Consider the following 57,671-nt stretch of genomic DNA (forward strand, 5'->3'; position numbering starts at 1 on the left):
CGGAGCGACCGGCAGCGGCAAGTCGACGCTCTTCAACTCGCTCGCGGGCGTCCAGATCTCCGACACCGGGCTGCGCAGGCCGACCACCGCGGCCCCCATCGCCTGCTCCTGGACCGACGGGGCCGCCGGACTGCTGGACCGGCTCGCCATCCCCGGACGGCTCCGGCGCAGGCCGCTGCAGGGCGGTCCGGACGCCGACGAGGCGCTCCAGGGGCTCGTCCTCGTCGATCTGCCCGACCACGACTCGGCAGCCACCGGGCATCGTGATCAGGTCGACCGGGTGCTCGCGCTGGTCGATGCGGTGATCTGGGTCGTCGACCCGGAGAAGTACGCGGACGCGGCCCTGCACGAGCGCTACCTGCGGCCGCTCGCCGGGCACGCCGAGATCACCTTCGTCGTCCTCAACCAGATCGACCGGCTGCCCGGCGACGCCGCCGACCAGGTGCTCGACGATCTGCGCCGGTTGCTCGACGAGGACGGCATGGCGCTCGGCGAACACGGCGAACCGGGCGCCACCGTCATGTCCCTGTCCGCGCTCACCGGCGAGGGCGTGGGCGAACTGCGCGAGGTGCTCGGCCGGTTCGTGCAGGAGCGCACGGCCGCCGCACGCAGGCTCTCCGCGGACGTGGACGCCGCCGCGGCCAGGCTGCGCCCGGTGTACGTCGCCGAGGGGCGCCCCGGTCTGGGCGAGCGTGCCCGCGAGGAGTTCGCCGACCGGCTCGCGGAAGCCGTCGGAGCGGGGGCGGCGGGTCAGGCGGCCGAGCGCGAATGGCGCAGGAACGCCGGACGGGCGTGCGGCACGCCGTGGTTGCGGCTCTGGCGCTGGTACGAGACCACCCGGCGGCCGGGGAACCTGGAGTGCCCGGCGCGGCCCGCGCCCCCCGAGGTACAGCTCACCGCCCGGCAGCGCGTCGAACAGGCGGTGCGGACGGTGGCGGACGGGGCCGCCGACGGACTGCCCGGTCCCTGGGCCCAGGCGGTCCGCGAGGCCGCGGTGAACGGTGCCGAAGGGCTGCCGGAGGCGCTCGACGAGCTGGCGGAGAGGACCGGCGCCGTGGACGGGCGCGGGCGGCCGGCGGGCGGTGCCGGGGACGTGGGCGGCGACGGCGGTGCGGCGGTCGTGGCGACCGGGGTGGCCGGGGCCTCAGGTGTGGCGCACAGCGGCCGCGTGGGCGGGAGGCCGCCGCGGCCCAGGTGGTGGCCCGCCGCCGTGCTGGCACAGGCGTCGATGACGTTGCTGCAGATCTTCGGCGGGCTCTGGCTGGTCGGCCAGATCGTCGGGGTGCTCGCACCCGGGTTCCTCACGCCCGCCCTGGTGATGCTGGCCGGGATCGTCGGAGGCCCGCTGGTGGAGTGGTCGTGCGCGGTCGCGGCCCGGGGGCCCGCGCGACGGTACGGGCAGGAGGCCGAGCGGCAGCTGCGCGAGGCGGCGGCGGCCTGCGGGCGGGCGCGGGTACTCGATCCGGTGGCCGCGGAACTCGTGCGGTACCGCGAGGTGCGGGAGCGGTACGTGACGGTGACGGAGTTTTCCACAACCGTCCGGTAGTCCACAGGCATCAGCGGCATTTCCGCCTTCCCTTCAACCTGGGACAGGTGACCGCGCGGGTGCGGTCGCCGGAGCCGAAGGCCGAAGGGGAGGCGGAGTCATGAATGACACCTTGGTGACACTGGTGGGAAACGCGGCGACGGGCGTGGAGTTCCGGGAGACCGCGACCGGCGGAATGGCGCGATTCCGGTTCGCGGTGACGCCGCGCCGTTGGGATCGCGGGAAACAGCTCTGGACCGACGGGCACACCAGTTTCTACACCGTGTGGGCCTGGCGGACCCTGGCGTCGAATCTGTCCGCTTCCGTCGCGGTCGGGGAACCGCTCGTCGTGCACGGCAGGTTGAAGGTGCGCGAGGAGGAACGGGATGACCGGCGCCGGACGTTCGTGGACATCGAGGCGCTTGCCGTGGGACACGATCTGACACGGGGGACGGCCGCGTTCCGGCGGGTGATGAGGAGCGAGCCGGGGCAGGGGGCACGCCGGGGGAGTGCGGACGCGGCGGTGGACCGGGGCGACGGGCCGGGGCGCTCGGACGAGCCGGACTGGTCGGGCGGCCCGGCGCGGGAGGCACGTGAAGCACGAGAGATGAACGAGGCGCGGCCTGGTCGTGCGCGCGAAGCGTCACGGGACGAGGGGGACGAGCGGGAGGGAGGAGGTGAGCGGAGCGAGCAGCCCGAGCGGTCGGAAAAGCCTGAACAGTCGGAACGGGCCGGTCGACAGCGGGCGCGGCGTCCGGCGGTGCGTCAGAAACGGGGTCAGGAGCTTGCGTCGGTTTCCTGACCGGACCGGACCGGACCGGGGTGCGGGGGAAGGGATTTGACGATCAGTCGGATCGGGGGAGCGTCGAAGGGTCCGCGTGCGATACCGGCGATAACGATTCCGATTCGGAATGGTTGTACGACGGTAGGATGGGGGATTCTTCATCTCTTCCTCCTTAGGATTCCCCCGTACTCACGGGGCACTTGAGTCGACTGGCGAGGCAATCCCCACACGCGCATCAGGCGCGGAGGGCCTCGCCCGGAGGGGAATTCTGTGTTTTCTGCTTCTTCAGCGACCGTTTTGTCGTCCATGGAGACGACCCGTACTCCACGGCGGCGGGGCATGGCCCGGCTGGCCGCGTCGGTGGTGGCATCCGGTCTGGTCATGGCAGGCACCCTTGTCGGCGCCGGCAGCGCGGTCGCCGATGAGGCGCCGCAGCATCAAGGTGGCGCGGCCGCGGTCCTGGACGGGTTGAAGACCTACGACCGTGCAGTGATCCACGGGAACGGCAGGAACCAGCCGGTGCCCGCCGGGCTCTTCGAGATGACCGTCGACGGCGGCGGCAAGCTCAAGACGTACTGCATCGACATCCACAACCCCACCCAGGACCAGGCGAAGTACCTGGAGACGCCCTGGAACCAGACCTCGCTCGGCAGCAACAAGAACGCGGGCAAGATCCGCTGGATCCTGGAGCACTCCTACCCGCAGGTCGACGACCTCGCGGCGCTCGCGGAGCAGGCCGGTACCGGACCGCTCACCGAGAAGACCGCGGCCGCGGGCACCCAGGTCGCGATCTGGCGCTACTCGGACGACGCCGATGTCGACGCGACCGACAGCCAGGCCGAGAAGCTCGCCGACTGGCTGGAGCAGAACGCCGCCGACCAGGCCGAGCCCAAGGCGTCCCTCGCCCTGGACCCGGCCGCGGTCTCCGGCCGGTCCGGTGAGCGGCTCGGCCCGATCACCGTCCACACCAACGCGGGTCAGGTCTCGGTGACCCCGCCCGCCGACGCCGCCAGCGGTGTCAAGGTCACCGACAAGGCCGGCAAGCCCGTGACCGCCGCGGCCGACGGTGCCCAGCTCTACTTCGACGTTCCGGCGGGTGCCGCCGACGGTTCGGCCTCGCTGACCGTCCAGGCCACCACGTCGGTGCCGGTCGGCCGGGTCTTCGCCGGGGTGACCAAGAGCCAGACCATGATCCTGGCCGGCTCCAGCGAGTCCACGGTCTCCGCCACCGCCAACGCGACCTGGGCCAAGCAGGGTGCGATCCCGGCCGTGTCGGCGAAGAAGAACTGCGCCAAGGGCGGGGTGGACGTCACCGCGACCAACAAGGGCGACGAGGCGTTCACCTTCGAGCTGGCCGGGGCGAAGCACACCGTCGAGGCGGGCAAGTCCGAGACCGTGACCGTCCCGGTTGCCGAGGACCAGGCGTACGACATCACGGTGACCGGCCCCGGCGGCTTCACCAAGACGTTCAAGGGCGTCCTGGACTGCAAGACCAGTGGCAGCGGCACCGGCGGCACCGACACCCAGACCGGTGGTGACAAGCCGGCCCCGGCCACGACCGGTGGCGGCTCGACCGGTGGCTCGGGTGACCTCGCCGAGACCGGTGGCTCCAGCGCCACCCCGGTCATCGCGGGCGTCGCGATCGCCCTCGTCGTCGTCGGCGGCGGCGCGGTCTTCATGCTCCGCAAGCGCAAGACGCAGCCCTCCGCCCAGTAGTCACCGCACGGATCACGTCGGCGATCACATCGGTGACCGCCGAGTGACGGAGGGTGGGCAGGCTGTCGCATCGGCCTGATGACGGCCCCGGTACGCGGACGCGTACCGGGGCCGTCGCACGTCGTCGGCCGACAGCCCGAGGATCGTGCCCCGCACCCGGTGGTTCCCGAGCTCATGGCTCTTCGGGGAGCGCTCGCAGTGACGAGTCACAAGGCCTCGACGGCGTCGGTGAAGGCCGGTGCGGCAGAGCGCCACGAGCCCTGCTCCGGATCGCGGAGGGCGGCCGCGAAGATACCCAACCACGCGAAAATAAAAGGCGGTTGAGGCGTTCCTGGTGGACCATGGCGCTTGGAAGCGGGCCGCTGAACCTGGGGGCTGGTCCGCGCTGCGCGCATCGCCACGGCGATGCCGGACGATGGGGGGATGTCCGAGTGAACCTTCGAAGAACCATCGCCGTCCTGATCGGTGCGGCACTGTCGGTTGTCACGCTCGTGACGCCGGTCGGCGCACAGCCGACGCAGACCGGGGTCTCGACCACCTACCAGATCAACGCACGGCACGACGGCAGTCTCGTCGACACCGCTGTGGGCGCGCCGCCGCTCAGCCAGAAGTGGTCCCGCGACCTGGGCGGGAACGTCTCCTACCCCGTCGTGGCCGGCGGGCGCGTCTTCGCCACCGCGGCCTCGCCGAACGGGTACGGCACCATCCTCTACGCCATGGACGCGGCCACGGGTGAGAACGCCTGGGAGCCCGTCGACCTCGGTGGCAGCTACTGGTGGTCCGCGCTCGCCTACGGGGGTGGTCGACTCTACGCCCAGAACTACGACGGCGTGCTGACAGCGTTCAACCCGGCCACCGGGAAGGAGATCTGGACCGCCACGCTGCCTGGGCAGTACTCCTTCACCTCGCCGCCCACCTTCGCCGGCGGCGTGGTGTACACGGGTGGCGCCGGCTCGGGCGGCACCTTGTACGCGGTGGACGCTTCCAGTGGTGCGGTGCTCTGGACCCAGCCCGTCGCGAACGGGGACAACAGCTCGCCCGCCGTCACGGCGAGTGGGGTCTACGTCTCATACGCCTGCGAGCAGACCTACGCCTTCGACCCCAAGTCGGGCAACCCGATCTGGCACCACCGGACGGACTGCTCCGGCGGCGGGGGCCGCACCCCGGTCGTCGCCGACGGCGGTGTCTGGGTGCGCGACGACGCCGGGATGGCCCCCTCGGTCCTCGACGTCGCCGACGGGAAGGTCCGCGGCACGTACGAGGCCACCGGCTGGTCGCCCGCACCGGCTTTCGACGGCCGCCAGGGCTACTTCGTCGATGACGGTGTCCTCCAGGAGCGACACAGCCGCACACTGGCCACCCGCTGGAAGTTCGAGGGCGACGGCCGGATCAGCACGGCGCCGATCGTCGTCAACGGCTACGTCTACGTCGGCTCCCGAACCGGTCGGCTGTGGGCGCTCAACGGCGCCACCGGTCAGCCCGTCTGGTCCACCGACGTCGGCGCGCCGATCAACGCGCCCGACGAGCACAACGTGTCCGAGCCGCTGACCGGTCTCGGAGCGGGCGGCGGACTCGTGGTGGTTCCGGCCACCCATCTGTTGGTCGCGTACGGGCAGTGAGCAGCGGGCGTGGTGACCGGCACCGGCGACCACTCCCGGGCCCCGGCCGCCGTCGACCACGCCGGTGCCGGCTGAGTGGTGCGGTACAGCGGTGAAGTACCGCAACCACGAGGGACGGCAGGTACCGGGCCACCCCGCAGGACGTGCACGCAGCGCTTGGCCTCCCGAAGGGCTGTGAACCCGGACGAACAGGCCGGCGCGGCAGCGCGCACCCTCTCGGTTCGCGGTGAAAGAGAGGGGAACGGAGCAAGCGGAGCAGCCCCGGAAATCGGTCCGGGGCTGCTCCGCCGTCGGACGAGCGGTGCTCGGCGGCGATCGACGGTGACGACCGGTGACGGGTCGACTACCGGTGCGGACGGTGAAAGGATCAGGTCACAGGGCCCTGATGGGACGGGTTTCCATCCTGGGACGGCCGTCAGGCAAGATGGGGTGTATCTGCCCACACATCGATAGCCGGACGGTTTCTCTTGGCTGAGTACATCTACACCATGCGCAAGACGCGCAAAGCGCACGGCGACAAGGTGATCCTCGATGACGTCACCCTGAACTTCCTGCCCGGCGCGAAGATCGGTGTCGTGGGCCCCAACGGCGCCGGTAAGTCCACGGTGCTGAAGATCATGGCGGGCCTGGAGCAGCCGTCCAACGGCGACGCGTTCCTGTCGCCCGGCTTCAGCGTCGGCATCCTCATGCAGGAGCCGCAGCTCGACGAGTCGAAGACGGTCCTGGAGAACGTCCAGGACGGCGCCGCCGAGATCATGGGCAAGCTCAAGCGCTTCAACGAGGTCGCCGAGCTCATGGCGACCGACTACTCCGACGCGCTGATGGAGGAGATGGGCAAGCTCCAGGAGGACCTGGACCACGCCAACGCGTGGGACCTGGACGCCCAGCTGGAGCAGGCCATGGACGCCCTGGGCTGCCCGCCCGGCGACTGGCCGGTCGTCAACCTCTCCGGTGGTGAGAAGCGCCGCGTCGCGCTCTGCAAGCTGCTGATCGAGGCCCCCGACCTGCTCCTCCTCGACGAGCCCACCAACCACCTCGACGCCGAGTCGGTCAACTGGCTGGAGCAGCACCTCTCGAAGTACGCGGGCGCCGTGGTCGCGGTCACCCACGACCGCTACTTCCTGAACAACGTCGCCGAGTGGATCCTCGAACTCGACCGCGGCCGCGCTCTGCCCTACGAGGGCAACTACTCCACCTACCTCGACAAGAAGGCCGCCCGCCTCAAGGTCGAGGGCCGCAAGGACGAGAAGCGCGCCAAGCGGCTCAAGGAAGAGCTGGAGTGGGTCCGCTCCAACGCCAAGGGCCGGCAGACCAAGTCCAAGGCACGTCTCGCCCGTTACGAGGAGATGGCGGCCGAGGCGGACAAGATGCGGAAGCTGGACTTCGAGGAGATCCAGATCCCGCCGGGCCCGCGGCTCGGTTCCATCGTCGTCGAGGTCGAGAACCTCTCGAAGGCCTTCGGCGACAAGGTCCTCATCGACGACCTGTCGTTCACGCTGCCGCGCAACGGCATCGTCGGCGTCATCGGTCCGAACGGCGCGGGCAAGACCACGCTGTTCAAGATGATCCAGGGCCTGGAGACCCCGGACACCGGCTCCATCAAGATCGGTGACACGGTCAAGATCTCCTACGTCGACCAGTCCCGCGCCAACATCGACCCGAAGAAGACCCTCTGGGCCGTCGTCTCGGACGAGCTGGACTACATCAACGTCGGCCAGGTCGAGATGCCCTCGCGGGCGTACGTCTCCGCGTTCGGCTTCAAGGGCCCGGACCAGCAGAAGCCGGCCGGCGTCCTGTCCGGTGGTGAGCGCAACCGCCTCAACCTGGCGCTGACGCTCAAGGAGGGCGGCAACCTGCTGCTCCTCGACGAGCCCACCAACGACCTCGACGTCGAGACCCTGTCCTCGCTGGAGAACGCCCTGCTGGAGTTCCCGGGCGCCGCGGTGGTCATCTCCCACGACCGCTGGTTCCTGGACCGCGTCGCCACGCACATCCTGGCGTACGAGGGCGACTCCAAGTGGTACTGGTTCGAGGGCAACTTCGAGTCGTACGAGAAGAACAAGGTCGACCGCCTCGGTGCGGACGCGGCCCGTCCGCACCGTGCCACGTACAAGAAGCTCACGCGAGGCTGATCGTCTTGGCACGTCACATCTACAGTTGCCCGCTGCGCTGGTCGGACATGGATGCCTTCGGCCACGTCAACAACGTGGTCTTCCTCCGATATCTGGAGGAGGCGCGCATCGACTTCATGTTCCGGCTGGCGCCGGGGGACGGTTCGCCGTCCTTCTCGGGCGGGTCCGTCGTGGCCCGGCACGAGATCGACTACGTACGGCCGCTGGTCCACCGGCACGAGCCGGTGACCGTCGAGTCCTGGGTCACGAAGATCGGCGCCGCGTCGCTGACGATCGCGTACGAGATCAAGGACCCGGACCAGGTCTACGTACGGGCCTCGACCGTCGTCGTGCCGTACGACCTGGCCGAGGAGCGGCCCCGGCGGATCTCCGCCGAGGAGAAGCTCTTCCTCCAGCAGTACCTGGCCGAGGAGCCCGCCGCAGCATGACGGTGCCCGTACGGTCGCTGGAGTTCGCCGACACGAGGGAGGCCGCGGATCTCGCGGCCTTCCTCGGCCGGCTGATCCACTACGACCGGGCCGCCGCCGTGCGGATGCAGGCGAGCGGCGGCGCGCTGGCCGTGTTCGGCAGGCCGCCGTCGTTCGAGGTGCTGGCGATCCGGGCGGCGCGACTGGCCGGATCGCACGACTTCGATGTCACGGTGTCCGCCGGTGAGCTCCTGGAATCCCTCGATGCCGAGGGCGTCGCAGCCGGCTCGGGCGCCCTGCCCGCACCGGTCACCGGGCCGCCGTGGACGGGTGTCCTGCCGCCCCGCGGTGGCTGGCACGAAGTGTCCGGTCTGCCCGGCCCGGTCTCCCTGCGCACGGCGGTCACCGGGGCGGTGGCGGAGTTCCGTTCCCGCGACGAGGCATTGCCCGAGGGCCGTCGCACCCGGGCGGAGCGGGACCTGATCGGCCGCGAGATCTGGTCGCGCACCGTCGGCTCCACCGAGCTTCCACTGAGGGCCGTCCACGCCGCCCAGTCCCTGGGCTTCCTCCGCCCGGCGCCGGACTTCCCCGTCGCCCTGCTCGCGGCCGGGTCCTGGCTGCGGCTGCGCACCCCGTTCGGCTCGATCGCCCTGCGCGATCCGGGCAGCGGACTCGGCACGCTCGCGGTGACGGTGGGCGCGGGCTGAGCGCCCGTCCCGACGACAGAGCGTCCGGACGGGCAGGACGCCCGAACCCTCCCGGCCCGGACGAACGACCCTCGGGGTCCCGCCCGGACCGGGCCGGGCCCCGGTCGCCGGTCCGGCGTGGTCCGAACGAGCGGCCTCAGCCGGTCAGGGCCCTGTCCACCAGTCGTAGCGCGGCCGCGTCCTGGGCGTCCTGGGCCGGGTCGCCCATGCGCAGGGTGAACGTGGCGCTGGTCGCGGCCCGGGAGCCGTCCGGCATCACCCCGCTCTCCGAGACGATCCCCAGATGGGTTCCGCCGTGGAACCAGATCCCGCCGTCGCTCCCGGCCACCGGGCGCCAGGCGATGCCCAGTCCGTAACGGACCCCCGGAGCCGCACTCCAGTCCTCGGCCGCGACCGTCTCCTTCATGGCCGCCAGCTGGGCCGGGCGCAGCAGTCGGCCGCTCATCAGGGCGCGCAGGAAGACGCCGTGGTCATGGGTGGTGCTGATGACGGATCCGTCGGCCCCGCCGCCGGACGCCGTCGTCGTGTCGGTCGGCCGGGTACGGCCCGGGAACCAGGTGTACGCGGTGGCTGTGGGCCGAGGGACGTACGGCGAGGTCCCCGGTGTGAAGGTGTGGCGCAGGCCCAGGGGCTCGATGATCCGGTCGTGGATCTCCTGCGCCCAGGGGTTGCCGGTCACCTTCTCGATGATCAGGCCCGCCACCACGTAGTTGGTGTTGGAGTAGCCCCAGCGCCGCTCCCCGGCGGGCTGTCCGGTGCCCGGCACCCACAGGGGCGGCCGGCTCACGGCCGCCTTCAGCTGGTCCTCGGGGGACGTGGTGCGAAACCGCGACCGGCGGTAGCCGGCCGGGGTGAACGCCTCGGCCGCGTCCGGTGAGACGGCGAGATAGTCGTTCAGCCCGCTGGTCTGGCGCAGCAGATCGGCGACCGTGATCCTGCGGCCGTCGTTGCCGTTGCCCCGCACGGCGCCGGGAAGCCACCGCTCGACGGTGTCCGTGAGCGCGAGTCGCCCCTCGCCCACCAGTTGGAGGGCGAGCGTGGCCGTGAAGGTCTTGGTGTCGCTGCCGATCCGGTAGTAGGCATCCCCAGGGACCGGGTCGTGCGGGGCTCGCAGGTCGGCGGAGCCGGCGCGGGCGGTCGTCCGTCCGTGGGCGCTCTGCACCTCGGCCAGTACGCCGGTGGCCCCGGTGGCCAGGATCGCGTCCACATCGCTCTGGAGACGGCTGCGGAGCCCGGAGGCGTGACGGGGCGCGGCGGCCGTCGCCGCCGGGCCGGACGCCGCGGTGAACAGGGCCGCGGCCGTGGCCGCCAGGCCCGTACGTCGGCTGATCATCGGTCCTCCCCGGCGCTGGGGCAGACCAGATCGGCGGCGGGCAGCGTGCCGTCGCGCAGATAGGCGTCGACGGTTTCGTCGGCGCAGGGGACGGGGGTGAGGCCGTCGAGTCCGCGCCCGTACACCCCGTGCGAGCGGATGTCCGCCGTCACCAGCCGTGAGCCGGTCAGGCGCCGGTGCAGCGCCAGCGCCCCCTCGTACGGGACGTTGTTGTCGCGCCGGGCCTGGAGCATCAGGACGGGAACGTCGTTGCCGATCACCGTGGCGGGTTCGCGGGACGTGCTCGGCCAGAACGCGCACGGGGCCATCATGCCGTTGACGAGCGGGCCGAAGACGGGCTGTGCGGCGCGGCTGCGCTCCATGTTCTGCCAGTACGTCTCCGGGTTCCCCGGCCAGCCGCCCGCCGGCCAGCCGCTGTCACCGCACATGAACAGGGCCCCGCCCAACATGCTGTCCGCCAGCTCGGGCGAGGCGAGCAGCTCCAGCATGGCGGCGAGCTCGGGACCGGGTTCGACCGGCCTGCCCGCGGCGGCGTCGACCAGGTCGCGCACCGTACCGGCGAGCGCCGGATCGTACTCCTCGTGCTGGATGAGCTGCCTCAGCACCAGCCGCAGCAACGGCGCGTCGAGCCGTACGCCCGAGACGGTGACCGGGCGCCGTTCGGCCCCGTCGAGCAGGTGCTGGACGCTGGACCGCACCCGGGCGGGCGTGCTGCCGAGCCGGTAGGTGTCGTCGTGCCGGGCGGCCCAGGCGGCCCAGGCGTCCAGGGCCTCTTCGAGGGGCTTGCCCGCCCGCTGGAAGAGTTCGTACTGGGTGGCCGACGGGTCGGTCGAGGAGTCGATGACGATGCGGTCGGCGCGGCGGGGGAACATCTGGGTGTAGACGGCCCCCAGGTCGGCACCGTACGAGACGCCGTAGTACGAGAGCCGGCGCTCGCCCAGTGCCGCGCGGATCGCGTCCATGTCACGGGCGACGTTCCGGGACGTGGCGTGCGGCAGGAACCGTGCGTTGTCCCCGTGCTCCCGGCAGCGGCGCGCGGTGTCGCGGGCGGACCGTACCGACCGCTCGAAGTCCTCGCGGGGGGTCGTGGTCGGGCCGGGCGCGGGCGCCGGGGCGGCAGGATCGCAGGCGAGAGGGGTGGACTCGCCGAGGAAGCGGGGATCGAAGCCGATCAGGTCGTAACGGTCGGCCGCATCCTTCAGGGCCGGGCGCAGAAGCAGGGTGCTGGCGAGCCCGGTGCCGCCCGGTCCCCCCGGATTCGACAGCAGGATGCCCCGCCGCTTCCCTTGCCCGGTACCGGCCTTGACACGGGAGACGGCGATCCGGATCGTCGGTCCGCCGGGATCGGCGTAGTCGAGGGGGACGGTCACCTTCGCGCACTGCGCGCCCGCCTCGTTCAGCTCCCGCTGCTGCGGCGAGCAGGGGCCCCAGACGAGCCGTTGGTGAGTGGGGGTGGCAGGGTCGGCCGACGCGGGCACCGTGCCCGCGAGTAAACAGGTCAGGCCCAGGCCGGCGGTGGCCAGTGCGGTGCCGCGCATCGTGCTCCTCGGGATCAGGTGGATGACTCCCGTACGACGCTAGGGGCGTGCGTGGCCGGGGAACATCGGGCCACCCGGTCGAAGCCTCCTGGGGCTGGCACCACCAACTGCCCTCACGGGCGCGGCTGGTCGTCCGGCCAGACCCCGATGTGGTCCTGCTCCAGCTCCAGCATCACGCGGTGCTCCATGCCGAGCGCCTCCGTGTAGTCGGCGGGCAGTTGCAGACGGCCCGCACGGTCGAGCATCGCGTACTCGCGTGCCACCTGGGACTCCAGGCCCGTCGCCGCGTCGACCTCGGTGCGGCGCAGCACCTCAAAGGACGTACGGCCGTCCCGGATGGCGACCGTACGACGCACCTCGCTCGCCACCGCCTGGTCGTGCGTGACGATCACGATCGTGGTGCCGAGTTCCTCGTTGGCGCGGCGGAAGGCGGCGAAGACCTGCTCGCCGGAGGCCGAGTCGAGTTCACCGGTCGGCTCGTCGGCGAGCAGCACCGAAGGACGGTTGGCGAGTGCGACGGCGATCGCCACCCGCTGCTGCTGGCCGCCGGAGAGCTGCTGCGGGCGCCGGTCGCGGCACTCCTCCAGTCCCAGCATCCGGAGCAACGACTCGCCGCGCTCGGCCCGTTCACGGTTTCGGCCCCGGCCGCGCAACTGCATCGGCAGGGTGATGTTCTGTACGGCGGTGAGGTACGGGAGCAGATTGCGGGCGGTCTGCTGCCAGACGAACCCGACGATGTCCCGGCGGTAGCGGAGCCGTTCCTTGGAGCCCATCGACAGCAGATCGCAGCCCGCGACCTTCGCGGACCCGGCCGTGGGCACATCGAGGCCCGCCAGGATGTTCATCAGAGTCGACTTGCCGCTGCCGGACGCGCCGACGAGGGCCATCAACTCGCCCTCGGTGACCAGCAGATCGAGGCCCTGGAGGGCCTGCACCTCGACCCCGTCCGCGGAAAAGATGCGGACCAGGCGGTCGCAGGCGATCAGCGCGTCGTGTCCGTAGGAGGGCCGGTCGCGGCGGGCGGCGGCCCGCTGTTCGAGTTCGGCCAGTGTGGTGTCGGTCGCCGGCGACGTCATCGGGGGTCTCCTGACCTGAGTTCGGTGATCGGTCCACGGCGGCCGGCCCACCAGGCCTGGACGGCGGCCACCGCGGCGGTGAGGACGACCACGCCGAGCGCCGGGAGCGCCAGCGACCACGGGTCGGTCCGCAGCGGGACGGTGTCGGGTGCGGCGGCCGCGGATCCGGTGGAGAGCGCGAGGCCCACCAGGTCGATGCCCGGCGCCAGCAGGGCGGTCGTCGCCCAGCCGACGAGCAGCCCGCCGACGGCCGCCAGCAGTGCCTGAGGCATCGCTTCGAGCCCCAGGAGCCGTCTGCCCTGCCGGGAGGTGAGCCCCATGGTCCGCAGCCGGGCCAGCAGGGCGGTGCGTTCCGGGGCGGTCTGCAGCAACGACAGCAGGACGGCCAGCAGAGCGTAGCCCGCCCCGGCCGCGATCGCCGCCGCGTAGATCGCCCCGGCACCCCGTTGGACGGGGGTGTCGACGAACTCCGCGCGTTCCTCGGTGCGCAGCCGCACGGTCACGTCCTTGCCCGCGCGGTGCGCCGCCGTGCGCAGCGCCTTCGCGTCCGGCGAGCCGCCGGTGACCAGCAGGGTGGTGGTCCGCGGGCGGGTGAGCGATGCGGCGTCGACGATCAGGAAGTCGCTGCCGGGAACGGCGGGAGTGCGGGTGACGACACCCGCCACCCGCGCGCCGAAGTACCCGGCCGCCGTGGAGAGATCGCGCGGCCGGTCACCGAGCTGTCGGGCGACGGACGGCGACGCGATGACGGGCAGCACCCGGTCCCGCGACGGTGCCTTCCGTCCCGCGGGGCCGGAGGGCTTCAACCGGTCGGCGGGGAACGCCCCGAGGCCGGTCGAGCGGGCCAGCCGGGCATACGTCGCCGGGTCGACGGCCACCAGGGTGGCGTTCTTCGTGCGCTGGTCCCCGGTCCCGTCGAACGGCAGCACGACGTCGTACTCGATCCCCACGGCCGCCACCTCCCGGACACCGCCCGCTCCCCGCACCTCCCGGACCAGACGGTCCGGCAGCGGCACGGAGCCGCCGGGGCCGCTGATCCGGGCGTCCGCGCCGATCGCACGCACCGCCGCCTCGTCCCGCGCGTCCGCGACGCCCGCGAGCACCGAGCCGCCGAACGCCGTCGTGGTCAGCGCGAGCAGCAGTGCGAGCAGCGGCAGCGCGCCGCCCCCCGAGGTGCGCCCGGCACGGGCCAGCGACAGGAAACCGATCGCGCCGCGCCGCCGGGCGACGGAACGCTGGGCGAGACGCAGCGGCACCGGCAGCAGCCGTACCAGGACCAGGGCGGCGATCAGACCGACGAGCACGGGGGCGGCGCTGACGAGCAGGTCGCCGTCGCCGGAGCCCGTACCGCGCCGGCGCAGGGCGACGACCGCGCCGACGGCCAGTACCAGCGCGGTGAGTTCGGCGACCGTGCGCCGCCGCGAGGGGCGGGCGCCCAGCAGATCGTCACGGGCACCGTGCGGTTGCGGCCTGCGGTGCGGCAGCGCCGTACGCAGCGGCAGGACGACGCAGACGAACGCGGCGACGGCGACCGCCCCGGTGACCGAGGGCCACAACCGCGCGCCCCCGATGGTCAGTACGGCGATCAGCAGACCCAGCGCCGCCGCGGGCACCGTGGTCACCACCGCCTCGGCGAGCAGCCGGCCGCCGAGGCCGCGCAGCGATCCGCCGCGCGCACGCAGCAGGGCCAGTTCACCGCGGCGCCGCCCGGCCATCAGCCCGATCGTCATCAGCAGGACGACCGCGGCGACCGCCCCGATGCCCACGGCGGCGACCATGACGACCGGGCCGATCGCCTTGCGCAGGGTGTCGTACCTGGTGAGGATCGTGTCCAGGTCGGTCTTGAGCGCGGCGTTCGCGCCGGCCACCCCCCGCATCTCCACCAGCCCGGGACCCCCCTCCAGCGAGGCGACGGACGAGCGCAGTGCCGGCACGTCGGTGGCGGTGAGGGAGGAGGCGTCCGGCGCGATCCACCAGAACGCCTCCGGCTGACTGGCGGTGGCGAGCAGCGCGGGCGCGGCGTCCGGCGGCAGCAGGACGGCCGCGATCCAGTAGTAACGCGGGTCGACGTGCCCCGGTTTGGCCACCAGCGACGGGGTCCGGAGCAGTGGCTGGGCCGACCAGTAGGTGGCCTCGGGGCGCTGAGGGGCGACGATGCCGGTGATGCGCACGGTCAGCGGTGTGCCGCCCTGGGTCGGCACGGAGACGGTCGAGCCGACCCTGATCCGCAGCGCCTTCGCCGTCTCCTCGGTGACCGCGCCCTCGACCTGCGAGGTGTCCACCGTGACCGTGCCGTGCGCGGTGGGCCATGCCCCGGCGCGCAGGGCGGCGTGGTCAGAGAGGGCCGACAGGGTCGAGTACGTCAGCTGGGGGTCGATGCGAGAGGGCCGGGGCAGCCAGTCCTCCCCGGCGGGGATCGGCGTCGTGGTACGGAAGCCGTACGCGGACTGGGCGGTGTCGGGCCGTATCACGTCGGGCAGCCCGGACAGCACCGTGCGATGGACGGACCCCAGCGACGCCGCGCGCACCGCTTCCTCGCGCTGTGGCTGGGGCACCTGCAGATCGGGCTGGGGCGTGCTCAGCTCCAGCACACTGACCCCGGGGTCCGCGGTGGCGATGTCACGGCGCAGCCCCTCGGTCTCGTACCGGTCGACGGCGCGCGGGAAGGCGGCGGCGAGGAACGCCGTCAGCAGCACCAGCAGCCCGAGCGCCCAGGCCGTGCCGGGAGCGGTACGCAACCGGGTACGGACCCAGGGCGCACAGGCGGCCGTGGCGCGACGGTCTCGGACGGAGCGCGGACTCATGTCAGTCGTCCCCCTGGTGGCGCAGCGAGGTCGCCGGGTCGGCGCCGCGCCATGCGAGGGACACGACGATCAGCAACGGCAGCGCGGCGACTCCCGCCAGCAGCGCGGCGACCTGCCCGGCCGGCAACCGCACCAGCACCGAGGGCACCGGCGCGGTGGCCTGTCCGGTCAGCACGATGAGCGGCACGACGGCACGGTTCAGGACGGCCCCGAGCGCGGCCCCGACCAGCAGCGCGATCACGATCAGCACCCCCTGCTCGGCGGCGATCATCCGGGTCAGCCGTCGGCGCGGCGTCCCCAGCGCGCGCAGTACGGCGAACTCGGCGGTCCGTTCGCGCTGCGCGCCCGCGGCGTTCACCGCGAAGCCGACCGCGGCCAGTGCCGCGGCGACGACCGCCACCGCGGGCAGCGCGGACTGCGGCCCGGCGCCCAGCGGATCGCCGACCAGTTCTCTCGCGATCTCGTCGCGCACCAGGACCTGCGCCGGATCGGTGTAGGGCTGTGCCCGCAGCGCGGCGGCGACCTTTCCGGCCTGTCCGGGAGCGGTGCTCAGCCACCACTCGACGGGGGTCAGCACCGCCCCCGGGCGATGCGCGAGGACCTGGCCGACGGCCCTGAGGTCGAGCAGCAGGGCGCCGCCGTCCCGCTGCCGGTCGGGGCCGGTGGCGGAGGCGTCGGGACCGGCACCGGGGCCCGTGGTCGGCAGGCGGTGCACCGCCCGCACGATCTTCACCCGGACCGTCTCGCCGGCCAGTGTGACATCGACGTTCTGCCCTTCCTTCGCCCCGGCGGCGCGCAGGTAGGCGTCGGTGGCCACCGCGTTCAGCGCCGGAGCCCGGGGACGGGGCGCGGCGGCCCGTACGGAGAAGGAAGGCGTCGATTCCCCCATGTCCGCATCGGCTCCGGTGTCGTATCCGAAGGCCAGCAGACTCTTCGCGGAGATCCTCGTGTCCACCGGATCGCCGGGGCCCGCCTCACCGGATCCGGTGGCGGTCTGCGTGGCGTCCCAGCCGAACCCGTCGGGCACCGGGACCGTCTGCTCGGTGCCGTCGGCCGACACGGTCCTGAGGGCGCCGATGTCGACCCGGTGGGACTCGCTCCGGCCGGACGGCCGGCTGCCGTCCAGCTCGAACCCGGTCACCGCAAGATCGCCCCCGGCCGCCACCGGGAACGTGAACGGGTGCGTTCTCCCGTCGACGGGGACGGTTCCGGCCGGTACCCGGTACGGAAAGCCGTAACGATCCTCCAGCAGCACGGTGACGAGCGGCGCGGCGCCGGACGGTGATGTCCGCGCGGGCGCACCGGCCGCCGAGATCCGCACGTCGAACCCGACCTTCCCCGCGAGCCGGGGCAACAGCAGTCCGGCCCGCGCGTTCCCGCGCGGGGCGAGCGAGTCGAACAGCCGCTCCCGCGGCCGGTCACCGAGGTCGCCGCGCATCAGCATCCGCTCGTCGGCGTGCGCGGTGTCCAGGGCGAGGATCTCGGCCGTGCGCTCACCGGAGAGGTCCAGGGCCGTACGGAACGCGGGCGCCGCCTCCCGTACGCCCGGCAGCCGCGCGTACGCGCCCGCCTGCGCCGGATCGTTCTCGACACTGCCCACCACGCGCACCGACGCGCCGGCCCTGAAGTCCGCCTGGTCGCCCTGCGAACGGTTCCAGGAGGTGCGCTGCCCGATCGCCAGCATGCCCATGGCGACCGACAGCACCAGCAGCAGCACCGGTCCGGCATTGCGCAGCGGACGTCGGCTGAACTGCCAGCCGGCCAGTGCCGTGACCAGCCCCCGGCCGCCCGCCGCGCGACGCTCCGCGAGCCTGGCCGCGGGCGGCAGCAGACGCAGCGTCAGCACGGTGCCCGCGAGCAGCAGCAGGGCGGGGGCCGCGACGAGCAGCGGATCGACGCCGAGACCGCCCTGCCGGTCACCGCTCAGCGCACCGCTGCCGGAGCCCGTGGTCTGACGGTCGAGCTGCCAGTACGCCACCGCCGCGATCACCAGCAGGCCGATGTCGGCGCCCGCCCGCAGCGGCGCCGGCAGCGCCGCGACACGGCGGGAGCGACGCGCCCCGGCACCGGCCGCCGGCGCGGGCGCCACGACGGCCAGCGCACACGTCAGCGCGGCGACGGCGGAGACCAGCCAGACGGTCGCGGTCGCGCCCGCGTCGAGCCGCAGCCCGATCCGGGACAGTGCGCCGCTGTTCGCGAGCAGCCGGGTCAACGGCCCGGCGAGCAGCGGGGCGACGAGGGCGGCGGGCAGGGCGAGCAGCAGCGCCTCGATCGCCGCGAGCGCGGTGATGCGGCCGCGTGATCCGCCGCGGGCCCGCAACAGCCGGGTCTCCCCGTCGCGTTCACTGCTCAGCAACCGGGCCACCAGCAGCAGCGCGTATCCGGCGAGCAGCACCAGCTGGACGGCCACGATCATCAGGGTGGAGCGGGAGACCAGCAGCGCCCGGTCGATCTGCTCCAGCACCTGGGGGAGCGAGGTCCGCACGGTGGCCCCGCTGCTGAACCCGGGGATGGTCCGCAGCTTCTTCGGCGCAGCCGTGGCGGCGTCGTGCAGGGCGTCCATCCGCCCCGTGGTGACCGAGCGGAAATCGGCGACGGCCAGCCAGGAGACCGTGCCGGAACTCACCCGTCCCGAACCGAGCACCGCGGGGTCGGCGAGCAGCGGACCGTAGGTCGTGAAGGCGACCGTGCGGATGCCGCGGCCGCCGAGCTCGTCCAGCTGCCAGTACGGGTCGGTCCGGTCGAAGGCTTCGTACACGCCCGTGATCAGCACGCGCACCGGCTTGTCGTCCAGCCGGTCGGTGAGGGTGATCCGTGAGCCCGGCCCCAGCTTCAGGACCCCGGCGGCGGTGTGCGGCAGGGCGACCTGGACGGGATCGCCGGCCCTTCCGGTCCCGGCCGCCGGCATACGGCCCGCGGTCAGCCGGACGCGGCTGCGGTCGAGTGCGGCGAAGCGGGTGAGGTCCGGGTCGCCGCCCCGGACGCCCGGGGCCCGCAGAGCGTCCGGCAGCGCGTACGAACCCGATGTCTCCAGCGTCCGGACGGCCACGGGAAGGCCGTCGAAGGTGTCGTGGGCGCTCTTGCGGACGGCCGTGTCGGCCGCGTCCCGCTGCGCGGACGCCACCTGGGCGGACACGACGAGCGAGGCGGCGGACGCCGACCGGTGGGCGAGGGCGTGGCGCAGCGCGGCATCGCCGACGGAACCGGAGAACGCGGTGAGCGCGGCGAGCACCGAGGTGGTCAGCAGGATGGCGAGGACAGCGGCGGAGAGCAGGAGCCGGTAGGCCCTCAGCCGCAGAAAGACGAACCCCGTCACACGTGCCCCCCTGAACCCTCACCGCACACACGCCCCCCGGCGTCCTACGGATGTTGTCAGGACATGCACGCTGTTGGAAACCGCTTGCGCGCGCACCTTGACGGGATCGTGACCGTTAATCGGCGACGGGGAAACGCATTTCGCACCCGACGAGGGGAACAGCGGGACCGCTCAGCCGCCGGTGTTCACCATCGAGGCGGCCGCGTAGGTGAGGTAGTCCCACAGCCGCCGCTCGTGTTCCGGAGCCAGCCCGAGCTCGTCGAGGGCGACCCGCATATGGCTCAGCCACGCGTCGTGCGCCGCCCGGTCCACCTGGAACGGAACGTGCCGCATCCGCAGCCGCGGATGTCCGCGCCGCTCACTGTAGGTACGGGGACCGCCCCAGTACTGCATCAGGAACAGCCGGAACCGCTCCTCGGCGGGGCCCAGGTCCTCCTCCGGGTACATCGGCCGGAGCAGCGGGTCCTCGGCAACCCCCTGGTAGAAGCGGTGCACCAGGCGCCGGAAGGTCTCCTCGCCGCCGACCTGCTCGTAGAAGGTCTGCTCCTGCAGCGTGTCGCGCGGAATCTCAGTCACCCGTCCATCGTCGCAGACGCACCGGCCGAGGACCGGGGTCCTAGGTCCCGGTCCTCCCGCCGGGCCGTCGCCCACCGTGCGGCGTCCCCGGCACGACGGCCCGGACCCGGCCCGGTTCCTGGCCCCGCGGTCCCCGGCGCAGGAAGGTGGAGGTATGGACGACGCGCAGCCGGATCCGTTCGCCGCGGCCGCCGCCGAGGAGCGGTGGGCGATGGTGCGCGGCATCGTGGCCGGTGGGGCGCTCGGTGACCCGGAATGGCGGGCCGCGTTCGAACAGGTGCCACGGCATCTGTTCGTGCCGTACTACTTCGTGGGCGGTGGACGGGACCGCCTGTGGTGCGAGGACCCCGACCCGGTCAGGCGTGCCCGGTGGCTGCGCGGGGCGTACGCGGACGGAGCGCTGGCCACCCGGATCCGGGACGGCGAGCTGATCTCGTCGAGCAGCCAGCCGTCGCTGATGGCCCGGATGCTCGAAGAGCTGGACGTACGGGACGGGCAGCGCGTCCTGGAGATCGGCGCAGGCAGCGGCTACAACGCGGCACTGCTCGCGCACCGGCTCGGTGACGACGCCGTGACCACCGTCGACCTCGACCCGGAGATCACCGAGTCGGCCCGCCGGCACCTGACGGCGGCCGGATACCACCCGGCCGTGATCACCGGGGACGGCACACGGGGCTGGCCCCCGCGCGGACCGTACGACCGGATCATCGTGACCTGCACCCTGCCGTGCGTACCGCAGGCCTGGCTGGACCAGTGCACGCCGGGCGCACTGGTCCTGGCACCGTTCGCCACCGGACTGATCCTGCTGCGGGTGCGGGAGTCGGCGCACGGGAAGTACGCCGAGGGCCGGTTCCTGCACACGCCCGCGTACTTCGTGCCACTGCGCGGCATGCCACCGGGATCCGTACGACGTCCGTACACCCGCGCACTGCCCAGGCGCGTCAGCGAGAACGAGCTCTTCCGGTTCCTGCTGACGCTGACCGAGGCCACTCTCGACCCCCGCGAGGCCCTCTCCCTCTGGCAGCGCGAGCGGCGCCCCGAGCGGGAGAGGTTCGGCATCACGGTCCGCGACGGGCGGCAGTGGGCCTGGCTGGACGACCCCGAGGGGCCGTACGCCTGGCCACTGCCCGACGGATAGCGCCGCTCGGAGCCTGTCGGGTGACCTCCGATCGGAGGTTGCCCGACAGGCTCTCAGTCCCGGCGGATCGTGATCGTCGTCCACGCCCCGACGTGCACCCGGTCGCCGTCCTGGAGCGGGACGGGGACATAGGGCTGGATCGGGTCCTCGGCACCGTTGAGCGTGGTGCCGTTGGTGGAGTTCTGGTCGACCACGGCCCAGCCGCCGTCGGGCTGCTGCACCAGCACGGCGTGCTGGTGCGAGACGCCCGGATCCTCCGGCGGCACGGACAGATCGATGTCGGGGGACTCGCCTGTGCTCTGCCTGCGGCGACCCACGGTGACCTGGCTGCCGGTGAGCGGAAGCTGCTGCTCCGGGGAGTAAGCGGGCAGGTTGAGCCCGGTCGCCTCGGGACCGCTGCGCTGCATCATCGCCATGAAGTACTCCCGGTCGGGGGCGATGACCGCGGTCCAGCTCGCGGGCGGCCGACTCTGCTCCCGGTCAGGGAACGACGGTTGCTGCTGCGGGCCCGATGGCTGGGGAGCCTCGGTGCGGGACGGCGGCGACAGCATCCAGTCGTCGTCGCCACCGGCCTGCGGCCCCTGCGGGGCGGGCGGCTGCGGCGCGGGCGGCGCGGGCGGACCCGGCCGCTCGAACGAGGGCGGCGCCGACTGCTGCTGGAACGGCGGTGGTGCGGACTGCTGCTGGAACGACGGGGGCGGCGCCGACTGCTGCTGGAACGACGGCGCGGGCGGCGGACCCTGCTGGAACGACGGCGGCGGCGACTGCGGATCCGGCGCCGGGGGGCCGGGGCGGCTTCCCGGCTCGGGGGAGAGCGGCTCGGCCGGACGGTTCACCTGCGAGGGCCGCGACCCCTGGTACTCGAACGGATCGCGCTGCTGCTGCGGCCCCGGCGGCTGCTGTGCCTGGAAGCCGGGCGGCAGGTTGAGGCCGGGCGGAGGGCCGGGAACGCTGTGGGACGGGGCCAGCGGCGTGTACGACGTCGCGGTGTTCGTGAGGAAGTTCCAGCGGCACTCCTCGCAGAACGGTGCCATCGCCTCGCGCGGTGTGCGGCACTGCGGGCAGAGCTCGGCCTGCCGGCCCGCGTCCGGGCCGGAGCCCTGCGGGTGGCCGTAACCGGGTGCGGGCGGCGGGGGAGGCGGCGGGGGGACTGCACCCGCGGGCGCGGGCGCCCCGGCCATGCGATGGCCGCAGACCTCGCACCAGTCGTCGGAACCCGACTGGTGTCCGTTCGGGCAGGTCGGCATGTCGGCGCTTCCTCCTCTCCTCGTCCGGCCCCGGGGGCCGTCGTTCGCTGTTGCTCTTCGCCACCCGGCGGATCACTCCGGCCCGGCGGCCCGACTGTGCTGCTGCGCGGTTACTTCTTGACGCGAACGGTCTTGGTGGAGCGTGTTTCGAGTGTCATCGAGTCGGCCTCCGCGACCTTCGCCTTCAGTCGCACAGTACCGGTCGCGGCATCGACGACGTCCACCACCTTCGAAAGCAGTTTCGCAGTGTCCTCGTTCCCGGACGCCGATGCCAGCTGCACCGCACGGCCCAGTTTCGCGGTCGCGCCGTCGAAGTCTCCCGACTTGCGGGCATCGAGACCCTGCTGGATGACTTGTGCCAGTTCCGCCTGGCCGGTGTAGTGCGCGACCTGCGGGTTGATCGAGGTGGACGCCGCCATGTCCTCGGTCCACACCGCCCGTACCAGACCCTGCGAAAGCGTCTGCGGTGCCCCGCCCGACGGGTCGGGGAGGATCAGCGAGACCCGGGACGCCAGCATCTCCTGCCCGATCCCGGCCTCCGGCACCTGGACACAGACGTGGTAGTCACGGGACTCGTCGCCCCAGGAGCCCGTGGGGTAGTCCCCGGCGCGGGGACCCGCCTCGGTGCGGCGGGCGGTGAGATCGACGACCGTCGGGGCGACCTGCTTCACGAACTTGATCTCGACCCCGACGGGGGTCCAGAGCCGCAGCGCGACATCCGCGACCTCCTTGCCCATCGCGTTCTCCATCATCTGCGTGAAGTCCGCGGCCAGCCCTGCCGGGTCGGCGACGATGTCGGCCGTGCCGAGCAGCGCGGAGGCGACGCCTGTGACCTCTTTCACTTCCCAGTCCGTGCCGACACCGCGGGCGTCACAGGTGAAGCGGCCCGCGCAGGATTCGAGCGCGGCCCGCAGATCCTCCGGCGCCTCGTGCTCGTTGCGCCCGTCCGTGAGGAGGATGCCGTGCCGGATCTCCACATCGGCGGCGCCGAGCAGCCGGTCGGCCAGCCGCAGCCAGGTGCCGATCGCCGTGCCGCCGCCGGCGCTGAGCGCGCGCAGGGCCTCCTTCGCCTGGGACCTGGTCCGGGCGTCGGCGACGGCGAGCCTTCCGTTGCCCGGGTAGACCTCCTTGGCGACGTGCGTACCGCCGACCACGGCGAACCGGGTGCCGTCGCGCAGGGTGTCGATGGCCGCGGCCGTCGCGTCGCGGGCGTTGCGCATCTTCGTCGGTGGATAGTCCATCGAACCGGAGCAGTCGACCATGATCACCACGGCGGCGTCCGGCGCCTGTCCCGCTGTGCGCGTGGGTGTCCCCGCCGCACCGGACAGCGGGACGCCTCCGGTGGTGCCGCCCCCGGTCGCGGTGACCGTGACGATCGCGTTGACCTCGCGCCCACCCTCCGGCAGATATGCGTTCTGGTACACCTCGACGGAGAACTGGGGCACGTTCGACTTGGAGAAGTTGGCCATCTGATCGGCTCCTCGGGACTCCAGGTGTCGGATGAAGACAGCTGTGAGAGAAGAAATACGTTGAAGGCGGGCGAAGGCGACGGGGCGCAAGGGTCGGACGGAACTGGAACCAAGCGTTACGGAACGGGACTCATGTGGTGCCGCAGGCCGATCCTGCCCCCTGCGGCGGCACGGCGAACGGCAGCAGAGCCACTGTTACGTTGTCGTGGCCCCCACCGTCGAGCGCGTGACCCACCAGCACCTGGGCGCCGTGCAGCGGTCGCGACTGCGCGTCGGCCGGCACCGCCGCGGCCATCTCCGCCGCCGACTCCGCGTAGTTCCACAGCCCGTCCGTGCACACCACCACGAGACCGGACCGATCCGGTTTGAAGGAGGCGGTGTGCGGCTCCAGTTCGTACGCGTCGGCACCGAGCCACCCCGTGATGGCGTGGGCGCGCTCGTCCGCGTACGCCTCCGCCTCGTTCATCAGGCCCGCCGCCACCATCTGCGCGGCCCAGGAGTCGTCCTCGGTCAGCCGCGCGGGCGGGCTGGTGCGGTCGTCCGGCACCCAGTAGACGCGGCTGTCGCCGACCCAGCCGACGACCAGCAGACCGGCCGCCATGACCGCGCCGACCAGGGTGCACGCCGGGGCGTTCTGATGGCGGTGCGGTTCGTGCTCCCTGGCCCGACCGGGCTCCTGGGCCAGGGAGTTGACCGACTCGGCGGCGGCGACGATCGCCTCGTGCATCGCCTGCTGAGGATGGGTGCCGCGCGGCAGCGACTCCAGGAGCGCCTCGTTGGCGGCGCTCGCGGCAGCCGCCGACGCCTCGTCGGGGCGACTCGCCGAGGAGACACCGTCGCAGACGATCGCGACGACGGCCGGCGAACCGTCGGGCAGGGCGGTGGTCGACACCGCGAACGAGTCCTCGTTGCGGTGGTGGCGCAGACCCCGGTCGCTGACGGCGGCCACCGACCCGAGCTCCTGCTCCATGTGGTCGCGCTCGCGCGGCTGGGCGTGGCCGCAGTTCTCGCAGTAGCCGTCGGTGTCGACCCGGCCGGCGCGACAGGCCACGCACAGCTTGGTGCCGGCCGACGGCGGTGCGGACAGGTCGGCGGCGGGCGTACGGGGGTCCGGTGCGGGCGCCGGGGCCTTCGCGACCGGCGCGGGCGCGGGCTTCGACGCCCCGACGGCCGGCGCGGGCGCGGCCGGCGGCCCGGGGGCGGCCAGTTCGAAGTCGCCCGATCCGTCCGGCTCCTCGGGCCGGGCCTCGGCCGGGCGGGCCGCCGCGCCGTTCTCCGTCGGCACGGTCATGGCGATCGTCGGGCGGTCCTGCGGCGGCGCGGGCACGGCCGAGAGGTCGTACCCGCACGCACCGCAAAACAGATCCCCCGGCTCCAGCGGCTCCTCGCAGCCGGGGCACTTCGACAGGGCCGTCTCCTGGGGCTTCTGCGACATTTTCACACCCACGTCCGGGGGCGGAAGCGGTTGGCCCGCTCCACCAGTTCGATCCTCTCGTCGCCGGGCTCCGCAAGCCGGGCGAGTATCCGGTACGAGCGCTCCAGCCCCAAACGCAGGCCGCGCTCGTCCACCTCACTGCCGAGCAGCGTTCCCGGTCCGCTCGACCCGGCGGGCACGTGCGCCCGGGGGACCGAGGGCAGAGCCGCGGGACTCCCGGAGAGCACCCAGTCGAGCGCCTTCCCGAGCACCTCGGTCGACAACTGCTCGCGGCGCACCGCGTCCAGGCCGAAACCGGCCAGTCCCGAGATCTGTTCGGCCGCGGCCGTCAGATCGGCGATCAGCGGCTCGTCCGGAGCCCGTTCCCGCAGCCTGGCCCGCACCGCCGCGACCCGGGCCGCCGTGTAATGGATCGACGCCTCCGGCACGGACTCCAGCGTCGCCACGGCCCCGGCGCGGTCCCCGGCGGCGATCTGCACCCGGGCCAGGCCGAACGCGGCGCTGACGAAGCTCGGATCGGTCGTCCACACCAGGCGGTAGTACTCGGCCGCGTTGTCCAGCTGGCCCAGCACCTCCGCGCAGATCCCCAGCGCCAGCTTGGGCGCCGGCTCACCGGGGAACGCGTCGTACACCGCGTCGAAGGAGAGCGCCGCGTTCTCGTTGTCGCCGATGACCAGCGAGGTGATTCCGCGGTACCAGACGACCCGCCAGTCGTCCGGGAACCGGTCCTCCAGCTCCGCCAGGGTCTGCCCCGCGGCACCGAGTTCGTTCATCTCCAGACGGGCGCGCAGTTCACGCAGCCGGGTCTCCGACGACGCCGCGGGCACGGCGTCGAGCGCGGCGATCAGTTCGGCGGGAGCGGTGGCCATCAGCCCGGCGAGGAAGCCCGCGTTGGGGTCGCTCGCGTCGACCCGGGGGACGGGCAGTGCGAGCGAGGTGGCCCGCGCGTCGAGCCCGGCCGGCCGGGGGCCGTTCGGGACGTACGGCCCCGACGGCGCACCGGGGTCGGCGACCGGGACGCGAGGCCCCGGAATCACGGCCCGGTTCTGCGCGTACGGGAGCGCCGCGCCGCCGGTTCCGTTGCCGGACCGTACGTGTGTGGGCGGCGCGGTCAGCGGACCGGCACCCGCCGCCGGATACCCGGGCACGGCCGGAGCACCCGCGGGCAGCGCGCCCGGCACGGAGGCCGTGCCCGCGGGCGTGCCGGTCCCCGCTCCCTTCCGCCGTCGCCCGAAGCGCCCGGACGACGCGGGAGCGGCAGCCCGTGCCCCCAGCCGTGACACGTCGTCCGTCAGCTCGGCGAACAACTGCGTGTCCGTGACCCGGACCTCCGTGCCGAACAGCGTCGACAGCGCGGGCCGCGGCCGTCCGGTCTGCAGCGACACCACCTCGCGCAGCACGCCCGTCAACTGCTCCGCCATCTCCGCCGCCGAGGCGAACCGCCGCGCCGGATCCGGGTCGGTGGCCCGCACCAGCAACCGGTAGAACGACTCGTAGCTCCGGAACACCTCGATGTTGTCCGGGTCCGGCAACGAGTCCACGAAGACGTTGGTGTAGCCCTGGAAGTCGAAGGTGAGCACCGCGAGCGTCCGCGCGACCGTGTACAGGTCGGAGGCGACCGACGGGCCGACCTCCGCGACCTCCGGCGCCTGGTACCCCACCGTGCCGTAGATGGCCGACTCCTCGTCGTCCATCCTGCGGACCGCGCCCATGTCGATCAGCTTCAGCTGGTCCTCGGTCTGGATCGCGTTGTCGACCTTGAAGTCGCAGTACAGCAGGTTGCGGCTGTGCAGATGACCGAGCGCCTCCAGCGCCTCGATGCCGTACGCGCACGCCTGCTCGACCGGCAGCGGATCGCGCTTCCCGGCCGGGGTGCGGCGCTCGTTCGCGATCTCCTTGAGCGCCTTGCCGCCGACGTACTCCATCACGATGTAGCCGTCGAGCGAGCCGGTGCGCTGGTCGAGGTGCTCGACGAAGTTGTAGATCCGGACGATGTTGGAGTGCTCGATCTCGGCGAGGAAGCGGCGCTCCGAGATGGCGGCCGCCATGGCGTCCTGGTCGCCGGTGTCGAGCAGGCCCTTGAGGACCACCCAGCGGTCCGACACCGCCCGGTCCACCGCGAGATAGACCCAGCCGAGCCCGCCGTGCGCCAGACAGCCCGCGACCTCGTACTGGCCGTGCACGATGTCGCCCTCGTGCAGCTTGGGCACGAAGGAGTACGGGTGGCCGCACTTGGTGCAGAACCCCTCCGTGCGGCCCGCCCGTTCGCCACGGGCCCGGCCCACCGCGGCCCCGCAGTCGGAACGCGAACAGAACCGCTTCCGCTCCGGCACCTCCGGGTTCGCCATCACCGCCGAGCGCGGGTCGGGACGCGGCACGTCCGGCACCTGCACCAGTCCCGCACCCAGCCTGCTCCGGCCGGACGCCCCCGAGGACGAACCGGAGGAACGCACCGACACCGAACGGGACGTCGCGCCGCCGGACAACGAGCGCGAGAGACGCCCCGAAACGGAACGCCGCGACGTCGACGAACGGGACGAGGACCGCGAGGAGGCCCGGGAACTGCTGCTGCTGCCCCTGCTGCTCGCGCCGCCGCCCGCGATCCCGGTGGGCGGCGAACTCACCATGCCGCTCGGGGAGACGACCGGAGCCAGCCCGCAGGTGTCGCAGTACAGCTCACCCCCGCCCATGTCCTCGTAACTGCCCTCGCACGCGGGGCGCTGGCACTGCGTACTCATCGTCCGTCCCCCTGTTCGCCCCGCCGCCGCGACGGCCCGTCCACCTTGCGCACACCTGTCCTCATCGCCGGTCCTCCGGTCCCGGGGCCCGGCGCTGCGACAGCAGTTCGGCCGCCGCCTCCTGGTAGCGCAGCACCGCCTGCGCGGCGACCCGCAGATCGCACGGCGCGCTCCACAGCATCCGGCGTGCCGCGTCGTACCGCTCGATCAGCAGTGGGTCCTCGGCCAGGCCGTGCCGGGCGACCTTCGCCTTGTACGCGTCGAGCCTGCCGCGCAGCTCCGCCCGCACGGCGAGCGGGGCCGTGACCGCGGTCAGCGACTCGCGGGCCCGCAACAGCTCCTCCTCGGCCTCCCGTTCCAGCGTCTCCAGGAGCGGGGAGAGCCGGTGCCACTGGGCACGCCTGCGGTACTCCGACGCGGCGACCAGCCGCTCCTGGAGCGCGGTCGCCGGACCGCTGACCGCGGGCACCTCGGAGGCGGCGATCTTCGCCAGCACCTCGCCGCGCGCCGACCGGGCCTCGGTCAGCGTCCGGTCCGCGCGGGAGAGGACGTCACGCAGCTGGACCAGGCGCTGTTCGGCGTCCTGCCGGACCGCGAGCACCGCTTCGATCTCGCGGCGCACGTCGTCCAGGGCGCGGGCGGCCCGGTCGTACCGCGTCGTGTCGGGCCGCCCGCCGCCCGGCGCCGAACTGCCGGGCCCCGACAGCCAGAAGGCCAGCGGATCGGAGATCACCTGCACCCGCAGCGTGGTCAACTCCTGGGTGATCGCCTCCAGGTCGTCACCCGCCGGGTGCTCACCGGGCCGCACACCGACGGAGTGCGCCAGCGAGCGGGTGCGGTGCAGCTCGGCGGCGAGCAGGTCTATCCGCGCGGGCAGCGCGGACCACACGGAGTCGGAGGCGACGACCATGTCCAGCGAGCGGGCGTACAGCTCGTTCATCCGGGTGACCAGCTCCTCCAGCGTGAACCGCTCGGAGAGCTTGGCCGGGCCGGTGACCGACGGATCGGGGCGGCCCGCCGCGTGTGCCACGGTGACACCCTGGCCGCGCAGCAGCTCGGTGAGGGCCACCAGGTCGTCCCGGTTGGGGTGGCGTCGGCGGGATCGCACCGCGCGGGCCTCGGCCAACGCCCCCGCGTAGGCGTCGAAGTACCCCCACAGCAACGTGATCGACTGCTCGGTGGAGGCCCAGCGCTCCTTGGTGACACCGGTCAGATCGGCGCCCTCCAGGAGCCGGCGGCCCGCGTGGTCCTGCAGGGCGAGGAGCGAGGTCTCGATCGCCTCGTGCTCCGCGCCCAGCCGGGCCAGCGCACGGTCCGCCTCGTCCCGGTCCATGACCGGGCCGGGGGGCCTCCCCGCATAGCCGGGGAAGGAGCCCGCGACGCCCATCGATCACCTCTCCGCTCTTCCTGCCGGGACGGGCCCGAAAGGATCAGTGCCACTGCCTCGCCGACCGGGACGGCGCCGTCGCGCACCCCGGCCGGCCCCGCACTAGTTGCTCCGGTACTTGGGTGCCGGCGGTGCCTTCAACCCCGGCAGTCCGGCCTCCAACCAGTTCCGGTACGACTCCATCCAGGGGCTGTTCGCACCACCTCTGCGGTAGTCGACCAGCACCTGGTTGACCCGGGCCACCAGGTCGTCGGCGCCGCGCTTCGTCGCCACGCCGTAGTACTCGGTGGTGAACGGTTTGTCGCCCTTGAGCTCGACCGCCGGGTCCTGGGCGGCCTGACCGGCCGCCAGCGCGTTGTCCGTGACGATCGCGTCGACCTCGCCCAGCTGGAGCCGCACCAGGCAGTCCAGCTGATTGGGAACGGTGAGCTGGTCCTCGTCCGCGTCCGTGCCGTCGTGCTCGTCCTTGAAGACCGCGCCGAACGACTGCTTCTCCAGAGCCTCGTACGCGGTGGAGCCCTCGGCGGTGCAGACCCGCTTGCCGGCCAGCGACTTGTCGAACCCGGTGATCGTCGAGCCCTTCGGTGCCAGGACCTGCTGCCCGGCCTGGAAATAGGCGGTGGAGAACGAGACCTGCTGCAGCCTGGCGCAGTTGATCGTCATGGTCCGGACGACGACATCGACCTTGTCGTTCTCCAGGGCGGCGATCCGCTGGTTGGTGGGGATGGCCCGGAAGATCACCGCGTCGGGATCGCCCAGGATGTTCTTGGCGATGGCCCGCACCAGGTCGATGTCGAAGCCTTCGATCCTGCCGGTCTCCGGGTCGCGGTAGCCCCAGCGGAAGCTGTTCTGGTCGACACCGGCGATCAGCTTTCCGCGCGCCTTGATCTTCTCGATGCTCGGGCCGCCTCCGCTCGACGGCGGCAGACTCGCCTCCGGGTCCGTGCAGTCACCGGACCGGGTCTGCACGGCCTGCGCCGTACCCGGTCCGGCGGTGTCCCGGACGAAGGCGTCGGCACCGCCGTGGGAGAGCGGCAGCAGGGTGAGCGAGGCCGTCACCGCACAGGCCACGGCCATGGCCGTCACCCCGCCCCAGCCGCGCAGTCTGCCGCGGCCGGCCCCAGATCCCGTGCCGGGCCTCCCACCGGGCTCGCGAGGCCCGGGGCCTCCGCTCCCTGATCCGGCGGGAAACTCGGCGCGGGACCTCACGCCCGTGCGCTTCCTGATCATCGATCCCCCTCTCACCGGTACTCCGAGAGCCTGCGGTTGACCCCGAGGATCGCGGCGAGGGCGCCCAGAGCGGCGAGTGCGGCAGCCCCGGCCGGAAGCCCGCCCAGCGCCCCCCGCCCGTTCTCCGCGGCCCGGCTGAACTCGCCCTGCTCATGGACGAGTGCCTGCTTCAGCGCCTCGTCCACCCGGTCGAAGGACTCACCCGTCGAGTCCTTCGGTCCGATGATCTGCTTCAGCGCGCCCTCGTAGTCGCCGCCGTCGTCGGTCGTGCGAGCGGTCCGGTGCCGGTCCTGCCACTCGGCGACACCGTCGATGGCCTTCGCCACCGGAGAGCTCCCCGGAGGATCGCCGTCCGCGAGCTTCCTGGCTTTCCGCAGCTCTTCGCCGAGGGCCTTCATGCCCGTGTTGTAGTCGGTCTCGTACTTGTCGTTCCTGCCGTCCGGGGTGAGCACCGCGCCACGGGCGACGAGAGTGAGGTTCTCATTGGCGCGCGCCTTCAACGAGTCGATCCGCGCATGGTTGAGAACGTCGAGCGACTGCTGTCCGTGCACATCGGCGCTCCGCAGTTCGGACCGCGCCACCGTGTGCCCCACCGCGAGCCACAGCAGCACCACGGTGGACGCGGCGGTCGCGACGAGCAGCCCGTGATTGAAGACCCGGTTCGTCCTGCGGTAGTTGCGCCGCTGCGCCCAGAGCAGCCCGGCCAGGGTCACGACTCCGAGCCCGAGCGAGAAGAACGGCCAGACCCTGGCCGCGTCGCTGTCCCGGCCCAGCCGGTCGGTCTCGGCCGTGTACAGCCGTTCGGCGGCCGGCAGCAGGATGTTGGTCATCCGCTGGTTCGCGTACCGGAGATAGGCGCCGCCCAGTGGCAGGCCCTGCCGGTTGTTCGCGCGGGCCCGCTCGATCAGCCCGGTGTACCGGGGGAGTTCCTCGTTGAGCGTGGTGATCTCGTGACCGGACTTCGTCGAGGCGTCCGTGTTGGCCGCGGCCTTCACCAGCAGCCGGGAGGCCTCCTCGATGTCCCTGTCGTACTGGTCGTGGACCGCCCGCGGTTCCTGCGCCCCGGCGAGGAAGCCGCCGGCCGCCGCGGTGTCGGCGTCGGCCAGCGAACGGTAGATGTCCGCCGCGTCGGCGCTCAGCGGCTGGCTGCGGTTCACCACGTCGTCCGCGGCGGCCGCCCGGTCGGCGATCTCGAACGCCGTCACGGCCCCGAACGCGACGACGAGCAGGGCCAGTACGGCCCCGATGATCCGGAGCCTGCCCGGTTCGGTCGTCGCCGCGGCCCGGAGCCGGTCCGACGTCACGGACCAGGCGCCGCGCCGGGGCGGAACGGGTGCGGTCGCGGGCACGGGCGGCTGCGCCCGCGCGTGGTCCGGCGCCGTGCGTACAGTCGGCGGGTGTGTCACTCGACCTCCCCCTCGGTCACGGACGGTGGCCCGGCCCCCGGCCGATCGGGGGACTGGTACCCGGCCTGAAGTATGGCCGCGGGGACCGACATCCACACCAGGAACGCTTGATCCTGCAGCGATCCCCGGATGCGTTCCTTCGCATTCGATCAAGGCATGCGCCGCCGATCAAGCCGATCGGCGGATCAATCCCCTGAGCGGACCGAACTCCCCACTCATGAACACGTCCGGGACAACTGATCGGTTCCCTTGCGCAAGGGGCGCCCGCGGCGCGAAACGCCGCGGACGCCCCTGGGAGGAGACGGGCCGGATCAGCCGTACTGCGCGCGCAGCCTCTCGTGCACCGAGGCGCCCGCCCCGGTGTGGTCCAGGCCGAGCAGCGCGGCCCCGAGCACCGGTGGCTCGGTCACCACCCGGACCACCGCCTTCGGGGCACGTACGGCGAGGAGTTCGGCGATCCTGCCGTCCAGCTGCGGGTGACGGGCCGCCAGGACTCCGCCGCCCAGCACCACCGGCGCTTCCTCGTCCAGCAGATCGAGCCTGCCCAGTGCGACCGAAGCCATCACGACGACCTCCTCCGCCAGCCGGTCCACCAGCGCGCCGGCCACCGGGTCACCGGCCGCCGCGGTCGCGAAGAGCACCGGAGCCAGTTCGTGCCGCCGTTCGAACTCGATGTGCCCCAGATGCAGCGCCTCGATCAGCGCGTACATCGAGCCGAGCCCGAAGTGTCCGGGCAGTGTCCGGGCCAGCTCGGTCGGCTCACCGCGGCCGTCCTCGGCCCGCGCGGCGAACCACATCGCGTCCTCGGCCAGCCCCGCGCCGCCGCCCCAGTCGCCGGATATCCGGCCTATGGCCGGAAAGCGCGCGGTCCGCCCGTCCGGCACCATGCCGACACAGTTGATCCCCGCGCCGCAGACCACGGCCACCCCCCGCGGCTCGTCCACCCCCGCGCGCAGGATCGCGAAGGTGTCGTTGCGCACCTCGACCGTGGCGCCCCAGCCACGCGCCCCCAGCGCCCCGGCCAACTGCTCCTCCTCCACCGGGAGGTCGGCGTTGGCGAGACAGGCCGACACATGCGTGACGGCACCGGCCGGCACGCCGGACAGCTCCAGCGCCTGTGCGACGGCCGTGCCGAGAACGTCGACGGCCGCCTCGATCCCGACGGCCGGCGGCTGGAAGCCACCGCCGCGGGCCGTCGCCAGCACTGCTCCGTCCGCACCGATCAGGGCCACATCGGTCTTGCTGTTCCCCGCGTCGATCGCGAGGACCGAAGCGTTCACGCCCACGCCAGGTGCTCCCGGTTGTGCGCGAGGAGCTTGTCCGTGAGCGCCTCGGCGTACTCGAACTGGCCGATCAGCGGATGCGCGAGCAGCGCCTTGAACACCCGGTCCCGACCGCCGCGCAGCGCGGCTTCCAGGGCGAGGTCCTCGTACGCCGTCACGTTGGCGATCAGACCGGCGTACAGCGGGTCCAGCTCCGGTACGGCGAGCGGTGCGGCGCCCGTCCCGTCGACCCTGGCCTGCACCTCGATCACCGCGTCGTCCGGCAGGAACGGCAGCGTCCCCTTGTTGTACGTGTTGACCACCTGCACCGGGCTGCCGCCCGAGCCGAGCAGCGAGGACGCCAGGTCGACGGCCGCCTCCGAGTAGAAGGCGCCGCCGCGCTTGGCGAGCAGCGCGGGCTTCTCGTCCAGCGCCGGGTCGCCGTACATGGCGAGGAGTTCCTTCTCCATCGCGGCCACCTCGGCCGCCCGGGACGGCTTGGTGCCGAGTTCCCGTACGACCTCGTCGTGCGCGTAGAAGTAGCGCAGGTAGTACGAGGGGACGACGCCGAGCCGGTCGACGATCGCGCGCGGCATGCGCAGATCGCCCGCGATGGTGTCGCCGTGCTCGGCGAGCAGCCTCGGCAGGACGTTCTCGCCGTCCGGGCCGCCGAGGCGGACACCGAGCTCCCAGGTCAGGTGGTTGAGCCCGACGTGGTCGAGATGCACCTCGGCGGGCGTGACGTCGAGGAGCCGGGCGAACTTCCGCTGGAAGCCGATCGCCACGTTGCACAGGCCGACGGCCTTGTGCCCGGCCTGGAGCAGCGCCCGGGTGACGATGCCGACCGGGTTGGTGAAGTCGATGATCCAGGCGTTCGGATTGGTGCGGCGGACCCGCTCGGCGATGTCCAGGACGACCGGGACGGTGCGCAGCGCCTTGGCGAGACCGCCGGCCCCGGTGGTCTCCTGGCCGACGCAGCCGCACTCCAGCGGCCAGGTCTCGTCCTGGTTGCGGGCGGCCTGGCCGCCGACGCGCAGCTGGAGCAGGACGGCGTCGGCGTCGGCGACGCCCGCGTCGAGGTCCGAGGTGGTGACGATCCGCCCCGGGTGGCCCTGCTTGGCGAAGATCCGCCGGGCGAGGCCGCCGACGAGTTCGAGGCGGTCGGCCGCCGGATCGACGAGCACGAGCTCCTCGATGGGCAGCGTGTCCCGCAGCCGGGCGAAGCCGTCGATCAGTTCAGGTGTGTAGGTGGACCCGCCACCAACTACTGCGAGCTTCATAGGTCAGCCCTTTACTCCGGTCAGTGTGACGCCCTCGACGAAAGCCTTCTGGGCGAAGAAGAAGACGAGGATCACGGGGGCCATGACCAGTACGGTCGCGGCCATGGTCAGGTTCCAGTCGGTGTGGTGTGCGCCCTTGAAGGATTCCAGGCCGTAACTGAGCGTCCAGGCGGCCGGGTTCTCGGAGGCGTAGATCTGCGGGCCGAAGTAGTCGTTCCAGGCGTAGAAGAACTGGAAGAGGGCGACAGCGGCGATGCCCGGCCTGGCCATCGGTACGACGACCTTCATCAGCGTGCGGAACTCACCGCAGCCGTCGACCTTCGCCGCGTCGAGGTACTCGTTCGGGATGGTCAGCAGGAACTGGCGCAGCAGGAAGATGGAGAACGCGTCGCCGAAGGCCATCGGGATGATCAGCGGCCAGAGCGTGCCGGACATGTCCATCTGCTTCGCCCAGAACAGATACATCGGGATGACGACGACCTGCGGCGGCAGCATCATCATCGAGATGACGAGCATCAGCGACAGATGCCGCCCCCGGAAGCGGAACTTGGCGAGCGCGTACGCCACGGGCAGCGACGACACGACGGTGAGTACCGTGCCGAGCCCCGCGTACAGCAGGGTGTTCTTCCACCAGGTCAGAAAGCCCGGGGTGTCGAACACCTTCTTGTAGTTGCTCCACTCGAAGGGGTGCGGCCACAGATCGCGGGTCAGCGCCTGCTGGTCGCTCATCAGCGAGGTGAGCAGCAGGAAGACGAACGGCAGCACGAAGAAGAGTGCGGCCGCGACGCCGAGCGCGTGCACGGCGATCCAGTTCAGCAGCGCCTTGCGGCGTGCCGTGCGCTCGGCCGGGGTGGCCGGTTCGGTCGCCCGGTCGGCGGCCTTCAGGGTGTCGAGAGCCTGCGCCACGTCACTCACCTGCCTGGATCAGCCCGCTGCGGCGCCGCATCAGCAGTGCGGTGAACGCCATGGCGAGGACGAAGAGAACGAGCGCGATCACACAGGCCGAGCCGTAGTCGAAGCGCTGGAAGCCGAGGTTGTAGACGAGCTGCGGAAGCGTCAGTGTCGACTTGTCGGGATAACCCGGCTCGAACTGCTGCCCGGATCCGCCCATCACGCCCGAGGCGACCTTCCCCGCCACGAGTGGCTGGGTGTAGTACTGCATCGTCTGGATGATCCCGGTGACCACGGCGAACATCACGATCGGCGAGATGTTCGGCAGGGTGACGAAGCGGAATCGCTGGAACGAGGACGCCCCGTCCAGCTCCGCCGCCTCGTACTGCTCCTTCGGTACGTCCAGCAGCGCGGCCATGAAGATCACCATCAGGTCGCCCACACCCCACACCGCGAGCGCGGTCAGCGCCGGCTTGGACCAGGTGGCGTCGGTGAACCAGCCCGGCGTGGGCAGCCCCAGATCGCCGAGGATCGAATTGACCGGACCCGTCCCCGGGTTGAGCAGGAAGACGAAGCCGAGGGTGGCCGCGACCGGCGGCGCCAGATACGGCAGGTAGAACAGGGTGCGGAAGACCCCGGTACCTGTCTTGATCTTGGTGATCAGCAGCCCGACACCGAGGCCGAACACCACCCGGCAGGACACCATGACCACGACCAGCCAGAGGGTGTTGCGCAGCGCGGGCCAGAACAGCGGGTAGTCGTGGAAGACGAACGACCAGTTCTTCAGACCGCTGAACTCCGGGGCCGCGAAACCGTCGTAGCTGGTGAAGGAGAAATAGAGCGTGGAGATCAGCGGGTAGGCGAAGAAGACGCAGAACCCGATCAGCCACGGCGACATGAAGGCCGCCGTTCGCAGCGCCGACCGGCGGCGCTTCGAACGCAGTGTGTATGTGCTCATCGCGGCTCTACTTCGCCTGTGCGATCGCCGCGTCGATTTCCTCGGCGGTCTTCTCCAGACCGGCCTCGATGTCCTTCTGCTTGCCCTTCTCGATGTCGAATCCGAGGTTCTGCAGGGACACCAGGTACGCGCCGCCGTTCACGGAGGGCGGGGTGGTGGTGCTGTTCGGGTTCGCGGCGATGTCCAGGAACGTCTTGAACCGCGGGTCGTACTTCAGCTTCGGCGACTTCAGCGCCTCCAGCGTGGACGGCACGTTGTGAATGGCGTTGGCGAAGCCGACCACCGCGTCGGTGTCGGTCGTCATGTACTTCACCAGCTCCCACGCCGCGTTCTGCTTCTGAGAGGTGGCGGCGATGCCGGCGATGGTGCCGGTCAGATAACCCCTGCCGTAGGTGTCGGCCTGGTCGTCGGCGACGGGCATCGGGGCGACCCCGATCTCGAACTTCGGCTTGGTCTCCTCGGCCATCCCGAGCCGCCACTCGCCGTCCAGCTGCATGGCCACCTGGCCGGTGTGGAACGGGTGCTTGGCGCCCCACTCGTCACCGAACGCCGTGCGGTAGTTCTCCAGCTTCTCGTAGCCGCCCAGGTCGTCGACCAGCTTCTTCTGGGCGGCGAGCATGGTGGCGAACGCCGGGTCCTCGGCGATGTTGGACTTGCCGTCCGCGTCGAAGTACTTCGGGTCCCAGCTGCCGAGGTAGTGCTCGGTCGTCGACTCGTAGCCGTGGTAGTTCGGCATGAAGCCGAGCTGCTCGTACGAGTCGCCCTTGGTCTTCGTCAGCTTCTTGGCGTCCTTGGCGAACTCCGACCAGGTCTTCGGCGGGCCGCTGATGCCGGCCGCCTCGAACGCGTCCTTGTTGTAGTAGAGGCCGTACGCGTCACCGAGCAACGGCACGGTGCAGCGCACCCCGTCGAACTGCGTGTACTCGTTCATGGCCTTCGGGAAGGTCTTGTCCGGGTCGATCCCGTCCTTCTTCAGGAAGGGGTTCAGATCGACGAACGCCTTCGACGAGCAGAACTTGCCGACATTGTTCGTGGTGAACGACGAGACGACGTCCGGGGCGTTCGAACCGCCCGCCCGCAGCGCCTGGTTGATCTTGTCGTCGGTCATGTTGCCGACGATCTTCACATGGATGTTGGGGTGCGCCTTCGTGAACGCGTCGACCGTGGCCTTGATCCCGGCGACCTCGTTCGGGGCACTCCAGCCGTGCCAGAAATTGATGGTCGTCTCCTTGGAGGCGTCATCATGGGCACCGGAGTTGCTCTGGCCCGTACAGGCGGAGGCGAACAGCGATAGCGCGGCGGTCGCGGCGAGCGCGGCGGCCGACTTCCGGCGGTTTCCGGACATGGCGGTGTCTCCCGATGAAGGTGGGGAAGGAACAGGGCGAGAGGGAAGGAAGCGGTGGGCAAGAGGGTCAGCGCGAGGTGTCGAAGACTTCGTCACGGGTGGTGGCGAGCGCGCTCTCCAGCGCGCCGCGCAGTACGGGGCGGTGCGTCACCTCACCGGTGATCAGCCGCGGCCGGGAGGCGGCCAGTTCGACGAGTTCCGACTCGACCCGCCCGCGCAGCTGCTCCCCGCCGGCCGCGAGCAACTCGCCGGACAGCACGACGAGTTCCGGGTCCAGCACGGCGATCATGGAGGCGAGGCCGGTCGCGAGTCCGGTGGCGAACCGATCCAGCAGCCGGGGGTACGGGCCGTCCTCGCCCGACTCCGCGGCCTCGGCGGCCCGGGTGACGAGCCGGGCCGCGACCTCGTGATGCGTGCCCGAGGCCCGGCTCAGCTCGTCGTCGATGCCGAGCTCCCGCGCCAGCCGGGACAGCACCTGGGCCCCCGCCAGCTCCTGGAACCCGCCCGCGTTCACCTTGGTGACCTGGCGGACCAGCGGGGCTCCCGGCACCGGGAGGAAGCCGACCTCGCCGGCGCCACCGGTGAAGCCGCGGTGCAGCCGCCCGTTGATGACGAGGGCGGCGCCGAGCCCCTCCTCGTTCCACAGCAGGACGAAGTCGTCGTGCCCGCGCGCCGCGCCGCGCCGTTGTTCGGCCACCGCGACCAGGTTCACGTCGTTCTCGTACTCGACCGGCATCGGCAGGAAGGCCGCCAGCTCGTCCAGCAGGGTGGGGGAGTGCCAGCCGGGCAGGTGCGAGGCGTAGCGCAGCCGCCCGGTGCCGGGGTCGAAGGCGCCCGGAGTGCCGATGACGACCCGGTGCACATCGGAGCGGGTGAGCCCGGCGTCCTTGACCGCCCCGTCCAGCGCGTCCGCCACCTGCCGCACCACGGAGTCGGCGCGCCGGCCCGGGGTGCGCAGCTCGAACTCCCCGACCGTCTCTCCGGTCACATCGGCGACGGCGGCCACGATCCGCCGGGCGCTGACATCCAGCCCCGCGACATGGGCGGCCCGCGCGTTCACCGCGTACAGCTGGGCATTGGGCCCCGGCCGCCCCGCCACGGTCCCGGTCGCGACGACCAGTCCGGCCGCCTCCAGCCGCGCCAGCAGTTGCGACGCGGTGGGCTTGGAGAGCCCCGTCAGCTTCCCGATCCTGGTCCGGGACAGGGGCCCGTGCTCCAGCAGCAGATCGAGGGCGGCCCGGTCGTTCATGGCGCGCAGAACGCGGGGGGTGCCCGGTGTGGTTCCGGCCATGAGCACTGCACCTGCCCTCTGTTAGGAAAGTTTCCTATTCGGTGAGAGGACGGTATGCGCACGTCACCGGGCCGTCAATGGGCAGCGCTCCGGTGGCTACCAAAGCGTTACCTGGGGCGCCTGCGGAACACGGGGGTTCTTGCCGGTGCCTTCCCGATCAGGGTATGGGGGAACGCAGTTGCGGTCACGCCGTCCCGCTCACGGACATACGTGTGAGGGGCGCCCCGCAGACTTCGCGGGGCGCCCCTCACACGCCCGGCCGGACGCGCGCCGCCCGGCCGGGCGGTCTTACTTCGAGAGGTTCGGCGGGGGGATCGGAGCCGTGGCCAGGGACTGCGGGGAGGTCGCCGAGGCGTACGCGGACGGGGCCGCCATCGAGGCCGTCGGGTCGGCCGCGGAAGGCGCGTCCGCCGGGGCCGGGACGCCGCCGACCATCCGGATGCCCGCCTCGTCGAAGGCCCGCTTGATCCGCCAGCGCAACTCGCGCTCCACGCCGAGTGCCTTGCCCGGCATCGTCTTCGCGGTCAGCCGGACCGTCATCGAGTCCAGGAGCACCGAGTCCAGGCCCAGGATCTCCACGGGGCCCCACAGCCGCTCGTTCCACGGGTCCTCCTTGGCCATCGCCGCGGCGGCCCCGTCGATGACCGCACGGACCTTGTCGAGGTCCTCCGTGGGGCGCACCGTCACATCGACGCCCGCCGTCGACCAGCCCTGGCTGAGGTTGCCGATCCGCTTCACCTCGCCGTTGCGGACGTACCAGATCTCGCCGTTGTCGCCGCGCAGCTTGGTGACCCGCAGACCGACCTCGATGACCTCGCCGGCGGCGACGCCCGCGTCGACGGTGTCGCCCACGCCGTACTGGTCCTCCAGGATCATGAAGACACCGGAGAGGAAGTCGGTGACCAGGTTGCGGGCACCGAAACCGAGCGCCACACCGGCCACACCGGCGGAGGCGAGCAGCGGGGCCAGATTGATCTGGAACGCGCCGAGGATCATCAGGGCGGCCGTGCCGAGGATCAGGAACGACGCGACGGAGCGGAGTACGGAACCGATCGCCTCGGAGCGCTGACGACGGCGTTCCGCATTGACCAGCAGTCCGCCCAGCGCGGTGCCCTCCACCGCCTGGGCGCTGCGGTTCATCCGGTCGATGAGCTTGGTGAGGGCACGGCGGATCGCGATGCGCAACATGACCGCGACCGCGGCGATGAGCACGATGCGCAGACCGGTGCTCAGCCAGATGGACCAGTTCTCCTCCACCCAGCCCGCGGCGTTGCCGGCCTGCTCGGCGGCCTCGTCCAACGAGGTCCCGGCCCCGGGGGACGGAGTTGCGGCCAACAGGGCGGACAAGGACACGGTGGAACCTCCAGGTGGACGACGGCGGACCAACCACACTAACGGGGCATCGGGAGTGCTCCGTTGCCGTGAGCAAGGGGACAGACACGTCCAGGAAGGGTGAAACGGGAGCCGGGAAGAGGGAGGGGGGCGGGGTCCGTACGGGTGGCGTGTGGCCGATCGCACACCTGGCCGGGGCCGCCCCGGCCGGGGGCCGGAAGCGCCTGTTCCACCGGGCAGGGGCGGTGTCGGTCGCGGCGAGCGGGGAAAAATCCTTCCGGCCCGTTACCCGCACGTGGTGGCGCTTCGACCAGGCGTGAGTAGAAACTGAGATCGGATCGTCCCGGCGCGAGCCACGCGCCGCCGGCGTACAAGGAGGCATCCACCGTGCCGCATGTCCTGGTTCTCAACGCGTCGTACGAGCCGCTCGGCGTCGTACCGCTCCGCCGCGCGCTCGTCCTCGTGCTCGAAAACAAGGCCATCTGTCTTGAGGAGTCGGGCGCCTTCATGCACAGTGCCACCCGGGTCGTACCGGCCCCCAGCGTCGTCCGCCTGAAGCGGTTCGTACGGGTCCCCTACCGGGGGCCCGTCCCACTGACCCGCAGGGCGCTGTTCGCCCGGGACGGGGGGCGCTGCATGTACTGCGGCGCCACCGCGACCAGCGTCGACCACGTCATTCCGCGCAGTCGCGGCGGACAGCACGCCTGGGACAACGTGGTGGCGGCCTGCCGCCGCTGCAATCACGTCAAGGCCGACCGGCACCTGCCGGAGCTCGGCTGGCGGCTGCACCAGCAGCCCGCCCCGCCGACGGGCCTCGCCTGGCGCATCATCGGGACGGGACATCGCGACCCGCGCTGGTTGCCGTACTTGCAACCCTTCGGCGCGGACGACGCCATGGCCCGGATCGACGGCATCTCAGCCTGAGGGATCCGGGCCTCTGTCGTCCCCGGGGCCGTACCGGGGCCTTCGGGGACGGCCGTGCCGGCCGGAGGCCTCCGGGGACGGCGGAGGCGCGCCGCAGGGGCGTCACTCCGTCGCGGCGACGGCGTACGCCTGGACCGACCAGAGGGAGTAGCCGAACTCGGTGGCCCGGTCGTCGCCCTGGATCCTGAGGTAGCGGGTGTCCTTCGCGTCCATCCGGACCGACTCGCGCCCGCCCCGTCCGTCGCGCACGGTCGCCGCCGTGCGCCAGTTGCGGCCGTCCGCGGAGACCTGGACGCGGTAGCGGGAGGCGTACGCGTCCTGCCAGTGCAGTACCACCTGGCCGAGCCGGACCGGCCGCGGCAGCTCCGCCTGCCACCACGCGCCGTCCTCGGCCGGTGAGGACCAGCGCGTCGCCGGATCGTCGTCGGAGGCGGCCGACGCCGGGAAGTCCGGGGTCTCGTCGCCGGACGAGGACGCGGTGGCGGTGCGCACCAGATCGGGGCCCGCCGTGCGCGGGTACGCGCGGACGGTGAGCGTGCTGCGCTCGTCGCCGAAGCTGAACGGCACCTCGTACTCACCGGCCGGGGTGCCCGCGGGGACCGTGATCTCGACGGGAACGTCGGTGCGGGACCCACGCGGCACCCTGGTCTGCTTCGGCACGCTCACCTCGATGCCCTCGGGCGCCCGCGCGGTGAGCTTGCCGCGCACCTCGGCGGGGCGCCGGGCGGCCAGCCGCGCCTCGACCCGCTGCGGTGCGCCACCGATCACGGCGTCCGTCTCCTCGCGCGCCAGGTCGAGCCGGGCGGCGGGCTCGTCGCCGAACCACGGCACGAGCGCGCGCACCCGCGGGGTCCGGGCCGACGCGTTCCCGGGAGCGCCGCTTCCCGTCCGGCTGCCCGGGACGAACGGGCCCGTGACCACCGACGGCGTGGACGGGCCGCCCACGGGCCAGCTGATCCGGATCGCGTCGGCGCGCAGCCCCCCGGCCGGCGTCTGGGTCCAGCCGGTCGCCGACAAGGTGCCGAGGCGGCGCCAGCCCTCGCCGGGCACATGGGCCTCCAGCGTCGCACCGGCCACCGAGCCGCCGGGCGCGGTCATCGCCGTCACGGTCTCCACCGGGCGCGACCGGTTCAGCCGGACCGTATGGCTGCCCGGGGCCTCGGTCACCGTACCGACGCCGCGGTCCGCGCCCGTCCAGGCGTCCGCCTCCTTGCGCACCCGGTCCAGGAACGGGCCCAGCACGCCCTCGCCGACCGTCGCACCGCTCGCCTTCGTGGCCCCGTGCAGTGGCTCCAGCGCCAGCGAGGCCCGCCACGCGGCGGCCCCGTCACCGCGCGACTGGGCCTCCAGCAGATCGACGGCCAGTGCGCCCGCCCGGCCGTACCGGGACAACTGCTCCGTCCACGGGCGCACCTCGTCGTCGAGGCGGCCGTCGCCCACTGCCCTCAGCCGCTGCGGGGTCTCCCGCATCACGGTGAAGGCCTCGCGCAGCGCGCGCGCCGCACCGGCCCGCGCCGTGGCGTCGGCGGTCGTACGGGACTTCCAGAACGCGGCCAGCAGCGGCCGCAGATACGCCGACTCGTCGCCGCCCAGGACGGACCCCGCGCTGTTCCCGGCCAGCGCGCGCAGCGCGTCCCCGGTGCGGGCGTCGCCGCCCGCCAGATCGTCGATCGCCGCCTGCCAGGATTCCCGCGGCCGGTAGCCCTGAGGGTTCCAGGCGAAGTCGGCGGCGGTGAACAGCGGAATGCGGGACGCGGACGACTGCTCCATCGCATTGGCCAGCAACGCCGCGGAACCCGCCGCCACCGCCGGGTCCCGGCCGGTGTAGGGGCCGAGGAAGATGCGGTCCTGCGCGTAGTCGTTGACCGGGTAGTTGTCCATCGTGACCAGCGGGTGCCGGAACGCGGCACGGGCACCGGCCAGTTCCGCGCCGGTGATGGTCCGCGGCACGACCCCGACACCGGTCCAGGCGATCTGGACCCGGTCGTCCAGCTCCTCGGCGAGCGCCGTGCGGTAGTCGGTCGCCCCGTCCTGGTAGAACTCCGTCGGCATCACCGACAGCGGCTGCGCCCCCGGATGACGGTCCGCGAGATGCCGCGCCACCGCGCTCGCGACCCGCGCCTGTGCGCGGGCCGCCGCCTCGGGGCCGCTGCCGAAGGCGTCGGCGTCGCCGTCGCAGTGCCACTCGCTGTAGCTGACGTCCTGGAACTGCAGCTGGAAGGCGCGCACCCCCAGTGCCCACATCGCGTCGAGCTTCCGCGTCAGCGCCTTCACGTCGGCGTCGGACGACATGCACATGGCCTGTCCGGGGGCGACGGCCCAGCCGAGCGTCACATGTTCGGCGCGGGCCCGCTCGGCCAGCGCCCGGAAGTCGGCGCGCCGGTCGGCGGGGTACGGGTCGCGCCAGCGGGCCTGCCGGTACGGGTCGTCGCCCGCCGCGTACAGATACCTGTTCTGCTTCGTACGCCCCATGAAGCCGATCTGCGCCAGCCGTTCCGCCCGGGTCCACGGCTGCCCGTAGAAGCCCTCGGTCATCCCGCGGACGGCGGTGCCGGGCCAGTCCCTGACGGTGACCCCGGCGAAGCCCCCGTCCCGGATGAGCTGACGCAGCGTCTGCACACCGTGGAAGAGGCCGTCCTCGCCGACGCCCTCCACGGCGACGGTGTCCCGGCCCGCCGACCGGCCGACCGCGAGGCGGTAGCCGCCGGAGGGCAGATCCCCGCGCTCGGGAGCGCGCAGCGTGCGCAGGACGTCCCGGGCGCCGTCGCCGTCGAGCCGGACGACCGGGCCGCGGCCCGGCAACGCCTCGTGGACGGTCCGTACGCCCGCGTCCCGCAGGACCTGCCGCAGCGCGTCCACGGCGTACGGATCGGCGTGCGCGTCGGCCACGAGCGTGACCTCGTCGGCCAGCGGCACGGACGGGCCGGAGGCCTTGATGGACCGGGGGCGGGGCCACACCGGGGGAACGGCGCCGTCGTCGGCACGGTCGGGCGTGGTGACGGTGGGGGAGCCGGGCGCCGACGGGGCCGCGACGGCGGCCGGAGTGCCCGTGGAGAGCAGACCGCCGAGTACGGCGACCGCGACGGCCGTTGCCTGCTTTCCGCGCCTGAGCCGCATCGCTCTTCTCCCTCGCTTCCCTCGCACGGGCTCCGAGCCCACCACCCGCGCGCGAGGGTGTCAATGCGGGTGGTTGTTGTGCCGCAAATGCCCGATGCGGCAGGTGGGGTGAGGGGCGGGCCGAGAACCGGCGGCGACGCCAAGGACGACGCCGAATGGCCGAAAAGAGCGGACAACTTGCGGAGAACCGGCCGCCGGGGAACGGAATGTGACCCAGAGCACGTTGAACTCGTTGTGGTAACGCCTACGTCTGCGGTCGAGCCCGCTGGGTAGGCGCGCTGTGTCCTGTTCCGCCACGGCCAGGAGGCCGCCATGCCCGCTGCCGCGCAGCTCCTGCTCTCCGCCCTCTCCAAACAGGTGTCCGGCCCCACCCCGCTGCCCGCCGCCTTCCCGGGCCCCGCGACCGGCCCCGGCCCGCTGACGAGCGAGCCGCCGCTCGCCGACGCGATACCTCTCACCAGCGAGCCGCCGCTCGCCGACGCCACGCCGCTGACCAGCGAACCTCCTCTCGCCGTCAACGCCCCACTGACCAGCGAACCGGCCTCGTCCGGCACCGCGTGGGGCATGGAGTCCCCAGGAGTCTGAATGGGCCTGTCCCGGCTCGCCGCACTGCACGGCGTCGCCACTTCCTACTCCCCGTCCGCCGATGTCACGGTGACCGTCGCCGACGACACGGTCGTCGCCGTGCTCGCCGCGCTCGGGGTGGACGCCGCCACGCCCGAAGCCGTACGGGAATCACTCGCCGTCGCCGAGTCCTCGGCCGCGGCCCGGCTGCTTCCGCCGACGCTGGTGGTGTGGACCGGGGAGCCGCTGCCCCGGGCGCTGACCGCCCTGCCGCCCGGTACCACGCTGCACGTCGGACTGGAGGACGCCGGATCGCCCCCGATCCCGCGGATGAGTGTCCGGCCGGACCGACCGGAACCGGCCGTTTCGCGACGGGCCGCCGCCGACGCGGGGGCAGGCAGGGGCACGGGCGGGAACACGGCAGCGGACGTGGGTGTCGGGCCGGGCGCGGATTCCGGCGCCGGCGCGGGCGAAGTGTCGGGTGCGGGTGCGTCCCCGACCCCCGCCTGGTGGGTCGAACCACCTTTCGGGGTCCACCGGTTGGGCGTAGGCGTACCGGACGGCCGGAGCGCGAGCTGCACGCTCGTCGTCGCCCCGTCCCGGGTGCCGCAGCCGCCCGCCCGCAGCCACGGATTCCTCGTCCAGCTCTACTCCCTGCTCTCCGCCCGCTCCTGGGGCATGGGGGACCTCGGGGACCTCGCGGATCTCGCGGCCTGGTCCGGGCGGGCGCTCGGCGCCGGATTCGTCCAGGTCAACCCGCTCCACGCCGCCGTGCTCGGCGATCCCACCGATCCGTCCCCGTACCGCCCGTCGTCGCGGCGCTTCCCCGACCCCGTCCATCTGCACGTCGAGTCCGTCCCCGAGTACGGGCACGTGCCGGACCGGGGCGCGCTCGACGATCTGCGGCAGGACGCGGTGGCCCTCGGCGACACCGTTCTGAACAAGGGCGCCCTGATCGACCGGGACGCCGTCTGGGAGCTCAAGCGCCAGGCCCTCGAACTCGTGGTGGACGTGCCCCTCACACCGGGCCGCCGCGCCGCGTACTGCGACTTCCTGGCCGAGCAGGGACAGGCCCTGGAGGACCACGCCCTGTGGTGCGCCCTCGCGGAGGTGCACGGCTCCGACTGGCACAGCTGGCCGGCCGCGCTCCGCGACCCCCGCTCCCGGGCGACCGCCCGCGCCCGCCGCGAGCTGATGGACCGGGTCGACTTCCACTGCCGGCTCGCCTGGCTGACCGACAGCCAGCTGGCCGCCGCCCAGCGCGCCGCCCTGGACGCCGGAATGGCCGTCGGCATCGTCCACGACCTCGCCGTCGGAGTGCACCCCGGCGGCGCCGACGCCTGGGCGCAGCAGGACGCCCTCGCGCAGGGCATGTCCGTCGGCGCACCCCCGGACGCCTTCAACGCCCACGGTCAGGACTGGGGCCTGCCGCCCTGGCGCCCCGACGCCCTCGCCGCGTCCGGCTACGCCCCTTACCGCGGGCTGCTGCGCGGACTCCTCGCCCACGCGGGCGCCCTGCGCATCGACCACGTCATGGGCCTGTTCCGGCTCTGGTGGGTGCCCGAAGGGCGCCCGCCCACCGAGGGCACCTATGTCGGTCACGACGCGGAGGCGATGCTCGCCGTCCTCGTCCTGGAGGCGCACCGGGCCGGCGCGGTCGTCATGGGGGAGGACCTCGGCACCGTGGAACCGGGGGTGCGCGAGGCGCTGGCGCGGCGCGGCGTGCTCGGCACCTCCGTGCTCTGGTTCGAACGGGACTGGGCGGGCTCCGGGCGTCCCCTGCCCCCCGAGGAGTGGCGCGAGGGCTGCCTGGCCACCGTCACCACGCACGATCTGCCGTCCACCGCCGCCCGGCTGACCGGCGACCACGTGAGACTGCGCCACCGCCTCGGCCTGCTCGCCGGCGGCCTCGCGGAGGAAGCGACGGCCGACGCGACCGACACCGCCGAGTGGCTGGGGTATCTCGCCCGGCTCGGTCTGCTTCCGGAGGGGGAGGGCGACGAGGAGGGTGCCGTCCGCGCCGTGCACCGCTTCCTGCTGCGCACCCCCGCCCGCATGGTCGGGGTCTGGCTTCCCGACGCGCTCGGCGACCGCCGCCCGCAGAATCTCCCCGGCACCTGGGACCAGTACCCCAACTGGCGTCTGCCCGTGGCCGACGCGGAGGGCCACCCCGTCACCCTGGAGGAGCTGGCCGTCGCACCCCGTCTCCACCGACTGATGGATGTCCTCGCGCCCCGCGAGGCGCCCCCGGGGTCCCGACCGGAACCCCGCCCGTGACCTCGTACAGCACCCCGGGCGCGCGTCCGTTCCGGGCGCGCGCTACGTTTGCACCGTGGACAAGAAGAACGCTATGCGCGCCGGCGCCGTCGCGGCCGGAACGACGCTGATGATGCTGCTCATGTCATCCCCCGCGCTCGCGCTCACCCGCGACGCCGGTGACGACCCCGGTCCGGGCCTGAGCGTGATGCAGACCATCGGTCTGTACGTCGTGGCCCCCATCGCTTTGTTCGTGATCATCGCCGGCCTGGTCATGGTCCTCGACAAGTCCAGGAAGCAGGCCTGAGGGCAGTCCCTCAGGAGGACGCCGGAGACGCGAGCCGGGCTCGCGCCGCACTTCGGCACGCCCCGGGCACCGGGGCTCCTCCCATGTGCGCCGCAGGTACCCCCTACCGTGCGGCGCACAGGCATGTCCGGCCCCGGACGCCCCGTTCCGGGGGCCGGTAGGTTGCGGCCATGATCGAGTGGGACATCAAGAAGCTCCGTATCCTCCGCACCCTGCGTGACCGGGGCACGGTCACCGCGACCGCGCAGGCTCTGCTGATGACCCCGTCCGCGGTCTCGCAGCAGCTGTCCAACCTGTCGGGGCAGCTCGGCGTACCGCTGCTGGAGGCGCAGGGCCGGCGGGTCCGTCTCACCGACGCCGCTCATCTCGTGCTGCGGCACGCCGAAGCCGTCTTCGCCCAGCTGGAGCGCGCCGACGCCGAACTGGCCGGCTACCTGCGCGGCGAGGCCGGAGAGGTACGGATCGGGGCGTTCTCCACGGCGGTGCCCGCCCTCGTCGTGCCCGCGATCCAGCGGCTGCGCGCCGAGGAACGCCCGGGGCCGGACGTACGGGTGCGGGAGGCGGAGGCCGCGCAGGCGTACGAACTCCTGGTCGCCGGTGAGGTGGATCTCGCGCTGTCCCTCGCCGCCCACGCCCCGACGGCCCGCGATCCCCGGTTCGCCGTGCTGCCCCTGCTGGCGGATCCGCTGGACGTGGCGCTGCCCGCGGATCACCACCTCGCCGCGGCCCCCGCCCTCCGGCTGGCGGACCTCTCCGGCGACCCCTGGATCTACGGCGGCTCCGGACCCTGGTCGCAGATCACGACGGCCGCCTGCGAGGCCGCCGGATTCGTACCGGAGCAGGCGCACAGCGCCTCCGGCTGGACGGCGATCCTGGCCATGGTCGAGGCGGGCATGGGAGTCGCCCTGATCCCGCGCATGGCGTCGGCGGAACGGCAGGGCCGGGGCGGCGTGGTGATGCGCGCCCTCGAAGCCGATCAGCCGCGACGCCATGTGGTGGCGGCCGTACGGCAGGGGGCCGAGCAGGGGCCGGCGGCGGCCCGAGTCCTGGCCGCGCTCACCGAAACAGCCAAATCATTCAGCTCCACTGAATAAACAATGCAAAAACTTTCGATGGACCTGATGGGTTGTTCCCCGCGACAGTGGACCCATGACCTTCGACGAGAACGAGAACCAGCAGGAGAACCCCCACGCCAACGACGCGGCCCCGTACGGCGGTGGTGACCCGTACGCCGACTACCGCACCACCGACCTCCCCTTCACCGAACTCGTCGACCTCGCCGACCGGCGGCTCGGCGCGGGCGTGATCGCCGCCAACGACGAGTTCTTCGCCGAGCGCGAGAACCTCCTCGTCCGGGAGCGCGCGGTCTTCGACCCCGAGCACTTCGGTCACAAGGGCAAGATCATGGACGGCTGGGAGACCCGCCGCCGACGCGGCGCGGACGCGGCCCACCCCTTCCCGGCCCCCGAGGAGCACGACTGGGCCCTGATCCGTCTCGGCGCCCCCGGCATCATCCGCGGCATCGTCGTCGACACCGCCCACTTCCGCGGCAACTACCCGCAGCGCGTCTCGATCCAGGCCACGGCGGTCGAAGGTTCGCCGAGCCCCGCCGAACTCCTCGCGGACGACGTGAAGTGGGAGGAGATCGTTCCGCCGACCCCGGTACGCGGCCACGCCGCCAACGGCTTCGAGATCACCGGCGGTCGCCGCTACACCCACGTCCGCCTCTGCCAGCACCCCGACGGCGGCATCGCCCGCCTCCGCGTCCACGGCGAGGTCCTCCCCGACCCGTCCTGGCTCGCCACCCTCGGCACGTTCGACCTGCTCTCGGTCCTGAACGGCGGCAGTTACGAGGACGCCTCCGACCGCTTCTACTCCTCGCCGACCCAGATCATCCTGCCCGGCACCTCCCGCAAGATGGACGACGGCTGGGAGAACCGCCGCCGCCGGGTCCGCGACACGAACGACTGGGTCCGCTTCCGCCTCCCCGCCCAGGGCGCGGTCCGCGCGGTCGAGATCGACACGGCCTACCTCAAGGGCAACGCGGCCGGTTGGATCGCCCTCCAGGGCCGCAACGGCGAGACCGGCGAGTGGTTCGAGATCATCCCCCGCACCAGGCTCCAGCCCGACACCCTCCACCGCTTCCCCCTGCGCGCCCAGGCGATCGTCACCCACGTCCGCCTCGACGCCTTCCCGGACGGCGGAGTCGCCCGGATGCGCCTGCACGGAAGCCTGACGGAGACGGGCGCCGCCGAGCTGACCCGGCGCTACGAGGAGGCGGGCGCGTAACGGCCCGGTGCCCTTCTCCTCCCCGCATCCCCTTCTGCCCCGCCCGTCGGACGGTTGCGCATCGGCGCCCGCCCGACGGGCGGTTTCCACACGTGCCCACGAGGCGACCGACGAAAAAGGGGCGGGTACGGTGCCCGGCCCCGTCGGCCGCGCACCGTACCCGCCCCGGCAGTCCGGAGCCCCGGCCTACGCGGCCGCCGCCGCGTCCGCCGCCTGGGCCTTCAGGGCACGCTCCACGCCCGCGCGCGACTCGGACATCAGGCGGCGCAGGGCCGCGGTCGGCCCGGCCGAGGACAGCCAGGCGTCCGTGGCGTCCAGGGTGGCCTGCGAGACCTGGAGGGCCGGGTACAGGCCCACGGCGATCTGCTGCGCCATCTCGTGGCTGCGTGACTCCCAGACGCCCTTGACCGCCGCGAAGAACTTCTCCGTGTACGGGGCCAGCAGCTCGCGCTGGTCGGTCTGGACGAAGCCGGCGATGACCGCCTCCTGGAGGGAGTTCGGCAGCTTGTCGGACTCGACGACCGAGGCCCACGCCTCCGCCTTCGCCTCCTCCGTGGGACGCGCCGCTCGGGCGGTCGCCGCGTGGCGCTCGCCCGCCGCCGTCCTGTCGCGCTCGTACTCGGCGGCGATCTCGTCCTCTTCGAGCAGACCGGCCGCCGCGAGCCGCTCCACGAACGCCCAGCGCAGCTCCGTGTCGACGGCCAGGCCCTCGACCGTCTCCTTGCCGTCGAGCAACGACTGCAGCAGGTCCGTCTGCTGCGGGGTGCGGGCCGTCGCCGCGAAGGCGCGGGCCCAGGCCAGCTGGTGGTCGCTGCCCGGCTCCGCCGCGCGCAGGTGCGCGAGCGTGGCCTCGGTCCACTGCGTCAGCCCGGCCTCGCGCCACTCCGGCGCCGCGTACAGGTCCAGCGCCAGCTTCACCTGGCGGTGCAGCGACTGGACGACGCCGATGTCCGACTCCTTGCCGATGCCGGAGAGCACCAGGGAGAGGTACTCGCGGGTCGCCAGTTCGCCGTCGCGGGTCATGTCCCAGGCGGAGGCCCAGCACAGGGCGCGCGGCAGGGACTCGGTGAAGTCGCCGAGGTGCTCGGTGACGACACGCAGCGACTCCTCGTCGAGACGGACCTTCGCGTACGAGAGGTCGTCGTCGTTGAGCAGGATCACGGCGGGGCGGGCGGTACCGGCCGGGAACGGAACGGTGGTGCGCGCGCCGTCGACGTCCAGCTCGATCCGGTTCGTACGGACCAGCTTGCCGTTCGCGTCGAGGTCGTAGCAGCCGATCGCGATGCGGTGGGGCCGCAGCGTCGGCTCGCCCTTCGCGCCGGCGGGGAGGGCCGGGGCCTCCTGGAGGACGGTGAAGGACGTGACGTGGCCGTTCTCGTCCGTCTCGACCTCCGGGCGCAGGATGTTGATGCCCGCCGTCTCCAGCCACGCCTTCGACCAGGTCTTCAGGTCGCGGCCGGAGGTCTCCTCCAGCGCGCCCAGCAGATCGGACAGCCGGGTGTTGCCGAACGCGTGCGCCTTGAAGTACGCCTGGACGCCCTTGAAGAACTCGTCCATGCCGACGTACGCCACGAGCTGCTTCAGGACCGAGGCGCCCTTGGCGTAGGTGATCCCGTCGAAGTTGACCAGCACGTCGTCCAGGTCACGGATGTCGGCCATGATCGGATGCGTGGAGGGCAGCTGGTCCTGGCGGTAGGCCCAGGTCTTCTCGGTGTTGGCGAACGTGGTCCACGCGTTCGGCCACTTCGAGCCCTGCGCGTACGCCTGGCAGGCGACCGAGGTGTACGTGGCGAACGACTCGTTCAGCCACAGGTCGTTCCACCACTCCATGGTGACGAGGTCGCCGAACCACATGTGCGCCAGCTCGTGCAGGATGGTCTCCGCACGGCGCTCGTACGCCGCGTCCGTCACCTTCGAACGGAAGACGTACTGGTCGCGGATGGTGACCGCGCCCGCGTTCTCCATCGCGCCGGCGTTGAACTCCGGGACGAACAGCTGGTCGTACTTGGTGAAGGGGTAGTCGTAGTCGAACTTCTCCTGGAACCAGTCGAAGCCCTGCCGCGTGACGTCGAAGATCTCGTCCGCGTCGAGGTACTCGGCCAGTGACGGGCGGCAGTAGATGCCGAGCGGAACGGACCGGCCGTCCTTCTCGTAGCTGCTGTGCACCGAGTGGTACGGGCCGACGATCAGCGCGGTGATGTACGTCGAGATGCGCGGCGTCGGCTCGAAGGTCCAGACGTCGTCCCGCGGCTCGGGCGTCGGGGAGTTCGAGATGACCGTCCAGCCCTGCGGCGCCTTCACGGTGAACTGGAACGTCGCCTTGAGGTCGGGCTGCTCGAAGCTCGCGAACACGCGGCGCGCGTCCGGCACCTCGAACTGGGTGTAGAGGTACGCCTGCTGGTCGACCGGATCGACGAAGCGGTGCAGGCCCTCACCCGTGTTGGTGTACGAGCAGTCGGCGACGACCTTCAGCTCGTTGGAGCCCGCGGCCAGGTGCGGGAGCGCGATGCGCGAGTCGCGGAAGACGGCTGCGACATCCAGCGCCCTGCCGTTCAGCTCGACCTCGTGCACGGCCGGGGCGACCAGGTCGATGAAGGTCTCCGCACCGGCTTCGGCGGAGTCGAAGCGCACGGTGGTGACGGACCGGTAGGTCCCGCCCTCCTGCGCTCCGGAGAGGTCGAGATCGATCTCGTACGCGTCCACGGTCAGCAGGCGCGCCCGCTCCTGTGCCTCTTCGCGGGTCAGATTGGTGCCAGGCACGCGGTCATCTCCTTGGTGTGTGACGTTTCCGGTCATCCTTCCATGCGACCTGCGCGCAGCGCGATGTCCGTTTTCCGCCGGACCGTTCCTGCGCGGCGGGCCACGCTCGACGCATGACCACTTACGAGGCACGCCCGATCGACCCGGCCACGCTCAAGGAGCTCCGCGACACCGACGACGCGGGCCGTCCCTGCGCTCCGTACACCGCCACCGACAGCGGCCACCCGCTGCGCTGCTGCCTGCGCGGGAACGAGGCGGGGGAGCGGATCGCCCTCGTCTCGTACGCCCCGCTGCGCCGCTGGGCGTCCGAGACGTGGGCGAGGCCGGGGGCGTACGACGAGCAGGGGCCGGTCTTCATCCACGCCGAGGAGTGCGCGGGGCCCGCGGCCGACCGGGCCGGATATCCGTTCTCCCGGGCGGGGGCGCTGCGTACCGTCCGGCGCTACGACGCCGACGGCCACATCGTCGGCGGCCGGCTGCTGGAGATCCCGGCCGACGAGGAGCGGGGGTACGACGAGGCCTTCGACGAGGCCTTCGCCGATCCGGAGGTGGCGCTGGTGCACGTCAGGGCCGTGGAGTACGGCTGCCTGCACTTCGAGGTCCGCCGCCCCTGACGGCCTCGATCACGGCGACAGGAGCAGCGGGGCCCGGGAAACGCCCGGCCCCGCTCCTCGCCGGATGGGCCGAACGGGTCAGCCGTTCAGCTCGGCCGCCACCAGCTCCGCGATCTGTACCGCGTTCAGCGCCGCGCCCTTGCGCAGGTTGTCGTTGGAGACGAAGAGCGCGAGACCGTTCTCCACGGTCTCGTCGACCCGGATCCGGCCGACGAACGAGGCGTCCTTGCCGGCCGCCTGCAGCGGGGTGGGGATCTCGGAGATCTCGACGCCCGGCGCGTCCTTCAGCAGCTCGTAGGCGCGCTCGACGCTGACCGGACGGGCGAAACGGGCGTTGACCTGGAGCGAGTGGCCGGTGAAGACCGGCACCCGGACACACGTGCCGGACACCTTGAGCTCCGGGATCTCCAGGATCTTGCGGGACTCGTTGCGGAGCTTCTGCTCCTCGTCCGTCTCGAAGGAGCCGTCGTCGACGATCGAGCCGGCCAGCGGCAGCACGTTGAAGGCGATCGGACGCTTGTAGACGCCCGGCTCGGGGAAGTCGACGGCCTCGCCGTCGTGAGTGAGCCTGTCGGCTTCGGTGACGACCTTGGACGCCTGGCCGTGGAGCTCGGCGACACCGGCCAGACCGGAGCCGGACACCGCCTGGTAGGTGGCGACGGTCAGTGCCTGGAGACCGGCCTCGTCGTGCAGTGGACGCAGCACGGGCATGGCGGCCATCGTGGTGCAGTTCGGGTTGGCGATGATGCCCTTGGGGCGGTTCGCGATCGCGTGCGCGTTGACCTCGGAGACGACCAGCGGGACCTCGGGGTCCTTGCGCCAGGCGGAGGAGTTGTCGATCACGACGGCGCCCTGCGAGGCCACCTTCTCGGCGAGCGCCTTCGAGGTCGCGCCACCGGCCGAGAACAGTACGATGTCCAGCCCGGTGTAATCGGCCGTCGAGGCGTCCTCGACGGTGATCTCCCGGCCCTGCCACTCGATCGTGGAGCCCGCGGAACGCGCGGAGGCGAACAGCCGCAGTTCGTCGGCCGGGAACTTCCGCTCGGCCAGGGTCCTGCGCATGACTGTGCCGACCTGACCGGTGGCACCGACGATTCCGACCTTCACAGGGACTCCTTCGAACGTACGAACTGGCACGGTTGCCGCTCCATGATGCGTATGTCCACGGCTTCCTTGTCCAATCCATTGTCCGCGCTGCGGACACCTCCCGCCCGGCCGGGCGGGCAGAGCAGTGGGGCGGGCGCTCCACCGAGCACCCGCCCCACTGTCGTACGGATCACACGGTGACCGCGGTCACCGCGTCGATCACGGGTTCCGCTACGGCGTGACCTTCTCGATCACGACGCTGCCGGTGCCCGCCGCGGTTCCGTGGCTGTTCACCAGGTGGACCTCGCCGAAGAACTGCCGGCCCTCGGGGGCCGCACCGGCGACCGAGACCTCGGCGCCGATCTGGGCGGAGGCGCCGTTGGCCAGGTTCACGGCCTTCGACTCGTCGACCTTGATCGTGCCGAGCGACGGCGCGTAGTACACGTCGCGATAGTCGTACGTGGTGGTCCCGGCCGGAACGCTGTAGCCGTCGATCACGACGGTGTACGTACCGGCGGCCGGCTTCACCAGGCTGACCGACTCCTCGGAGCCGGCCGTGGTGGACTTGCCGACCTGGGTGTTGCCCCGGAAGACGTACAGGTCGAGGTCGGCGTTGGCGTCCGACGTACCGCCGATGGCGACGTCCAGCTTCTCGACGCCCTCACCGATGGTGACCTCGAACTCCTGCTCGTCGCCCGTCCTGATCGACGGCTTGGCGACCTTGGCCGAGCCCAGCGAGCCGCCCTTGAGCGAGCCCACCAGGTCGCCCGCGTTGTTGGTGGCCTTCCAGCTCACCGGGGCGGGCGTGCCGATCTTCGCCTCGGCGATGGTCTGCACCGCCGGGTCGAAGGTCGCGCCGAGCAGCGAGACATCCAGCTTGTACGGGTTGTCCAGCAGCGGCGACGTGCGCCGCGCCTCGACCTCGATCTCCCAGACGCCCGGCTGCGGGTCCTTGTAGGAGCGCACGTCGGGACGGCAGGTGTTGGTCGGGTTCTCGTAGTTCGGGTAGCAGAAGATCGTGGAGCTGTTCTCCATCTGCACGCCGTACGGGTGGATCGAGATGAAGCGGGTCTGGCTGCCCGAACGCAGCGCGCTCATCGAGACCTCAAGGGTCTTGGCGCCCTCCGGAACGGTAAGGAAGTACGACGTGGTGCTGTTGCGCTGCACCGAGCCGGACGTCTTGAACGCGTAGGCGGGCTTCAGGAGCTCCTTGGAGACGACCACCGTGGTGAGGATCTGCTGGTCCACGCCGACGGTCTTGCTGTCGTCCACCAGCAGGATCGCGCTGTGCACGCCCGCGCTGCCCGGCTTCGCCTCGACCTTGACGGTGACCGGCTTGCCCAGCGGCAGGGAGACCGTGCCCGGGCCGGCCAGCTTGAAGGTGCCGTCGTTGTTCTTCCACGACAGCTGGTGCTTGACGGCCTTGTCCGGTCCCGTGGTGCGGGTGATCGTGACGTCGTACGACTTCTTCTGGCCGACCTGGAGGCCGCCCTCGCGGTCGTACAGGCCGGTGCCGAAGCCGGGGGTCTTGAGCGCGAAGTCGATCGCGGTGTCGACCGGGGCCTTCACCGTGTACTCGTGCGCCGGGGCGCCCTGCTTCTCGATCTGCTTCCAGGCGCCGACGATGTCGATCAGACCGGAGCCCTGGGCGTGCGCGGGCACGCCCTCGATGTGGGTGGCGGTGCTGGTCAGCGCGGTGCGCAGATCGGCCGGGGGCAGCTCGATGTGCTTCTGCTTCGCGGCGGAGAGCAGCAGCGCGGTCGCACCGGCGGCCTGCGGCGAGGCCATCGAGGTGCCCTGCAGCATGGAGTAACCGGCCGGCAGGGTGTAACCCGACTCCTTGACCGGGCTGCCGGGCAGCCAGGTCTGGGTGGTGTTGATCGCGGCACCCGGGGCCGACAGGGTCGGCGTGAAGCCGCCGTCCTCACGCGGGCCGCGCGAGGAGAACGGCATCATGTCGTACTTCTTGGTGACGTTCGAGCCGTAGTTGGCGGCCCACGTCTCCTTGGAGATCGACGCGCCGACGGAGATGACGTGGTCGGCGAGGCCGGGGTCACCGATCGTGTTGACACCCGGGCCGTCGTTTCCGGCCGAGATGACCAGCTGGACGCCGTAGATGTCGATGAGCCGCTTGTAGAGCTCGGCGCGGGCGTTGTTGCCGTCGTTCAGCGGCGGCAGGCCACCGATCGACATGTTGACGACATCGACACCGCGGTTCACGACGAGGTCGATCATGCCCTCGGTGAGCGCGATGTTGGTGCAGCCGCCGGACCAGGTGCAGGCACGCGAGGAGACGATCTTCGCACCCGGCGCGGCACCGTTCATCTTGCCGCCGAACAGGCCGTTCGCGGAGGTGATGCCCGCGACGTGGGTGCCGTGCTCGCTCTCGATGACGCCGATGTTCACGTAGTCGGACGTGTCGCCGGCCGCGTTGTAGACGACGTCCTTGCGCGTCTCCACGGTGAACGGGATGCGCTCGACGACATCCGTCCGCGGGTCGTCCTTGCCGAAGTAGGAGACCTGGTGCTTCTCCTTGTACGGCTTCATGGCGGTCTCGTCGGTGAAGTCGCCGTCGTTGTCCAGGTCGACGCGCACGGTGCCGGTGACCGGGTCGTAGAGCACGGCCCAGACGTCGGTGGTGTCACCGTCGCGGTTCAGGTCGCCCGCCATGTCGCCGCCCTTGGTGGCGGCCTCGGCGAACAGCTTGATCTTGTACGAGCCCTCGGGCGCCTTGTAGGTGCGGCCCTGGTAGGTGAACGTCGGGCCGGACACGGAGTCCGTCATCCGCAGCCAGGTGCCGTCGCCGTCGCTGACCGGGTCGGTGGCGGTCACCCAGTCGACGATCTTGCGCTCGCCCGTGGTGGTCTTCTGCAGCGCCGGGTGGCCCAGGTCGACACCCGAGTCGAGGATGCCGATGGTCACCCCGCGCCCGTCGGCCTTCGGGTGCTGCTGGACGAAGTCGACCGCACCCGTCTCGAAGGACGGGTTGTACGGGTTCTTCGCCGGGGTCTTCGCGCCCGGCGCCGGGTAGGAGCCGGTGGACTTCGTCTTCGCCGTGGTCCCGGCCGCGCGGTCGGCCGCGGGCGTCGGGTCGTCCAGCTTGATCTCCTGCTTGAGATCGATGCCTTGGACGGACGACAGCTTGGAGGCCGCCTTGATGGTCGCCTCGGCGGACGCGGTGGGCACGGTGGCCCGTACGTAGCCGAGCTTGTCGTACGCGCGTCCCAGCACGGACCCCTTGACGGCGTCCAGTTGCTTGGTGACCTGCGCGGTCGCACCGGGAGCGGTGGCGACCATCATGGTGATGTTCTTCTCGCCCTCGGCCTTGGCCTTGGCCAGGAGATCGGCGTCGGCCGTGCCGAGCTTGTCGGCCGTGGTGTCCTTGGCGGCGGACTTGACGGGGGCGGGGGCGGGGTCGTCGGCGGCGAAGACCGGGGCGGCGCCGGTGGCGGCCAGCGCGGCCACCAGGCCGGCGGCAGCCGCGACTCGGGCCGCGCGTCTCGCCCCGGGTATGGAACTGGGGGACTCGGTGGTCATCTGCATCCCTGAAGTGAAAGAGAGAGTCCGGAATTCGGTACCGGATGACCGCTCACCCTTTCGTAAATGACAGGGGTTTGTGGAGAGTTGTAGGGGGCGAGATGTGGACATGGCGGGCTTCCGCCAGTGCGGCTGATGTGCCATCAGGAACGAAACGGGAGATAAGTGGTCCCTGAGGCCCGACTTCAGCGGGGAAGGATCATCACGTACGCGGCCGGCTCTCGGGTGGCGGCAGCCATCAGTGCCGTACGCACCACGACCGCCTGCTCCTCCCG

40 protein-coding genes (2 of these 40 running past the window's edge) are annotated in these 57,671 nt (G+C 72.1%); 15 read left to right on the top strand and 25 right to left on the bottom strand.

The window, feature by feature from the left end; genetic code table 11:
* The 7 genes from ACIRP2_RS02040 to ACIRP2_RS02070 all read left to right on the top strand — a co-directional run.
* Positions 1–1,546 carry the 3' portion of a GTPase gene (locus ACIRP2_RS02040; protein WP_404245585.1) on the top strand. The gene continues 383 nt to the left of window position 1, outside the view, so only the last 1,546 of its 1,929 coding nucleotides appear in the window; its start codon lies beyond the left edge, outside the window; it ends in the stop codon at positions 1,544–1,546.
* A gap of 100 nt (positions 1,547–1,646) precedes the next feature.
* On the top strand, positions 1,647–2,327 hold the full coding sequence (locus ACIRP2_RS02045; protein WP_404245587.1) for a single-stranded DNA-binding protein: 681 nt from the start codon (positions 1,647–1,649) through the stop codon (positions 2,325–2,327).
* Positions 2,328–2,615: 288 nt separating this feature from the next.
* Complete coding sequence (locus ACIRP2_RS02050; protein WP_404245589.1) at positions 2,616–4,025, top strand: LAETG motif-containing sortase-dependent surface protein; 1,410 nt, start codon at positions 2,616–2,618, stop codon at positions 4,023–4,025.
* Between the two features lie 431 nt (positions 4,026–4,456).
* On the top strand, positions 4,457–5,644 hold the full coding sequence (locus ACIRP2_RS02055; RefSeq protein WP_404245591.1) for a PQQ-binding-like beta-propeller repeat protein: 1,188 nt from the start codon (positions 4,457–4,459) through the stop codon (positions 5,642–5,644).
* Positions 5,645–6,111: 467 nt separating this feature from the next.
* On the top strand, positions 6,112–7,776 hold the full coding sequence (gene ettA, locus ACIRP2_RS02060; protein WP_404245593.1) for an energy-dependent translational throttle protein EttA: 1,665 nt from the start codon (positions 6,112–6,114) through the stop codon (positions 7,774–7,776).
* 5 nt (positions 7,777–7,781) lie between these two features.
* Positions 7,782–8,204 carry an acyl-CoA thioesterase gene (locus ACIRP2_RS02065; protein WP_404245595.1) on the top strand — a complete coding sequence of 141 codons (423 nt, stop codon included), beginning with the start codon at positions 7,782–7,784 and terminating at the stop codon, positions 8,202–8,204.
* The gene (locus ACIRP2_RS02070; RefSeq protein ID WP_404245597.1) at positions 8,201–8,890 is read left to right on the top strand and encodes a hypothetical protein; all 690 of its coding nucleotides are present in this window, start codon (positions 8,201–8,203) and stop codon (positions 8,888–8,890) included. Before ACIRP2_RS02065 ends, ACIRP2_RS02070 begins: the two co-directional genes overlap by 4 nt.
* A 136-nt stretch (positions 8,891–9,026) precedes the next feature.
* Here the strand turns inward: ACIRP2_RS02070 and ACIRP2_RS02075 are convergent, their stop codons facing one another.
* From ACIRP2_RS02075 to ACIRP2_RS02100, 6 genes are all read right to left on the bottom strand, one after another.
* The gene (locus ACIRP2_RS02075; RefSeq protein ID WP_404245599.1) at positions 9,027–10,223 is read right to left on the bottom strand and encodes a serine hydrolase domain-containing protein; all 1,197 of its coding nucleotides are present in this window, start codon (positions 10,221–10,223) and stop codon (positions 9,027–9,029) included.
* Positions 10,220–11,761, bottom strand: coding sequence for an alpha/beta hydrolase (locus ACIRP2_RS02080; RefSeq protein ID WP_404245601.1), 1,542 nt, complete (start codon positions 11,759–11,761; stop codon positions 10,220–10,222). Before ACIRP2_RS02080 ends, ACIRP2_RS02075 begins: the two co-directional genes overlap by 4 nt.
* A 113-nt stretch (positions 11,762–11,874) precedes the next feature.
* Positions 11,875–12,837, bottom strand: coding sequence for an ABC transporter ATP-binding protein (locus tag ACIRP2_RS02085; protein WP_404245603.1), 963 nt, complete (start codon positions 12,835–12,837; stop codon positions 11,875–11,877).
* On the bottom strand, positions 12,834–15,641 hold the full coding sequence (locus ACIRP2_RS02090) for an FtsX-like permease family protein (RefSeq protein WP_404245605.1): 2,808 nt from the start codon (positions 15,639–15,641) through the stop codon (positions 12,834–12,836). Before ACIRP2_RS02090 ends, ACIRP2_RS02085 begins: the two co-directional genes overlap by 4 nt.
* A 1-nt stretch (position 15,642) precedes the next feature.
* Positions 15,643–18,957, bottom strand: coding sequence for an FtsX-like permease family protein (locus ACIRP2_RS02095; protein ID WP_404245607.1), 3,315 nt, complete (start codon positions 18,955–18,957; stop codon positions 15,643–15,645).
* A 171-nt stretch (positions 18,958–19,128) separates the two neighbouring features.
* On the bottom strand, positions 19,129–19,533 hold the full coding sequence (locus tag ACIRP2_RS02100; protein WP_351080412.1) for a globin: 405 nt from the start codon (positions 19,531–19,533) through the stop codon (positions 19,129–19,131).
* Positions 19,534–19,687: 154 nt separating this feature from the next.
* Here ACIRP2_RS02100 and ACIRP2_RS02105 point away from each other — a divergent pair, with 154 nt between their 5' ends.
* Positions 19,688–20,671, top strand: a complete 984-nt coding sequence (locus tag ACIRP2_RS02105) for a methyltransferase domain-containing protein (RefSeq protein ID WP_404245609.1) — start codon at positions 19,688–19,690, stop codon at positions 20,669–20,671.
* Between the two features lie 53 nt (positions 20,672–20,724).
* Here ACIRP2_RS02105 and ACIRP2_RS02110 read toward each other — a convergent pair whose 3' ends face one another.
* The 14 genes from ACIRP2_RS02110 to ACIRP2_RS02175 form a co-directional block, all read right to left on the bottom strand.
* Positions 20,725–21,918: an FHA domain-containing protein gene (locus tag ACIRP2_RS02110; protein WP_404245611.1), complete on the bottom strand. Its 1,194-nt coding sequence runs from the start codon at positions 21,916–21,918 to the stop codon at positions 20,725–20,727.
* 110 nt (positions 21,919–22,028) lie between these two features.
* Positions 22,029–23,387, bottom strand: coding sequence for a VWA domain-containing protein (locus tag ACIRP2_RS02115; protein WP_404245613.1), 1,359 nt, complete (start codon positions 23,385–23,387; stop codon positions 22,029–22,031).
* Between the two features lie 130 nt (positions 23,388–23,517).
* Positions 23,518–24,822, bottom strand: a complete 1,305-nt coding sequence (locus ACIRP2_RS02120) for a protein phosphatase 2C domain-containing protein (protein WP_404245615.1) — start codon at positions 24,820–24,822, stop codon at positions 23,518–23,520.
* A 2-nt stretch (positions 24,823–24,824) separates the two neighbouring features.
* Positions 24,825–27,560: a tetratricopeptide repeat protein gene (locus ACIRP2_RS02125; RefSeq protein WP_404245617.1), complete on the bottom strand. Its 2,736-nt coding sequence runs from the start codon at positions 27,558–27,560 to the stop codon at positions 24,825–24,827.
* A 61-nt stretch (positions 27,561–27,621) separates the two neighbouring features.
* Positions 27,622–28,947 carry a hypothetical protein gene (locus tag ACIRP2_RS02130; RefSeq protein WP_404245620.1) on the bottom strand — a complete coding sequence of 442 codons (1,326 nt, stop codon included), beginning with the start codon at positions 28,945–28,947 and terminating at the stop codon, positions 27,622–27,624.
* Positions 28,948–29,049: 102 nt separating this feature from the next.
* Entirely contained in the window at positions 29,050–30,024 is a 975-nt protein-coding gene (locus tag ACIRP2_RS02135) for a glutamate ABC transporter substrate-binding protein (RefSeq protein ID WP_404245622.1), read from the bottom strand.
* A 164-nt stretch (positions 30,025–30,188) separates the two neighbouring features.
* Complete coding sequence (locus tag ACIRP2_RS02140) at positions 30,189–31,526, bottom strand: hypothetical protein (protein ID WP_404245625.1); 1,338 nt, start codon at positions 31,524–31,526, stop codon at positions 30,189–30,191.
* A gap of 368 nt (positions 31,527–31,894) precedes the next feature.
* A complete protein-coding gene (locus ACIRP2_RS02145) occupies positions 31,895–32,869 on the bottom strand; it encodes an N-acetylglucosamine kinase (RefSeq protein ID WP_404245627.1) in 975 nt (324 codons plus the stop codon).
* Positions 32,860–34,125 (bottom strand): 6-phospho-beta-glucosidase, encoded by a 1,266-nt coding sequence (locus ACIRP2_RS02150; RefSeq protein WP_404245629.1) that lies wholly within the window; start codon positions 34,123–34,125, stop codon positions 32,860–32,862. The genes ACIRP2_RS02145 and ACIRP2_RS02150 overlap by 10 nt, the downstream gene beginning before the upstream one ends.
* A 3-nt stretch (positions 34,126–34,128) precedes the next feature.
* Positions 34,129–35,031 carry a carbohydrate ABC transporter permease gene (locus tag ACIRP2_RS02155; protein WP_404245631.1) on the bottom strand — a complete coding sequence of 301 codons (903 nt, stop codon included), beginning with the start codon at positions 35,029–35,031 and terminating at the stop codon, positions 34,129–34,131.
* A gap of 1 nt (position 35,032) precedes the next feature.
* Positions 35,033–35,974: a carbohydrate ABC transporter permease gene (locus ACIRP2_RS02160; RefSeq protein WP_404245633.1), complete on the bottom strand. Its 942-nt coding sequence runs from the start codon at positions 35,972–35,974 to the stop codon at positions 35,033–35,035.
* Between the two features lie 7 nt (positions 35,975–35,981).
* Complete coding sequence (locus ACIRP2_RS02165; RefSeq protein WP_404245635.1) at positions 35,982–37,319, bottom strand: ABC transporter substrate-binding protein; 1,338 nt, start codon at positions 37,317–37,319, stop codon at positions 35,982–35,984.
* Positions 37,320–37,386: 67 nt separating this feature from the next.
* Positions 37,387–38,610 (bottom strand): ROK family protein, encoded by a 1,224-nt coding sequence (locus ACIRP2_RS02170; RefSeq protein ID WP_404245637.1) that lies wholly within the window; start codon positions 38,608–38,610, stop codon positions 37,387–37,389.
* A gap of 288 nt (positions 38,611–38,898) precedes the next feature.
* Positions 38,899–39,963 (bottom strand): mechanosensitive ion channel family protein, encoded by a 1,065-nt coding sequence (locus ACIRP2_RS02175; protein WP_404245639.1) that lies wholly within the window; start codon positions 39,961–39,963, stop codon positions 38,899–38,901.
* 366 nt (positions 39,964–40,329) lie between these two features.
* On the opposite strand from ACIRP2_RS02175, the gene ACIRP2_RS02180 reads away from it, so the two are divergent.
* On the top strand, positions 40,330–40,866 hold the full coding sequence (locus ACIRP2_RS02180) for an HNH endonuclease (protein ID WP_402280777.1): 537 nt from the start codon (positions 40,330–40,332) through the stop codon (positions 40,864–40,866).
* Positions 40,867–40,968: 102 nt separating this feature from the next.
* Here the strand turns inward: ACIRP2_RS02180 and ACIRP2_RS02185 are convergent, their stop codons facing one another.
* A complete protein-coding gene (locus ACIRP2_RS02185; protein WP_404245641.1) occupies positions 40,969–43,983 on the bottom strand; it encodes a beta-N-acetylglucosaminidase domain-containing protein in 3,015 nt (1,004 codons plus the stop codon).
* 312 nt (positions 43,984–44,295) lie between these two features.
* Here ACIRP2_RS02185 and ACIRP2_RS02190 point away from each other — a divergent pair, with 312 nt between their 5' ends.
* The 5 genes from ACIRP2_RS02190 (at position 44,296) to alc (ending at position 49,399) form a co-directional block, all read left to right on the top strand.
* The gene (locus tag ACIRP2_RS02190) at positions 44,296–44,568 is read left to right on the top strand and encodes a hypothetical protein (protein WP_404245643.1); all 273 of its coding nucleotides are present in this window, start codon (positions 44,296–44,298) and stop codon (positions 44,566–44,568) included.
* A complete protein-coding gene (gene malQ, locus ACIRP2_RS02195) occupies positions 44,569–46,824 on the top strand; it encodes a 4-alpha-glucanotransferase (protein ID WP_404245645.1) in 2,256 nt (751 codons plus the stop codon). It begins immediately after the preceding gene.
* 55 nt (positions 46,825–46,879) lie between these two features.
* The gene (locus ACIRP2_RS02200) at positions 46,880–47,110 is read left to right on the top strand and encodes a hypothetical protein (protein WP_404245647.1); all 231 of its coding nucleotides are present in this window, start codon (positions 46,880–46,882) and stop codon (positions 47,108–47,110) included.
* A 170-nt stretch (positions 47,111–47,280) separates the two neighbouring features.
* Positions 47,281–48,204 carry a LysR family transcriptional regulator gene (locus ACIRP2_RS02205; protein ID WP_404245649.1) on the top strand — a complete coding sequence of 308 codons (924 nt, stop codon included), beginning with the start codon at positions 47,281–47,283 and terminating at the stop codon, positions 48,202–48,204.
* A gap of 55 nt (positions 48,205–48,259) precedes the next feature.
* Positions 48,260–49,399, top strand: coding sequence for an allantoicase (gene alc, locus ACIRP2_RS02210; protein ID WP_404245651.1), 1,140 nt, complete (start codon positions 48,260–48,262; stop codon positions 49,397–49,399).
* Positions 49,400–49,585: 186 nt separating this feature from the next.
* Here the strand turns inward: alc and pepN are convergent, their stop codons facing one another.
* Positions 49,586–52,159 (bottom strand): aminopeptidase N, encoded by a 2,574-nt coding sequence (pepN, locus tag ACIRP2_RS02215; RefSeq protein WP_404245653.1) that lies wholly within the window; start codon positions 52,157–52,159, stop codon positions 49,586–49,588.
* A gap of 113 nt (positions 52,160–52,272) precedes the next feature.
* Here pepN and ACIRP2_RS02220 point away from each other — a divergent pair, with 113 nt between their 5' ends.
* Positions 52,273–52,773, top strand: coding sequence for a DUF1203 domain-containing protein (locus ACIRP2_RS02220; RefSeq protein WP_404245655.1), 501 nt, complete (start codon positions 52,273–52,275; stop codon positions 52,771–52,773).
* Between the two features lie 78 nt (positions 52,774–52,851).
* Here ACIRP2_RS02220 and ACIRP2_RS02225 read toward each other — a convergent pair whose 3' ends face one another.
* The 3 genes from ACIRP2_RS02225 to ACIRP2_RS02235 form a co-directional block, all read right to left on the bottom strand.
* A complete protein-coding gene (locus ACIRP2_RS02225) occupies positions 52,852–53,880 on the bottom strand; it encodes an aspartate-semialdehyde dehydrogenase (protein ID WP_404245657.1) in 1,029 nt (342 codons plus the stop codon).
* Between the two features lie 210 nt (positions 53,881–54,090).
* Positions 54,091–57,402 carry a S8 family serine peptidase gene (locus ACIRP2_RS02230; RefSeq protein ID WP_404245659.1) on the bottom strand — a complete coding sequence of 1,104 codons (3,312 nt, stop codon included), beginning with the start codon at positions 57,400–57,402 and terminating at the stop codon, positions 54,091–54,093.
* A 179-nt stretch (positions 57,403–57,581) separates the two neighbouring features.
* A protein-coding gene (locus tag ACIRP2_RS02235; RefSeq protein WP_404245661.1) for a hypothetical protein crosses the window boundary here: on the bottom strand, positions 57,582–57,671 show its 3' portion. 981 nt of this gene lie beyond the right edge of the window; only the last 90 of its 1,071 coding nucleotides appear in the window; its start codon lies off the right edge, out of view; its stop codon occupies positions 57,582–57,584.

The sequence above is a fragment of the Streptomyces sp. NPDC101194 genome (assembly GCF_044767885.1).
Classification (GTDB): Bacteria; Actinomycetota; Actinomycetes; order Streptomycetales; family Streptomycetaceae; genus Streptomyces.

Coding starts and splice junctions, on each gene's coding strand:
- ACIRP2_RS02170 (WP_404245637.1), bottom strand. CDS start 38,610: ATGGCCGGAACCACACCGGGCACCCCCCGCGTTCTGCGCGCCATGAAC.
- ACIRP2_RS02110 (WP_404245611.1), bottom strand. CDS start 21,918: ATGCCGACCTGCCCGAACGGACACCAGTCGGGTTCCGACGACTGGTGC.
- alc (WP_404245651.1), top strand. CDS start 48,260: ATGACCTTCGACGAGAACGAGAACCAGCAGGAGAACCCCCACGCCAAC.
- ACIRP2_RS02085 (WP_404245603.1), bottom strand. CDS start 12,837: ATGACGTCGCCGGCGACCGACACCACACTGGCCGAACTCGAACAGCGG.
- ACIRP2_RS02165 (WP_404245635.1), bottom strand. CDS start 37,319: ATGTCCGGAAACCGCCGGAAGTCGGCCGCCGCGCTCGCCGCGACCGCC.
- ACIRP2_RS02120 (WP_404245615.1), bottom strand. CDS start 24,822: ATGTCGCAGAAGCCCCAGGAGACGGCCCTGTCGAAGTGCCCCGGCTGC.
- ACIRP2_RS02115 (WP_404245613.1), bottom strand. CDS start 23,387: ATGGCCAACTTCTCCAAGTCGAACGTGCCCCAGTTCTCCGTCGAGGTG.
- ACIRP2_RS02090 (WP_404245605.1), bottom strand. CDS start 15,641: ATGAGTCCGCGCTCCGTCCGAGACCGTCGCGCCACGGCCGCCTGTGCG.
- ACIRP2_RS02185 (WP_404245641.1), bottom strand. CDS start 43,983: ATGCGGCTCAGGCGCGGAAAGCAGGCAACGGCCGTCGCGGTCGCCGTA.
- ACIRP2_RS02130 (WP_404245620.1), bottom strand. CDS start 28,947: ATGGGCGTCGCGGGCTCCTTCCCCGGCTATGCGGGGAGGCCCCCCGGC.
- ACIRP2_RS02075 (WP_404245599.1), bottom strand. CDS start 10,223: ATGATCAGCCGACGTACGGGCCTGGCGGCCACGGCCGCGGCCCTGTTC.
- ACIRP2_RS02220 (WP_404245655.1), top strand. CDS start 52,273: ATGACCACTTACGAGGCACGCCCGATCGACCCGGCCACGCTCAAGGAG.
- ACIRP2_RS02125 (WP_404245617.1), bottom strand. CDS start 27,560: ATGAGTACGCAGTGCCAGCGCCCCGCGTGCGAGGGCAGTTACGAGGAC.
- ACIRP2_RS02050 (WP_404245589.1), top strand. CDS start 2,616: ATGGAGACGACCCGTACTCCACGGCGGCGGGGCATGGCCCGGCTGGCC.
- ACIRP2_RS02070 (WP_404245597.1), top strand. CDS start 8,201: ATGACGGTGCCCGTACGGTCGCTGGAGTTCGCCGACACGAGGGAGGCC.
- ACIRP2_RS02045 (WP_404245587.1), top strand. CDS start 1,647: ATGAATGACACCTTGGTGACACTGGTGGGAAACGCGGCGACGGGCGTG.
- malQ (WP_404245645.1), top strand. CDS start 44,569: ATGGGCCTGTCCCGGCTCGCCGCACTGCACGGCGTCGCCACTTCCTAC.
- ACIRP2_RS02105 (WP_404245609.1), top strand. CDS start 19,688: ATGGACGACGCGCAGCCGGATCCGTTCGCCGCGGCCGCCGCCGAGGAG.
- ACIRP2_RS02160 (WP_404245633.1), bottom strand. CDS start 35,974: ATGAGCACATACACACTGCGTTCGAAGCGCCGCCGGTCGGCGCTGCGA.
- ACIRP2_RS02150 (WP_404245629.1), bottom strand. CDS start 34,125: ATGAAGCTCGCAGTAGTTGGTGGCGGGTCCACCTACACACCTGAACTG.
- ACIRP2_RS02230 (WP_404245659.1), bottom strand. CDS start 57,402: ATGCAGATGACCACCGAGTCCCCCAGTTCCATACCCGGGGCGAGACGC.
- ACIRP2_RS02135 (WP_404245622.1), bottom strand. CDS start 30,024: ATGGCCGTGGCCTGTGCGGTGACGGCCTCGCTCACCCTGCTGCCGCTC.
- ACIRP2_RS02190 (WP_404245643.1), top strand. CDS start 44,296: ATGCCCGCTGCCGCGCAGCTCCTGCTCTCCGCCCTCTCCAAACAGGTG.
- ACIRP2_RS02080 (WP_404245601.1), bottom strand. CDS start 11,761: ATGCGCGGCACCGCACTGGCCACCGCCGGCCTGGGCCTGACCTGTTTA.
- ACIRP2_RS02205 (WP_404245649.1), top strand. CDS start 47,281: ATGATCGAGTGGGACATCAAGAAGCTCCGTATCCTCCGCACCCTGCGT.